Below are 57,671 nucleotides of genomic sequence, written 5' to 3' on the forward strand. Positions count from 1 at the left end.
GTCGTGAGGGCGCCCACACGCGCGAGGAGCAGTGCGAGCGGCACGCCCAGCAGCAGGCAGAGGGCCGTGGCGACGAGTCCGGTGATCACCGAGAGCTGCAACGCGTCCAGTGCCTGCGGCGAGGTGATGTCCGCCCAGAGCGTCGACCATTCGACGTGACCGACCAGGGCCGCCAGCGGCAGCGTGAGGAACGCGAGACCGATGATCGCCGGTATCGCCAGGAGCGGCGGCGCGTAGCCGCGGCGGTTCATGGCTTCTGGAATCCGAACGACGCCAGGATCTTCAGCCCCTCGGATCCGGTGATGAACGAGACGAACGCCTTCGCCGCTGTCGGGTTCGGAGCATCCTTGAGCACCACGATCGGGTAGGAGTTGATCACCTTGTCGGCGCCGGCCGGCACGATGGTCTTCACCTTGTCGGTCGTTGCCGCATCCGTCACGTAGACGAGACCCGCGTCGGCCTCACCGCTCTCCACCTTGGTGAGCACGGCTGTCACGTTCTGCTCCTGGCTCACCGGCGTGACCTTCACGTTCTCGTTGTCGAGCAGGGTCTGGGCGGCGGATCCGCAGGGCACGGCTGGCGCGCAGAGCACGACCTTGAGACTCGGGTCCGCCAGGTCGCTCAGCGACTTCACGTTGCCCGGGTTGTCCTTCGGGGTGACGATGACGAGGGCGTTGCGGGCGAAGATCGACGGATCGGATGCCAGCCCCGGGTCCGTCACCTTCGCCATGTTCGCCTCGTCGGCCGACGCGAAGACGTCGACCTTCGCGCCGCCGAGGATCTGCGTGGCCAGGGTGCTGGATCCGTCGTAGTTCGCGGTGACGTGCACGTCGGGGTGCGCCTTCTCGAACTCCGCGGCCGCCTTGTCGAACGCGCCCTGCAGGGATGCCGCAGCCGAGACCGTGACGTCGCCGCTGAGGGTGTCGGTCGTCGAGCTGGCCGTCGCCGTGGACGTGTCGGCGGCACCCGAGGTTCCTGAGCACCCGGCCAGCAGAAGGGCCACGGATGCGGTGGCGGCGAGGAGAAGGGGCAGGCGGCGCATGTCGTTCCTCCGGGAGGGGTTCGGTGGTGCTCGTGGTGGTCGGGGGTGGTGCGGCCGGGTCAGGTGCCCGGCACCTCGACGATGACGTTCGTGGCCTTCACGACGGCGACGGCGAGCGAACCGACCTCGAGGCCGAGGTCGCGGACGGCTTCGGTGCTCATCAGTGAGACGACACGGTGCGGTCCTGCCTGGATGTCGACCTGCGCCATGACCTCGTCCGCGATGACGCGCGTGACGATCCCGGTGAAGCGGTTGCGAGCGCTGGAGAGCACGTCGGTGGGGTCGTCCGCCGCGCGGGCGAGCTCGACGGCCCGCTGGGCGAGCGCGTCACCCGGGATCTCGGTGGGCGTGGCATCCGTCACTTCAAGCGCACCCTGCTCCACCCAGCGACGCACGGTGTCGTCGCTCACGCCGAGAAGTCGCGCGGCCTGCGCGATCTTGTAGCTTGCGGGCATGTGGTCACCGTATCACCGCGACTGCGGTTGTTTCAGGCCCATAGATCCGCAGTTGCGGAGCAATGGTCGACGGGCGTACCGCGTCCGGCGTGCTGCCATGCTGAGGTGATGAGCACTGCGGATCCGGATGCGCCCTCTCGCGGCGCGATCCTCCTCGCCGGCGGTCGCGCCTCCCGCATGGCCGGCATCGACAAGCCGTCCCTGAAGGTGGCGGGACGGTCGTTGCTGGACGCGGCAGTCGCTGCCGTGGCAGCAGTCGGATGCGGCACCGTGGTGATCGTGGGTCCGCGTCCTGGCGATGGGACGGCGCTCGACCCGGACCGTGCAGAACCTGGAGCTGCGGATTCCGGTGGCGCGGAACCTGCAGGCGCGGAACCTGGTGGCGCGCCGACGACCGGTCGTGAGGTTGCGATCGAGTGGCGTCGCGAGGATCCGCCGTTTTCAGGCCCGGCGGCGGCGATCGTCACGGCGCTGGCACCGCCGGATCCGCATCCGGTCCCGGAGTGGACCTTCGTGCTCGCCTGCGACCTTCCGCGCGTGGACCAGGCGGTGGCGCGGCTGGATCGGGAGCTGAGTGCCCTGCCATCCGACGCCGACGGCGCCTGCCTCGCGGATTCCACCGGCCGTGCGCAATGGCTCACGGGCGTCTACCGAACGTCTGCCCTGAGGGCAGCGGCATCCGCTCTCCCGGATGCCGGGCGTGACCAGTCCGTTCGCGCCCTGCTCGCCGGGCTCGCGGTCACGGCGATCGGGGACGACGCCCACGTCGCCGACGACATCGACACCTGGGACGACTACGAGCGCTTCACCGGCGACGGGGAACGAGGATGACGGCCGCGCTGAGCACGAGCAACGGCAGCACGCAGACGGCGGCGATCGCGTAGCCGTTCTCTGCCGGGAACACACTGCCGTGCGAGGTCGCCATCGCGAGCAGCAGGCCGGCGAGGGCGCTTCCGATGCTGAATCCGACGCTGCGCACGATCTGGTTGATCGACAGCACGCTCGCCGTCTCTGTCGCCGGTGTGCCGGCCAGCACGAGCCCCGGCATGGTCGCGGAGACCCCGCCCACCCCGAAGCCGAGCACCGCCATGGCGGTGAGCGTCGCGATGAGTGACCACGGAACGGCCGCGAAGACGATCGCGGCGATGGCGACGAAGGCGGCATGGATCACGAACGTCCACCTCGCGGTCGCGAGGCGCGTCATCCAGGGCGTCAGCCTGCCGGCGATGAATCCGAACACGGAGAACGGAATGAGCGCGGCCCCAGCGGCGAGACCGGAGAGCGCGAATCCGTAGCCGGCCGCCTGCGGCGTCTGCACGAAGCGCGTGAGAAGCGAGAACAGGAGGTACATGCCGACGCCCGAGGTGAGCATCGCGGCGTTGGCACTGAGCAATCCGCCGTGCGCGAAAAGTCGCACGTCGACGAGCGGAGCCGACGAGCGCAGCTCCACCACCACCCAGACGGCCAGCGCGATACCTGCGACGACGAGGACGGATGCCCCGACCAACGGCATCCTCCACACCGACGGCTGCGCCACGCAGAGCAGAAGGCCGAGCGTGCCAAGGCCGAGGAGCACGGCGCCGCCGACGTCGATGCGGATGCCCGCACGTGGCGCATCCCGCGGGATCGCGCGCCAGGCGATGACGACTCCGGCGAGTGAGATGAGGAAGCCGAGCCCATAGGCGGCGCGGAGCCCTGCGTACTGATCGACCAGTCCCATGAGCGGGTAGGCGACGCCGATGCCGACGGTTCCGGCGACGGAGATGGTCGCGATCGTGGAGCGAGCGCGTTCCGCCGGCAGGTTGTCGCGCGCAACGCTCATCAGCAGGGCCAGCGCACCGAGGCCGAGGCCTTGCAGCGCGCGGCCGGCCAGCAGCGTCCCGAATGAGAAGCCTCCCGGTGGGAGCGGCACCGCCGTGAGGAGGCCGCCGAGCGCGACGAGTCCGAGCGTGACGAGCACCGTGGCACGGCGGTGGGGGCCGGTGCCGAGACGGCCGAGCACCGGTGCGGCGATCGCCCCGGAGAACAGCGTGACGGTGAGCGTCCACTGCGCGGCATCCAGGGGGACGTCGAGATGGAGGGCGACGGAGGTGATGAGCGGTGCGCCGACTCCGCCGATGACGGCGCCGAGGAAGGCGATCGTGACGAGAGCCGCGCCCAGTCGGTGCGCCGGGCCGGCGGTCGGCGACGTGCTCACCTGTTCGTCTCGGCGGTGATGTGGTCGAACAGTCCCGGCTTGACGAGCGTGCGGATGCCGTCGGCCCACGGTTCGTCGATCGCCGCGACGTCGACGGCTGCTCCCGCGTTCAGCAGCATGCCGAACGCGAGGAATGACTTGACGGTGACGGCGTCGAGACCGGTCGTGTCGGCGACGACCTGCCACATGCGGGCGAGCCGTTCGCGCACGACGGCCTGCACCTCTGGATCGCCGCACGCGGCGAAGCCCTGCAGTTGGAGAAGAAGTGCCGTGCGGTCGGCGAGAAGGTCGTAGTACTGAGCGCCCATGCGCGCGAGGCTCTCTGTGCCCGTCAGTCCGTCGCCGGCCAGCAGCATGCCGTCGCTGACCCTGTCGAACGCCGCGGTCACGAGTTCGAGGAACAGTGCCTTCTTGGTGCCGAACATGCGGAACACGTACGCCTGGGTGATGTCCGCCTCGCGAGCGATCGTCTCAACGGACGCGCCGGAGAGCCCGCGTTCCGCGAACTCACGTGCCGCGATCTCCAGAACCTGTGCCCGCCGGGCATCTCCGCGCATCCGCTCCGCCATGATGGTTATGTTACTGATTAGTGACTAGTAACAAAATGACCGTACGTGGTCGTCAGCTCTTCGGTCGAGCGCAGCATGGACGAGCCGAAAATGACATGCTCGAACGACACGCTCAATGACGACGAGAGGATGCCCGTGCCCACCTCATCCGGCCGGTCCACCGAAGCCCACGCGACAGTGACAGACGGCGACGACGATGCGAGAGCAGCGTTCTGGCGCACGAGCACCGCGGAGGCGGAGGGTGTGGATCCGGCGGGGATCCGCGCCCTCATCGACGCCTACGACGCGGATCCCGCGATCGATCCGCATGCGCTGATCGTTGTGCGGCATGGCGCGGTGATCGCCTCCGCCCAGTGGGCGCCGTACGCCACGACGCGCCCGCAGCTCGTGTACTCGCTGAGTAAGAGCTTCACGAGCACGGCGGCGGGATTCGCCGCCGCGGAGGGTCTTCTCGACCTGGACACCCCTGCCGTCGACTACTTCCCGGAGTATGCCGACAGCGTCGCGCCGGAGAGCAGGCGCATCCTGGTGCGGCATCTCGCCTCGATGGCGACCGGCCACCTGCAGGACATGATCGTGTCGTTCTGGCAGGACCGCGAGCATCCGATCCGCCAGTTCTTCGCCACCCCGCCGGAGCGCGAGCCGGGCACGGTGTTCACCTACAACCAGCTTGCCACCTACACCCTCGGCGTGATCGTGCAGCGTCGCTCGGGCCAGCGCCTCACCGACTACCTGCGGCCGCGGCTCTTCGAACCGCTCGGGATCCCGCAGCTCGGCTGGCAGCAGCAGCCGGCGGATGTCGAGCTCGGCTTCTCCGGACTCTTCGCACCGCCCGAGGCGGTCGCGAAGCTCGGCCGGCTCTACCTGGACGGCGGCGTGTGGGACGGCCGCCGCCTGCTGCCGGAGTGGTGGGTGAAGGAGGCGACGAGCCTGCAGGTCGCGAATGCGACGCCGGGCGATCCGCTCGCGCCGGAGTCCGACTGGGCGCAGGGCTACGGCTTCCAGTTCTGGATGTCCCGCAACGGGTTCCGCGGCGACGGGGCATTCGGCCAGTTCTGCCTCGTGCTGCCCGAGCAGGATGCCGTGGTCGCCATCACCGCGCAGGTGCACGACATGCAGCACGAGCTGAACCTGGTGTGGGAGCACCTGCTGCCCGCGTTCCACGACGAGCCGCTCGTACCTCGGCCGGACGGCGGAGAGGCGTTGCTCGGTCTCGAGCGGAGCATCCCCTTCCCTGCGGATCTCCGGCCGTTCGCGCAGCTGGACGCCTCGGCGGCTGGTGAGTACCGCGCGGTCGGCGACCCGGAGGATCCCGACGGATATCCGCAGCTGACGCGCGTCGTGCTGCAGCGCGACGGCGCCGGTGACGGCGGCGGCACTGCCGCCGAGAGCTGGACCGTCACGTTGCACGAGGATCCCGCCGACGAGACCGCAGCCGATGCCCCGCACCAGCCGGTGGCGCCCGACGCCGTCTCCGACGACGCAGCCCGAGCGAACGCGCAGGGATGGGTCGCCGCCGTGTCGGTGCCGTCGACGTCGTCCACGCCGACGGACACCGTCGGCGGTCGGGTGGGCGACGGCTCCTGGGCGGTCACCGAGGGCGGGGCGTCGGGGACGCTCGAGGTTCCGATCGCGGCGAGGGGAGGCATCCTCGATGCGGATGCCGTTGCCACCCCGCGCATCGACATCGCATTCATCGACACCCCGCACCGCCTCACGCTGACGTTCGACACGGATGCCCGCACGGTCACGCCGCAGTGGACCTCCCGGGCGCTCGGCTTCGCCGGCGCCTACCAGCTGCGTGCGGTGCGCCCGGGGGAGTCGTTCGTCGTCGAACGCTGAGCGGCCCGCAACCCTAGCCCGCCATCCGCAGCCCGCAGCCCGCCATCCGCAACCCGTAGCCCGCCGCGCGCTGCGTCGCGAAAATCGGAGTGATCGCGCTCTCGCAACGAATACCGGAGGAAACCTTCGGTATTCGTTGCGAGCTCCGGTTCTCGGAGCAAGGGCCGCGTCGCGACCTGAACAAAAGAAGGCGGTGTGGTGCGGTGCGCCCGGGGAGTCGTTCGTCGTCGAACGCTGAGCGCACCCGCCCTCAGTACCGTTCGAGCTCGCAATCGTCGGAGCGCACTCGACACCCGGCGCGACTCAACCCACGGTGGGCACGTGCTCGGTGTCGGGCGGGCGCACGCCGCCGTCGCTGGAGACCTTGCGCAGCGCCAACGCGATCACCGGGAAGAGCAGCACCGACAGCATCCCCGCGCCGACGAGCGCGCTCGCCGTCCCGGACGACAGTTCGTGCTGTTCGATGCCGATGTTCGTCACCGCGACGATGATGGGCAGACCGGTGGCGGTGAACAGCGTCAGGGCCGCCCGATCCTTGCCGGTCGCGCCCTTGGGTGAGGCGATGAGTCCGGGAAGGCCCCGCACGACGAGCAGGAGCACCAGGAAGATCGGCAGCAGGATGAGTGCTCGGGTGTCGGCGAGCAGCCCGCGCAGGTCGAAAGTGATCCCGGTCGTGAGGAAGAACACCGGGACGATGACGCCGAACGCGACCGCCTCGAGCTTGCCCTCGATCTGCTCCGACGCCTCCTGGCGGGCACCGGAGAGCAGTACCCGGGTGAGGATGCCGGCGGCGAACGCTCCGAGAAGCATGTCGAGTCCCAGCGCGATGCTGAGCCCGACGAGTCCCGCGATGATGGCCACCGCGAACCGCACGACGAACTGGCCGCTGGTGTGCATGGTCGCGGTCACCAGTCGGTGGAACCGCTCGTGCGTTCCGAGGGATGCCAGCCACACCCCGAGTCCCGCGATGATGACGAATCCGATGAGCACGAGCGCTCCGGCCAGCGGTGTGCGCCCGGAGAGGAAGAGCGAGATCGCCACGAGCGGCCCGAACTCGCCGATGGCTCCGACCGCCGTGACCGCGAGTCCGAACGGAGTTCGCAGCTCTCCGGCGTCGCGAAGGAGCGGCATCAGCGTGCCGAGCGCCGTGGAGCACAGAGCGATGCCGACGTAGATCCCCGCGATCGGCGAGGGTGCGAGCAGGATGCCGAGGGCCAGTCCGCCTGCGAGCGAGATCAGCCATCCGATGATCGCCCGGTTCAGCGGTCGTCCCTTGATGGTCGCGAAATCGATCTCGTTGCCGGCCATGAAGAAGAGGAACGCGAGGCCGAAGTTGGAGACGGTGGTGAGGGCATCCGATTTCGGGATCCAGCCCAGCACGCTCGGCCCGGCAAGGATGCCGAGCACGATTTCGAACACGACCAGGGGTATTTTCGCGACCCGGCCGACGAGTGCCGACAGGATCGGCGCGAGAAGTGCCAGCGCGGGAATGAGCACGATGGGCGCGATGCGGGCATCCATGTGGCGATGGTATGGCCACCCTGGTGGGGTGATCTCACCCCAGTCGGATGGGGTCGAGGGTGGCGCGAATCCGCTGGTCAGAGGCACGATGGCAGAGAGACGACGGTTCGGCCTGCCCTCGGATCGTCGGCATCGGGGGGTGCGCACGTGCGACTGCGTTCGTGGACAATGCGGGTGGCGACGATCGTCGGAGTCGTCGCCCTGACGCTCAGCGGAGCCTTGATCGGGGCGACGCCGGCGGCCGCAGCCGATCCCGACGCGGCGTTCCAGATCACCAAACAAGTGGTCGGAACGCAGACCACCTTTCAACCGGGCGACACGTTCCAATACCGGATCACCGTGTCGTGCAGTTCGACCACGGTCGGTGGCTGCATCAACGCCAACATCGCTGACGAGTTGCCGGCTCCCCTCGTGCTCAACCCCAACGCCAGCCCGCAGGTCACTGCGTCGCTCTCGTCCGGCGGCCCGGTGAGCGTCACCTATGCGGGATCGACCGGCTTCGTCGTGACGCCAACGGAGGGCTGGACCTACAACGGAACGCCGGAGACCGGCATGATCGCCGGCAATCAGGTCATCATCACGGTCTCCGCCCAGGTACCGACCGACGTTCCGGGCACGTACAACGGCGAGACCATCACGAACACCGCAACGGCGAACGCCGACAACGCGCCGAGCAAGAACGGGACGGCGGATATCACGCTGAACGTGCCAACGACGCTCGTCGCCGACATGAGCAAGAACGCGTCGGTCAGCACGATCCCGGCGGTGCCGGGGCGACCGGTCGACTGGACGCTGACGCCGAGCAACCAGTCCAACCAGAACGTCGACACGATCGTGGTGCAGGATCCCGTCGACCCCGCCAGCCCGCCAACCAACCTCCAGTACATCGACTTCACCGGAGCGCCGGACATCACACCTCCGCCGACCACGACGAGCACCGACATCGAGTACCTCGTGAACGGCACATGGACCAGCACCCCGCCCGTGCCGCCGGACATGCCCGAGGGCATCCGCGTCACCTTCCACGGCACGTACGCGCCTGGCGCATCAGGCAAGGTCGTCATCCACTCGACCACCAACGACCAGGTCACGACCATCCCCGAGGGCACGTCGGTCACGATCCACAACGACGCCAGCACCATCGTGCAGAAGAACGGAGAGTCCAGCGACCCGGCGACCGACACCGCAGACGTGACCATGTCTGCGAACGCGCCCGACGTGTCCATCACCAAGTCCTTCGACGACACGACCCTGCTGTCGGGGCAATCGGCCACGGCCGATGTCAAGGCGACCGTCGGGGAGCAGGATGTCGAGTCCCTGACGATCAACGAGCCCACGTCGGGTCAGCCGGGGTTCAGCGAGCAGGGCCTGACCTTCACCGGATTCGGAAGCGATCTCACGTGGCCGGTGGCGGCCACCGAGGCGACGATCACCTACACCTACACCGACTGCGCATCCACGACGGATTCGACGACGACGGTGAACACGCTTCCGGATCCGCAATCGGGATGCACAGTCGACGGGTTCAGTGTGACCTACGAGTCCCCGGGCACCGACGGCATCCAGTCGGGCACGTACGCGCAGATCCCGATCGAGGTCACGGCAAACCGGGTCGTCACGGTGAAGTCGAGCACGAACTTCGTCGACACCTCGGTCACGAACAGCGAAGACCAGACGGGTACGGCAGACACGAAGGCCGATTTCACCATCTCGCCGCTGACCGTCAACACCGAGGTGACGAAGAAGATCACGCCGTCCCAGATCTACGGCGTCCCGGGAACAACGGCCACGATCTCGCTCACCGGCAAGGTGTCGGACGACTCATCGGTGGGCTCGAACACCCTCGTCATCTCCGACCCGAACAATCCGGGCACGGACACGACCGGGTTCTGGAACCAGTTCACGGCCGACAACGTGCAGACGGACATCCCCAACTGCTCCACCCTCACGGTGAACTACTGGTCCGTCTCGCAGGGAAAGTACGTGACCTTCCCCGGTGCCGAGGGCATCGAAGGCCCGGTGCAGAACTACACGTACACGGTTCCGGCCGATCTGAAGTCCGACATCGGCGGAATCCAATTCGTGTTCCTGCCGAGCACGGCGGACGGGTGCGCCGACACGCTCCCGCCCGGATTCAACGTGACCCCGACCATCGGCGTCGAGACGACGCAGACGAACGACACTCCGGTCACCGTCGACAACAGCGTGTGCAGCAAGGTCGCAAACCCGAACGCCGTGCGCTCGCCGCAGACGGACTGCGCGGACGCGAGCATCGACATCATTCCGATCAACGGCGGCGGCACCGGACCGCAGTTCGTGGACAAGGCGTGGACCCAGGACACCGTGCCAGCACTCTCCGGCGAGGACCGCACCACGCGGATCGGATGGTCGACCTCCGGCCTGAACCTCAAGTCGATGGCGATCAACGACCCGGCATCCCTCGGCGAGCTGACCGACGTCTCCACCAGCGTCTTCGACGCCTGGAACCTCAAGCAGATCGCGCCGATCACGACGGCCGATGACCCGCAGATCGCGCAGGACGTGATCAGCGAGGTCAGCCTGTACGAGAACGGCGCGTGGGTCGACATCACGGCTCAGGCCTGCTCGAGCGGGTGCACGGGCCAGTTCGGCGGCTACACCCTCAGCGGGTCTCAGCAGCAGGAGGCAACGGGCCTGCGGTTCGTCTATTCGGAGCGGACGGCCGGAGCGGGCATCGGGTCGTCGTACGACTTCTCACGTCCCTTGAACCTGGTGTGGACGCTTCGTGACACGCTTCGCAGCGACCCAACCCAGTACGTGCTCGGCACCGAGCACACCTACACGTACAACACCGGCGATCCGGGCGTCGTGAACAACACGGTGCAGGGCGACGGCACGCTCCAGGACGACAGCGTGTACACCTCGCAGGCGAACGACACGATCACGATCACGGACTCGCCGGTGAACGTCGAGCTCTCCAAGTCGTTCGATCAGACCGACCTCGGTCTGCCACAGGAGGGAACGGACCAGTCCGACTATCCGCTCATCTCGTCCACGATGACGGGCATCAACAACACGGCGGGGAAGATCTCGTCGATGGTCATCTCCGATCCGTCCGCGAGCCAAGCGGCGCCGACCGTCTTCGACACGTTGAACCTCTACTCGATCGACACGGTCACCCCGCCTCCCGGCGCCACGGCGGACGACACGACCGTCACGCTGACCGGCGGCACCTCCGCGGGCACGTACACGCTCGCCGACGCTCAGGCGTTGTCGCCGACGGACCTGGCGACGGTGACAGGCATCGAGGTGTCCTTCGGCACCCCGGACGGCGCGCCGATCATCAACGCGGCGGCCCAGGGCGTCGTGGGGCTCACCTGGCAGCTGCGGTCGACCTATCGTTCGTCGGAGCTGCCGATGCAGCCGACGAACGGCAACGCCGTCGAGAACGACGCCCACGTTCAGGTGGACAGCCCCGACCGCATCCCGTGCACCGACCCGCCGAGCGGGTTCTGCAGCTCCGGTGAGGCGGATGCCGACGCGTCGTTCAACATCGTCGAGGCGAACTACACCGTCGCGACCCAGAAGTCGATCGACCCGCCGACCATGACCGAGGACGTCACGCCCCCGAACTACACCTCGACGCTGGTGTCGCAGCCGAACGGGAACGCACGCACGATCCTCATGACGACGACGGATGACACGCCGACGTTCTGGAACACGATGGACTACACGGGAGCGTCGATCGCGGTGCCGGCCCCGGTGAACGACGTGCGGATGGATGTGCTCACGGACGATCCGGCGAACGGCAAGACGATCACGTGGGCCGTCGTCGCCGGCCAGCTCGTGGCATCCTGCAACGGAACGGTCGTCACGCAGACCTCCGCGTGCTGGACGACGGGCGACTGGGTGTCGTCCACCGGGACCGTCACGTTCGGCCTGCCGACCGGCGTGTCCGCCTCGCAGGTCGTCGGGGTGCGCTTCGAGGCGCGGGAGCTCGTGGACGGCACGCCCGTGCAGTGGGAGCGGCCGTACAACCCGAAGCTCAGCTATTCGCTGAACACAACGCGGCGGGAGTTCACGCGCAGCGATCCGAGCCTGCTGGTCGGCACGGACCGGCCCGACCTGCAGCCGAACCCCGGCGAGACCCAGCTCGGGGTCATCACCAATACCGTGCGCTCGCACGGCGACGCCCAGTTCGGTCCGGGACAGACCTTCACCGACGACTCGTCGGCCACCGCGACGACTCTCGTGCAGCACCTGGTGAACTCGATCAAGGTGACCAAGACCCGAGGGTCGGCCGGTCTGCTGGATGCGAACGGTTCGATCCCGTATGTCTTCACCGTCACGAACACGGGCCAATGGGACATGACAGGGCTGACGGTCACCGACCAGATCACGCCGCTCGTCGGGAACCCGGCCCAGTCGCCGGTGATCGAGCCGACACCGCCCGCCTACACATTCACGCTCATGGGACCGAACGGCGAGATCGGCGACACGACGGGCTTCTCAGCCCATCTCGACGAGTCGACAGGGATCATCACCGTGACGACTCCCGACGACTTCGTCTTCCTGCACGGGTGGACGCTGACCGTGGGCGCTCCGTTGCTGTTCCGCCCCGGCCTCGATCCGGACACGGTCATCCACAATACGGTGACAGCGACGTCTGATCGCCTCTTCGAGACCTGTCAGTCGACGACGACGGACATGGTGCCGAATCCGGACACGAACAACGTGGCGGAGTGCGCGGCCGACACGACCGTCGCTCCGGCAGCCAGCTCCGTCGTCTCGATGAAAAAGTGGGTCAAGGGCGACAGCGCGGGGGACCCCGCCGATCCGAGCCAGGACGACCTCGGCGTGCTCAACGTCGCAGGCACCGGCGCCGACGAGTGCAGCACGCCCACGGACGACTTCTACAGCTATCCGTGCGCACCGATCACCCGACCGGGCGGCAACGAGACCTGGAGACTCGACTTCACCAATTCGGGCAATGCGAACGCCCGCGTGATCGCCGCCGTGGACACGTTGCCTGCGGTGGGCGACCAGGGCGTGATCGTGCCGGGAAGCCGTGGGTCGCAGTTCGCGACCACGCTGGTCGGAAGTGTCGAGGCGAATCTCGATCCTCTGGCGACGCTGACCGCGTACTACTCGACGCAGGTGCTCAGCCAGGATTGCAACGAGAACGCGATCAGGGTGTACACCGATCAGACGTCGGCGGATCCGGCGTGCGACTTCGGCTGGACGGCGTTCGACTCCAACACCCCGGAGTCGGAGCTCGCCGCGGCGCGCAGCGTCGAGTTCGTCGTGACCTATCCGGATACCCCGCTCGGCTCCGGGCTGCGTCCTGGCTCGACGCTCTCGATCACCTTCGACACGCGCACGCCGTCGGTCCTTCCCAAGGAGTCGGCGGTGCCGTCGGGCGAGCCGATCGCGTACAACTCCTTCGCGGGCGCGTCTCGCACGGTCGCGACGGTATCCCAGCCGGAGCATGGAGAACTCCCGGCCGAGCCGCAGCGCGTCGCCGTCGCCACGGCGACCGGACAGCTGCAGATGGTGAAGGAGGTCGACGCGCCCGACTTCGCCGGCGACGTCACTCTGCCGACCTCGTATCCGATGCTGGTCACCTGCACGTCGAATGGGCAGGCCGTCGACCTGGTGTTCGCCGACGGCAGCGACGCGAGCCGCCCCAGTGTGCCGTCGGACGGCACCGTGTTCGTCTACGACAACACGACGGGACCGGTGAACCTGCCGCTCTTCGCGAGTTGCACGGTCGTCGAGGATCCGGCGATTCCCGGTGACACCGCGACCGTGACTCCGACCACGCCGCTGACCGCTGACCGCGACATCAGCACGAACGACCAGGTGGATCATCCGTACGTCGGCACTCCGGATGAGGCGCGTTTCACCATCACGAATACCTTCACAGCCGGCGGCTTCACCGTGACCAAGGCCGTCGACAACGGTGGTGCGGAGAACCAGGACGGCGATGCGATCGTCTACGACCAGGCGTTCACGTTCACGGCGTCCTGCACGTATCTGGGCCAGGAGGCCGTGCCGGCCGGCGACCAGACCTTCACCCTGCACGATGGCGACTCCAAGGCGTTCACCGGCATCCCGACCGGAGCAGAGTGCACCGTGACAGAGACGGACGACGGTGGAGCCGGATCCACAGACATCACACTGACGACGGGAGGCGACACCTCGACCACCACAGGATCCTCGACTCAGTTCACGGTCGGCGAGGGTGACGCCACGATCACGACGGCCGCGTTCACCAACCGCATGACGGTCGGCTCGGTGAGCATCACGAAGGTCATCACCGGATCGGGTGCCGCAGATTACGGGCAGGGACCCTTCACGTTCCACACCACGTGCACGCTGGACGGTGCCGACCCGAACACCGTCTACGACGAGACGTTCCAGCTGTCCCCGCCGGATGACCTCACCAAGACGATCGACAACCTGCCGACAGGAGCATCCTGCACCACCGAGGAGACGGACTTCGCCGGCGCACAGACGCACAACGTGACTCCGGAGTCAGTCACCGTCGGTGACGGCGACACGCAGGCCTTCACGGCCACGAACGACTTCCAGACCGGTGCGCTGGACATCCACAAGGTGGTCGACGGCGACGGCGCGGCCACGTGGGGTCAAGGGCCGTTCGAGGTGAGCGTGGCGTGCATGTACAACGGTTCACCGGTCAGCATTCCCGGCGGCGCCACCCGCGAACTGTCGTCGGCGGGCAACTGGGAGGCGTCATACGATCCGCTCCCGATCGGTGCGGTCTGCGACATCTCCGAGACCGACGACCAAGGGGCGACGAGCACCACGATCACGGATGCCGACGGCAACACGGTCAGCGAGGTGACGATCACCGATCAGACGACACCGCTGCAGCTCACGGTGACGAACACGTTCGACGTGGGCAGCATCCAGGTCGACAAAGTCATCGCCGGCGCCTCAGGCGGACTCCACGAAGGTGACACCTTCCAGATTCTCGCCACCTGCACGTATCAGGGAGAGACGATCGATGTTCCAGGCGGCGCAGCGCGTCAGCTCACCGTGGGTACGCCGGTGGTCTACGACGACCTTCCGATCGGAACGGTCTGCAGCATCGAGGAGACGGACGACTCCGGTGCCGTCGCCTCGATCGTGGTCCCACAGAGCGTGACCGTCACGTCGAACGGGACCGACGACACCGTGCAGGTGCGCGTGATCAACGCCTACACGGTCGGCGGATTCACCGTCACGAAGACGGTCGATTCGGATGCAGTGGACCGCAACGGCGATCCGCTCGTGTACGACCAGGAGTTCACGTTCAGCGCGTCCTGCACCTACAACGGCGTGTCCACCCTGGACACGACGTTCAGCATCACGGATGGCGGGTCGCAGTCCTTCTCTGATCTGCCCACGGATTCGGCATGCACCGTGACGGAAACCGACGATGGCGGTGCCGGTTCGACCGACATCACCCTCAACCAGACCGGCCAACCGCCGGTCAGCTCGTCCGGCGACAGCGTGCAGTTCGCGATCGGGGTCCGCATCATCTCCGTCACGACCGTCGCGTTCACGAACACCATGACGGCGGGATCGCTGGATCTGCTGAAAGTCGTCGACGGCGCCGGGGCCGCCACCTGGGGTGCCGGACCGTTCACGCTGCATGTCCTGTGCACCTATTCGGGAGCGGATCCGAACATCGTCTACTCGAACGACGTGGTGCTCGGCGGTGACGATCCGCTCGAGACCACGATCGACGGGGTGCCGACGGGCGCCATATGCATCGTCACCGAACCGGATGCTGCCGGCGCTCAGAACACCGTGATCGATCCGCACGTCGTGACGATCGGCGACGAGGATACGGTCAGCGTCACCGTCACGAACACGTTCACGATCGGTCAGATCGTCGTCTCCAAGAAGGTGGACGGGCCGGGTGCGTCTGAGCACCAGAACGACACGTTCGGTGTGCACTTGGCGTGCACCTGGAACGAGGATCCGATCGCCATACCGGGTGGTGCGGACCGCTCGCTGACGGTGGCGGACCCCGTCACGTACTCCGACCTGCCGGTAGGCGCCGAGTGCGTCGTGAGTGAGACGGACACCGGTGGCGCCCTCCAGGTGGAGATGACCCCGGCGACAGAGGGCAACGTGCAGACGGCATCCGTCACGGTCGGGGACGGCACGGACGTGCAGGTGGTCGTGACCAATTCGTTTGACCCGTCGCCCGGACTGTCGGACACGGGTTCCAGCGTCGTGCCGGCACTGATCACCGCAATCGGCATGCTGGTCGCCGGTCTCGGGATCGCGCTCGCGGGCATCCTGCGCCGGCGCCGCAAGGCCTGAGGTTGGCCCGTCCCCGAAAGCGCACGAGTGCGGCCGCGAGAGTGCACGAATCCGGCCGCGAGAGTCCCCCGATGATGGCGGAGCGCACGCTGCAGCCGAGAACTCAAGGTTGCGCGAGTGCGGATTCCGCTTCTGAAGGCGCACACTCGTCTCCGTTCACCCCCGTGGGGCGATAAGAGGGAGCAATTCCTGTACGTGACGCGGCGATCGGCTTACCGTGACGACGACTCACGATGTCCAGGGGAGGAACGATGTCGAAGAAGTTCAATGGCACGATCAAGCTCGATGTTCGAGATTCGGTCGCCGACTGGGCGCCGTACGAGCAGTCGCGTGCCAGGGACGGCGCGCCGAACGTGCTCGTCATTCTGTACGACGACACCGGCATGGCGTCATGGTCGCCGTATGGCGGTCGCATCAACATGCCGACGCTCGATCGGCTTGCGAAGAACGGGCTGACCTACACGCAGTGGCACACGACTGCTCTGTGCTCGCCGACCCGCTCCACATTCCTCACCGGCCGCAACCATCACGCCAACGGCATGGGCAACATCATGGAAGGCACCAACGGCTTCCCGGGCTTCTCAGGGCAGATCCCGGAGGAGTGCGCGACGATCGGGCAGATCCTCCAGAAGAACGGCTACTCGACGTTCTGGATCGGCAAGGACCACAACGTTCCGGAGCAGGACGTCTCGACCGGCGGCAGCAAGGAGCAATGGCCGCTCTCGCAGGGCTTCGATCGCTTCTACGGTTTCCTCGGCGGCGAGACGAACAACTGGTACCCCGACCTCGTGGAGGACAACCACTTCATCGAGCCGCCCTACTCGCCGGAAGACGGCTACCACCTCTCGAAGGACCTCGCGGATCAGACGATCAGGCTGCTGCGTGACCAGAACGCCTCGAATCCGTCGAAGCCTTGGTACACGTGGTTCTGTCCAGGGGCGAACCATGCGCCGCACCACGCGCCCAAGGAGTACATCGACAAGTACAAGGGCGTGTTCGACGACGGTTACGACGCCTACCGCACGTGGGTGCTCGCGCGCATGATCGAGAGGGGCATCCTGCCAGAGGGCACGGCGCTCACGCCGTTCAACCCGATGCCGGAGGACGAGGCCAACCCCGCCGACTACGTCAAGCCGTGGGAATCGCTCTCGGACGACGAGAAGCGGCTGTTCAGCCGTATGGCCGAGGTTTTCGCGGGATTCAGCGAGTACACGGATGTGCAGATCGGCCGCATCATCGACTACCTGGAGGAGACGGGTCAGCTCGACAACACGCTCATCTTCTATTGCGCAGACAACGGGGCGTCTGGCGAGGGATCGCCGGACGGCTCGGTCAACGAGAACAAGTTCTTCAACGGGTTCCCTGATGACCTCAAGGAGAACCTCGACAAGATCGGCGTGCTGGGCGGCCCCGAGACGTACAACCACTACCCGACGGGGTGGGCGGCTTCGTTCTCGACGCCGTTCCAGATGTTCAAGCGCTACTCGCAGTTCTCCGGCGGCACGTGCGATCCGATGATCATCCATTGGCCGGCAGGGATCAAGGCCACAGGCGAGATCCGGCATCAGTACCACCACTCGACCGACATCGTCGCGACCGTGCTCGATGTCGTCGGCATCGAGATGCCGACGACGTTCCGTGGTGTCGAGCAGCGCCCGCTCGACGGTGTCTCCATGCGGTACTCGTTCGATGCGGAGCCCGACGGCCCGACGCAGAAGAAGGTTCAGTACTTCGCCATGCTCGGCACTCGTGGCATCTGGAAGGACGGCTGGAAGGCGGCCGCCATCCATGCCCCGCTCACCGGCCACGGTCGCTTCGACGAGGACCGGTGGGAGTTGTACCACGTCGATGTGGACCGCTCCGAGTCCAAGGATCTTGCGGCGGAGCATCCGGAGAAGCTCAAGGAGCTCATCGATGCCTGGTTCGAAGAGGCGGAGAAGAACCACGTTCTGCCGCTCGATGATCGGTCGGCGCGCGACCAGTTGACGATCGAACGTCCGCAGGATGAGCCGCCGCGAACACGGTACGTCTACTTTCCCGACACCACGGCGGTTTCCGAAAGCATCGCGGTCAATGTTCGCGGTCGATCGTTCAAGATCATCGCGGATGTCGTGCTCGAGGAGGACGCTCAGGGCGTCCTGTTCGCGCACGGATCACGCTTCGGCGGCCATTCGCTGTTCATCAAGGACGGCAAGCTCACCTACGTGTACAACTTCCTCGGCATCCCGCCAGAGCAGACGTACACCTCCGAGGCGCTGGCGCCCGGAGCGCACGCACTCGGCGTCGAGTTCATCAGGGAGAGCACGGGTGAGCACGGCGAGTCCGTCGGCACGTGCAAGCTCTACGTCGACGACACAGTCGTCGCGGAGGGGCCGATGCGCGCCCAGATCGGCAAGTTCACGCTCGCAGGCGACGGTCTGTGCATCGGCTACGACAGCGGCGACGCCGTCAGCAGCCAGTACTCCGACGGCTTCCCGTTCACCGGTGGCAGACTGCTCGGCGTAGGCGTCGACGTCAGCGGCGAACAGTACCTCGACCTCGAGCTCGAGGCGCTGGCCGCACTCGCCCGCGAGTAGCGCTCCGCTCCACGCACCGTGCTGCGTGCAGCGCAGCGGATGCCCGGGTCGCGCAGACCCGGGCATCCTGCGTTGCGGCGGGTGCCCGACCCTGCCTCCGCGTTCCGCTGCCCCGTTCCGCTGCCCCGTTCCGCTGTCCCGTTGCGTCGGGAGGTCGGGCGGTCGGCGGCGTGAAGGGACGGCGGAGCGCGGAGAGAGGCACCGGCTGTGCGAGGCCCCTCCGTTCCGCTGTCCCGTTGTGTCGGGTGCTCGCGTGTAAGGCGGCGTGAAGGGACAGCGGAGCGGTGAGTTACCGAGCGGGGACGCGATCAGGGCGAATAGGCGCGGAGGAAGGCGTCGACAGTCGAGGTCACGTGCGCATCGATCTGCGCGCGCGTGGGCCGCTCGCCGCCGAGCAGCGCGCGGTCCTGGAACGAGGCGGTCAGCGCGTACGTCAGCTGTGTCGATGCCTCCATCGCATCGGGAGTGCTCAGCTCGCCCGCCTCGGTCATGCGTTTCAGGTGGGCGGCGACGAGTGCGACCGTGGAGGCAGGCCCGCGTCGCCAGAATTCCGCCACCTGTCGCGGGAACGCGGATGCCTGTGCCACCGCCAGCCGACGCAGGCTCAGCACCTCGGGCCGCAGCACTCCATCGACCACCGAGGTGCCGAGGGCGATGAAGCGCTCGCGCGCCGTTCCGTCGCCCGCCAGGCCGTCGGCCGCACGGGCGAGGATCGCGGCCGACTCGGTCGTGACCGTCTCGAGCAGCGTGGTGAGCAAGGCATCCTTGTCGGAGAAATTGCTGTACACCGTGGCCTTGGAGACCCCTGCGGCGCTCGCGATCGCCTCGATCGTGGTGGCGGCGAACCCGTCGCGGAGGAACAGCTCACGAGCCGCCTCGAGGATCTCCGAGGACTTCCGTTGTCGCATGCGGCACGCCCCAAAACCGATCTGCGGGCAGGTGTCCGAGTCAGACGAATGCTCGAACCGCTCTTGACCGTCCGTCGACCCGAGCCTACCATCAAACTAAACCGAAACGAGCAGTTTAGTTTGATCACCGTCTCGTCACCGAATGCAGGCGGCCGTCGTATCGGGCCGAAGACCGACGAGAGAAGTCCGACGGTCGCGGAGCGAAGGCCGATGAGCGAAGGGCAAAGACATGTCGTCGACATCGAACAGCACGTCCGCGCGGGGCGCCGAGTCGACCGGGAACGCGGTGCGGATCGACTGCACGCCGGAGGCGCGGATCACCAAGTCCCTGCTCGGGTACGGCGTGATCGTCGGTCCGTTCTACGTGCTCGCATCCGTCATCCAGGGACTACTGACGCCCGGGTTCGACTTCGCGAGAGACAGCTGGAGCGTCCTCTCGCTCGGACCGGCCGGATGGGTTCACATCACCGTCTTCGTGCTCACCGGACTGATGCTGATCGCCGCAGCGATCGGCATCCACCGCCACCTTGCGACCGGCCCGGCGCGCACCGCGTGGGCATATCTTATGGGGTACGGCATCCTGCTGGTCGGTGCCGGAGCCTTCCTGCCGGATGCGACGGGCGACGCTCTCACGTGGCACGGCGCCCTGCACCTGTTGTGCGGCGGCCTCGGATTCATCGCCTTCGCGGTGTGGGCGTTCCTCACCGCCCGCAGGCTTGCCGCACGCTCGCGTGCACTGTCCGCGCTCAGCGTGGCGGCCGGCGTCTTCCTGCTCGTCGGCTTCGTGCTCGTCGCCGTCGGTGCCGGGTCGATCGTCGCGAACCTCGTGTTCACGCTGGCGGTCGTCGTGTCGTGGGCGTGGCTGTGCATCGTCTCCGTGGTCTTCTACCGAGAAGCAGCCATCGAGGGACGCATCGAGGTGCCGGTCGGGTGACAGTCCGCCGGCGCGTCTCTCCTTCGTGAGGTCGCACTGCAGAAATGGCTCCACACCGACGGCTGTGGAGCCATTTCTGCAGTGCGAGTCACTGCACGACCGGCGTCAGGTCAGGGGCGCAGGAACTCGCGGATGCCGCCGGCCAGCGCTGCGGCGTCAGCATCGTGTCCCTGACCGGGGAGCACCTCGAAGGCGCCGTTTCGCGCGGCGTCCGCCACGCTGCGAGCCCCGTACTGCATCATGTCCGGGCTGGCACCGCCCGCCAGCGCCAGCACGGGAGCCGTGATGTCCGCGACGAGGTCCGTGGGGATCCTGCTGTCGCCCATCACGGCGTCGTCGTAGGCGAGCGTCGGCGCGATGCCTGCCATGCCCTGCCACGCAGGCGACTGCTGCATGCCCGCGATCGCCTGCTCGGGCATCCCGACGCGTCCGAGGAACAGTGCGACGGCACGGTCGCGATCGCCCGCGGCCAGAGCCGCCCCGAGCGCCTCGGTGTAGGCGTGAGCCCCAGCGGCGAGCGGTTCCGGCATGAACGGCGGCTCGTAGACGACGACAGCGCGGATGCGATCCCCGAGTCGCGCGGCTGCTCGCAGCGCCAACGCTGCACCCGACGACACGCCGACCAGGGCCGGCGCGGCGCACGTCGTTCCCGTGGAGTCCAGCAGAGCGTCGAGCAGCGAGTCGAGGTCGTCGAGCTCGCGGTCGACGTGGTACGGCGCCGTGTCGCCGCTCTCACCGCGGCCGCGGCGGTCGTACATGAGCACGGTGAAGTCATCGCTGAGCTGAGTGCAGAGCGGACGCATCGGTCCCGAATCCCTGAAGCACATCGCGCCGTCGATCAGGATCACGCCGGGTCCGTCGCCGTGCACGTCGTAGGCGATGGCCGTTCCGTCGGCGGAACGCACAGCAGTGAGTGAGGTCTCGGACATCCTTCGTTCCTTTCGTGGGGAATCGACTCGTGAGCGATCCGGTCAGTCCTCGACGGACAGCAGCTCCGTCAGCTGGTGGAGAGCGGCGGTGAAGCCCGCTTCGACGCCGTTCGCGACAGCTTTGTCGCGATCCAGCGGCGAGACGAACACCAGCCGAACATCAAGGCGGGTGCCGTCGGGATCGGGAGTCAGTGTGAGCGTGCCGACGGAGGCGGGACGGTCGTGCACGACGCGACCGTCGGCATCCGATCCGGTCTCCGCGTAGACGATGCGGGCATCGGGAACGATCTCGCGGTACACCGCGCGGCTCCAGTGCTGCGTGCCATCGCTCGATGCGAGCCGGTAGTGCCAGACGCCGCCGACCCTGAAGTCGACGCTGCACTCCACCACGCGGCAGTTCGGCGGTCCCCACCAGCGCATGAGGTGCTCGCGCTCGGAGAGCGCCCGGAAGACCGTCGGCACGTTCGCCGGCAGCACGCGAGACAGACGGATGCCGGCGGCATCCCGCTGCTCGATCGTCGCCTTCGTGTTCATGCGGGCTGCTCCTCGCCGCTCTGTTCCTCACCGCTCAGGGCGTCGCTCGTCCCGTTGCGGCTCGCTGCTGTCGGATCCTCGCTGCCCAGACTCGCCAGGTAGTCGCTCAGGTTGTCGAGGCTGCCGGACCACAGGCTCTCGTAGCGAGACGCCCACTCGTGGAGGTCCTGGAACCCGGCGGGCTCCAGCCGACAGAGTCGACGCTGTGCGTCGCGCCGGCGCGAGATGAGGCCGGCGTTCTCGAGCACGGTCAGGTGCTTGGACATGGCGGGGGTCGCAACGCCCAGGCGGGCCGCGAGCGCTCCGACCGTGGTCTCGTCGCTCTGCAGCGCTTCAACGATCCGGCGGCGGGTGGGATCCGCGAGCGCTGAGAAGACCGCCCCGATGCCGGAGTCGTCTCGCGCGGCACTTTTTCCTTTCACGGAAATTTCCACATGAGGAAAATACGTCGGATTCCCGGTGAAGTCAAGCGGTGCTGCGGGCCGGTGGCTCGGACGCGTCGAGGTGCATCAGCGCTGAACCTCCCTGGTGTCCCCGCTCTCGAGCCGGTGGTGACTTACTCTCGATGCATGCGCCGTGGTCCCGAGAGCGGTGCGTCGGCCGGCGGGGACGCCCGCTACACGCCGCCGCAGCAGTTGCGCGTGGCCGCGCGCGGCCGGGTGATGTCGGCCATTGCCGCGAGCGTGGCCGACCACCGCGTGACGATCGTCACCGCCCCGAGCGGCATGGGCAAGTCCGTCGCCGTGTCCCAGTGGGCTGCGACGTCGCGGATGCCCGTTGCCTGGCTCTCCCTGACCCGTCACGACGCGGACGCGCAGCGGCTCTCCGTGGGAGTCGTGATGGCGCTGCGGAAGGCGGCAGCGGCATCCGATGATCCGAGGCTGGAGGGACTCCTCGACGTCGCGCCGGAATCCCGTGACTCCGGCGCGCTCTATCACGCGGTGTGCGATGCGCTCGCGGATGCCGAACATCCCATCGCCCTCGTGATCGACGATCTGCATCGAGCGGGGGATGCCGCCCAGGCCAGCTTGATCGGGAGCCTCGTCGAGCTCGCGCCCCTCTCGCTGCGTCTCATCCTCGTCGGCAGGGAAGAGGATCGGCTGCCGCTGGACAGGCTGTTGCTCGGCGGAGAGGCTGCGGTCATCCGGTCCGACGTGCTGCGCATGACGGCCGAGGAGGCGTTGGATGCGGCCGCGCTGTTCGACCTTTCGCTCACGCTCGACGACTCCGAGCGGCTCGTGGATGCCGTCGACGGATGGGCGGCCGCCGTTCGGCTGGCGCTCGTGTCAGGCACGGCATCCAGGCAGGGCTCGCGGACGGTGCGCCAGGGTAATCTGCCTCAGCTCACCGAGTACATCGCGGATGAGATCCTGGGTGCTCTGCCCGACGAGCTGCGCGAGTTCGTGCTGGATGCGACGACCACCTCCGTTCTGGACGAGCCGCTGGCGGAAGCTCTCACCGGCCGAGAGGACGCAGGGGCGCTCCTCGAGGAGTGCGTGCGCCGCGGCCTGTTCCTCGACCGGTTCGGCGAGGGCGAGGGCGTGGTCTACCGCTGGCACTCCGTGTTCGCCGCGCGATGCAGGGCGATCCTCCGGCGCGCGGCAAGGGCGCGGGCCCGGCGGCTGCACCGGGCGGCGGCAGCGTTCCTCGCGGCGACGGATCCGTTGCGCTCCATCGACCACTCGGTGGCGGCCGCGGATCCGGAGACCGCCGTGCAGACCCTGCGCGACGGATGGGTGGCGCTCCTGCTCGGCCCCAACGGAGACGCGCTGGATCACGCCTGCGCGGCACTGCCGGAGCCGTGGGCGTCCGATCCCGAGGTCCTGGTCATCAGGGCATGCGCCGTGGACGTCGGCGGCAACCGCGCTGAGGGCCAGCGGATGTTCCGACACGCGCTGTCCCGCGTGAACGCCCTGGCCAAGCCGGAGCGCGACGCCGCGCTCCGCACGGCCGACGTGGCGGGCCTGTTCCTCTACGACGACTTCGGGGAACTCGGCGAGGCGGGCCGTCGTGTGCGGGCCGACCTCACCACGCATCCGCCGTCGAACCGGCTCGCCTACGCGGCGAAGCTGCTCATGCTCGGCACGACCATGGTCTACCGGCGCACCGACATGGATGCCGGCGTCGAGGTGCTGAGCGCCGCGGAGGCGACGGCGCGCGAGCTCGGCGAGGCGACGATTCAGCGCAGGGCGGGAGCCCTGCACGCGTACATGCTCGCGTTCCGGGGAGATTTCGCCGAGTCAGAACGAGTACTGGCACAGCTGGACATCGAGGAGCAGGCGAGCACCGCGTGGCAGGTGTATCTCGGAGGTCCGGAGAACTCGGCGCGCGCGTGGATGGCCTTCTGGCGCAACGACCTCGACGACGCTCGGCGTCGCTTCCGGCGTGAGATCGACTCGGGTGCAGGGCCGACATCGTTCGCAGGCATCGCCAGGCACTACCTGGCCTTCATCGCCGCCGCGGTCGGCGACCGCAAGGAGCGAGCGGATGCGGCGGAGCTGCTCCGTGCACTTCCTGACACCGAGGTGCACGGCCTGCCCTGGCCCGCCTACCGCATGCTCTCGGCGGCGAAGCTCGCCGCGGCGGACGGACGAACGGATCGCGCGGCCGCGATCGCCAGGCGATTCGAGCACATCACGTATATCCCGGCAGCCGGGGTCATCCTTGCCGAGCTGGTGCGACAGGTGATCGGGGGTGCGGAGGCCGTCGCGCTCCTCGGCCAGTTGCGCGAGACCGGTCGCGCGCCGTACATCAGGGCATCGGCTCTGGTGACGCTCGCCCTCGTTCAGCGCGACGACGGCAACACCGAGGACGCCCACGAGCTGTTCGAGCGCGCGCTGGACCTCGCTGCACCGCTCGGCGTGGCTCGGCCCTTCGCCGACGACCGGCCGGAGCTTCGAGCCATGCTGCGCGAACACGGTGCGTGGGGAACGAGGCACGCCGCGTTCATCGCGAGCCTGTCTGCGCCGCGACGTGCGGCATCCGCTCTCTCGGATCGTGAACGGGAAGTCTTCGGCTATCTGCGCACCGACATGCGGATCGCGGAGATCGCGGAGCAGCTCGGCGTCTCGGCCAACACGGTGAAGACGCACACCAGGATGATCTACCGCAAACTCGGAGTCACGAACCGTAGGGAGGCGATCCGGGCTCTCTCGTGAGCGGTGCGACCCCCTGAAGCCTCGGCGTGCGATCCGTGTGCCCTAGATCGCATCGGATCCGTCGTGGTCGAGAAGAGCCTGGTGATCCCGGTCGAGCTGCACGCCCACAACGCCGGCGACGTCGTTCAGAGCGGATCCGCGGAGACGTTCCGTGTGCAGCAGGTGACCGCCGCCGTCAGCGGCAGCCTGGCCGATGCGACGCATCCAGGAGTGCTCGACGAGGAGGACGAGTGCCGACTGGTCGGGCGCCAGCTCCGCTGCGAGACGCTCGAGGTCGCGGGATCCGGTGAGCCCCTCGGCCGTGGCGTCGAGCGAGGCCACGCCGTCGTCGTCGCCGATGCGCTCGAGTCCTGTGACGGTGAGAGCGCCATGCGTCTCACGGGTCACGATGGCGGCGTCGAGGAGCGACACGACGCCCTCCATCAACGTCTCGACGATCGCCCACGCGAGTTCCTCCGGCACCGTCCGCCCGGGAAGCGCGATGACGCAGAACTCGCCTGGACCGTACTGCGATGTCGTCATGCCGCCCCCGCCGTGCCGACCCGATCACACGATGACCTCGTTGTAACGCGGTTCGCAGGGCGGCGGCTGGACCGGTCACCCCGCGGGGGTTATCCGCGCGGTCGCCACCGTGAACGGTCACACTGCGACAAGCGGGAATCCTGGAGGCGAAGTGACCCGAACACTCGGCCGCCAGGATTCCCTTTGTGCGCTCCCGGGAACGCACCGTCTCGCCTCTCCTCCAGGCAGAACCTGTTGTCGAGAGTGCTGGATGCCACATCCGGGAACACGACCAATCTACCGCACTTCGTGTACCCCCTTCTGGGGTCGTTGACGTTCCGGCCGAACGGTGAGTGACGAAATGCGCCGCGATCAGGTGTTCACCTGGATCAGGCGATGAGGTTGCGACTGCCGGATCACCGCGACGAGTTCGGTGCCGTGATCGAACCCGGTGCAGAGATCAGCGGTACGAATCCTCGGCGACGAGCGAGCGCGAGTCGCCTTCCCGAACGTCCGGCGCTCGCTCGTCGCGTTCCAGCTCGACGCGCAGACGGATCCTCGCCGTTCGCACCTTCCGCAGCCGCGGCAGCAGAGCCCTGGCCAGGGACCCCGCCTTGGCGGCTGCCGTCGACGAGCTCGGCGCGGCCACCACGACCATCGCGCCGATCACGTGTGCGGCACGATCGGTGTGCACGCTCGTCACGCCGTCCGAAGCCTGGAGGAGGGGGACGAGCTGACGGCGGAGCATCCGGAACTCGGGCCGCGAAAAGTCCGTTGCGCTGAATTCGATCGCTGCTGCGTAGTCGGGCATGCCGGCCATGCTGTGCATTCGGCTTCGGAACGACCTGTGTCGAGACTGTGACGCGCTTCTGACTTGGGCGGCTCACGGTCGCGCGTAGCGCCGGGTGAAGGCGCCGAGCAGACGGCCGGGCACCGTGACAGGCGGGGCCGAGCGGATGGCGTGCACCGTGGCATCCAGCTCGTCCGGTGCGAAGTAGCCCTCGAAGCGGTACGCGCGCACGCGCTCCACGATGTCGTCGGCGGTGAGCTCCGGATGGAACTGCGTCGCGTAGAGATTGGTCTTGATGCGGAACGCCTGCACCGGACAGGTCGTCCCGGTGGCGAGAAGCGTTGCGTCGACCGGCAACGCGGTCACGGCCTCCTTGTGCCCGACCCAGGCGAGGAACGGCGACGGGATGCCGTCGAACAGGGGATCGCGGATGCCGGCTTCCGTGAGCGACACCTCGACGGCGTCGACCTCCTCGCCGTACGTGCGATCGATGACGGCTCCTTCGTGCACGCCGAGTGTCCCGACGCCGTAGCAGGCGCCGAAGAACGGGACGTCGGAGGCGACCACGCGATCAAGCAGTTCGGACATCTCGGATTCGACGCGGACCTGCGTCTCGCTCTTCGTGCTCTGCAGGTCGCTGGCATTGAACGGGCTGCCGCCGACGAGCACGCCGGAATAGTCGTCGAGATCGAGCTCGGGCATCGGGTCGCGCTCCAGGCGGATACGCACCAGCTCCTGCGCGGCGAGCCCGCCGAACGTGCGAAATGCCTCGTACTCCGCGTCGGCGATCGGGTCGTCGAAACGGGTGGCGATCAGTACGAACGGGCGCACGTCATCCAGCGTGGCACGGATGAGCGCGACGCGGTACGAGCGAGCGCGACGCGGTATGGATCTGCGGGCGCGTCTTAGCGGTCGTACGCCTCACGCAGCAGCTGGGACAGCACATGCGTGCCGAGCGCGTGCATGCGCGGGTTGTCGTCCGACGCGGTGGCGAGCGCCGTGCCGATGCAGAGCGCCCAGCCGCGGGCGCGAAGCCAGGTGGCGGCGTCCGTCGCGCCCGAATCGGGGTCGGATGCGTCGGCCACCACCGCACGGAACACCTCGCGTGCCTCCGGACGGAACGTGAGCCAGGCTGTCGCGAGGTCGGTCGCGGGATCCCCGGCCGTGAGATCCCCGAAGTCGATGACGGCGGCCAGTCCGCCTCGATCATCGAGCAGGAGGTTTCCGGGATGCAGGTCGCCGTGCAGCCAGATCGGCACGCCGTGCCAGCGCGCTGCGCTCAGCGACTCCTCCCACAGCTCGCCGAGCGCGGTGATGTCCCACAGGCGCTGCAGCTCCCAGAGGCGTTCGCGCATGGCGCGATCGCGGGAGGCCAGCGGGATGCCGCGCACCGGATTGAGCGGCACGTCCGGATGCAGCATCCCGTCGGGCGTATGCGGCGCGGGGGTGTGCAGTGCCGCCACGAAGCGGGCCAGGGGAACCGCGAGGGACGTGCGTTCGGATGCCGTGGCATCCGCTCCGTCCATGCCTTCGACCCAGCGCACCACGCTCCACGGCCAACGGAACAGTCTGCTGGGCGTCCCGACTCTCACCGGCACGGGAACCTGCACCGGCAGGCCGGCCGCGAGGAAGGGCAGCCAGCGCTGCTCGTGCGCGATGAGGTGGGCGGCGACGTCGCGGCGCGGCATACGCACGGCGAGCCCGTCGCCGAGCCGGAAGACGGCGTTGTCCCAGCCGCTGGCCACCTGGCGGAGCTCGCCGGTCAGGTCGGGATGCTGCTCGGCGAGCAGCGCTCGCACGAGGCCTTCGTCGACGTGGATGTCAGCTGCGGGGGTCTGCATGGCCGTCCCAGGTTAGCCAACGCGCCCCGGCTTGCAAGAACCCTCCGTCCCCGCTCGGTCGTCCGGTATGTCGACTCGAGGAGTCCTCACACGATCACGTCGCGAGTTCTAAGCTGGCGACACCCGACGCCGAGCGTTGACCGCTCGACGGCTTCGTCCCGTTGGGAGAGATGCATGCCCGGTGAAGCCCCGTCTTCCGATCGTCAGCCGCACACGCGTTCAGCGCTGATCACCGGAGGGTCACGAGGGGTCGGCTCTCGGTTGGCCGCTCTGCTCGCCGCGGACGGCGTCGACGTCACCGTCACCTATCGACGCTCTCAGGCGGCGGCGGAGAACGTGGTGGCGGGCATCAAGGCGGCAGGCGGCAGCGCGAGGGCGGTGCGGCTCGAGCTGGAATCGACCGACGACATCGAGGCGCTCTTCGCCGATGGCGCGACCTTCGACTGCCTCGTGGCGAACGCCGCGGCCTCGGCGTTCAAACCGATCGAACGGCTCTCGGCGTCGAACCTGGAACGCTCGTGGGAGACGAACGTGCGGTCGTTCGTGCTGCTGGCGCAGCATGCCGTCTCGCGGATGCCACGTGGCGGCCGCATCGTCGCCGTCACCAGTTACGGTGCGAGCCGGGCGTTCCCGGCGTACGGCGCCATCGGCGCGGACAAGGCGGCGATGGAATCCTGGGTGCGGCACATGGCCGCGGAGTTCGGGGAGCGCGGCATCACGGTGAACGCCGTCAACGGCGGACTCTTCGACACGGACTCGTTCCGGCACTACTACGCGGATCCCGCCCTGCCGGATCCGGAGACCATGGCGGCACGCGTGCCGCTCGGCCGGATCGGCACCCCGGACGACCTGGCGCACGCGGTGCGCTTCCTGCTCTCGCCGGAAGCCGGATACATCACGGGCCAGACCCTGGTGGTGGACGGTGGCCTCACGATCGTCGCCCCGCCCTACTGGTCCGAGGTGCGCGCGGCGCAGCGCGACCAGGCAACGCCGAGCGACCAGACGGAGCTGGACAATCAGACAGAGCCGAACAATCAGACGGAAAAGAGGCAACGATGACCGACGAGGCTCGCCGCGGCAACACCGACTACGACCCGAGTGAACTGCGGCGCGTGTTCGAGAACCACTTCACCTGGGCGGCCGCGTTCGAACGCAACACGCATCGCTACGCGTCACGACCGGCGCTCACCGATCCGCCATCGGGACGATCCTGGACCTACGAGGAGCTCGGCGCCGTGACCGGCCGGCTGGTCGAGGGACTCCGCTCCCTGGGCGTCGGGGTCGGCGACATCGTGGGCTACCAGCTCATGAACGTGCCCGAGTTCGCGTTCCTCTACATCGCGGCGCAGGGGCTTCGAGCCGTGAGCTCGCCGATGAACTTCCGGCTCGCCCCAGGCGAGACCGCTCACATCCTCGACCAGTCGAAGCCGGCCGTGTTCGTGTACGACGCTGCGGATGCCGCGAACGTCGCCTCTGCGCTCCAGCTCGCGACGCACAGCCCGCGCATCCTGGCGGCGGTCGGTCAGGGCGACCTGCTGCCGGGCGCCGTGCCGTTCGAGGACCTGCTCGCGGATGCCGCGCCGAGCTTCCGCGCTCCCGCCGATGCCAGCACGTGGGACGAGACGTCTCGCCTGTACACATCCGGAACGACCGGCATGCCGAAAGCAGTCCCACTGACGAGTCTCAACGAGGTGCTCACCGCGCACGACGTGATCATGCACTTCCCGCTCTCGCCCAGCGACAAGACCATGAACATGTCGCCGTGGTTCCACCGCGGCGGCAACTACTGCGCCGGTCCGAACACGGCGTTCTTCGTCGGCGCCGAAGTGGTGACGCTGCCGCGCTTCGATCCGCAGGTGGTGCTGGACAGCATCCAGGCACACCGGCTCACCTACGTGATCGGTGCTCCGACCAACCTCGAGCGACTCGCGGATGCCCAGGAAGCTCATCCGCGCGACCTCGGCTCCCTGCACGGCATCGTGACCATGGGAGCGCCGCTCGACCGGGCGGCCGCCCTCCGGTACCAGCGTGTGCTGACGCCGCGCATCGCGAACGGATACGGCACGACGGAGGCGTTCTGGAACACCTACCTGCGGCCGGATGACCTCCCGGACGCGGCCGGTGCTGCCGGCCGTGCCTGCCTCGACGACGACGTCGCCGTCGTGAAGGTGCAGCCGGATCGCATCTCGTCGCCGGACGAGCACGCGAAGAAGGACGGGCAGGAGATCGGCGAGGTCATCATGCGCTCGGTGAAGAGCGGCTACGCCTACCTCGGCAATCCTGACGAACAGGCGGAGAAGTTCCGGCACGGCTGGGTGTATCCGGGCGACCTCGCGACCTGGGACGAGAACGAGATCGTCACGATCGTGGGACGCAAGGACGACATGATCATCTCCGGCGGGGAGAACGTGCATCCGGTGCAGGTCGAGGAGGTGCTCGCCGGACACGAGGGCGTCGCGGACTCGATCGTCGTCGGTCTCCCCGACCAGCAGTGGGGCGAGGTCGTCGTGGCCTACGTGCAACCACGGGAAGGCGCACTCTCGGATGCCGCAGCAGCAGCCCGCGAACTGGATGCGTACCTGCGCGCGAGCGTCGCGCTCGCCGACTACAAGCGTCCGCGTCGATACACGTTCGTCTCAGAGCTGCCCTATACCGCCACGGGCAAGAAGCAGCACTTCAAGCTCAGGGAGCAGGCGCCGCAGGACGCCGCAGACGGACGATTCGTGACGCCGTAGGGCCTCGCCCGCCCGCCGATCGAGCAGGTGGAGGCACCGCCCGGTCGAGCTGCATGCCGCTGGTCGAGCTGCATACCGCCGGTTGAGCTTGTCGAAACCAGCATCCCGATCGTCTGGTCGGGCTGGTTTCGACAAGCTCACCCAGTGGTGCGGCTCGCTCCCCGACGGCACGGCTGTCGCGTCGCTGTACGACGCGACAGAACCGGGCGTCGTGGCCGCAGGCTCGGCAGCGCCGAGGCAGCTCAGCTGGCCGGGACGAGAACGCCGTCGACGGTGCGCGGCAGGTGCCAGGGGTTGGCGTTCTGGAGTGCTGGCGGTAGCGCGGCATCCGGCACGTCCTGGTAGGCGACGGGGCGCAGGAAGCGTCCGATGGATGCTGTGCCCACCGACGTGAAGTGGGGTGCCGTGGTTGCGGGGTACGGTCCGCCGTGCTGTTGTGCGTAGGTGACGGAGACGCCGGTCGGCCAGCCGTTGAACAGCACGCGGCCGGCCTTGTCGGCGAGGACGGTGATCAGCGCTGCGGCATCCGCATCGTCGTCGGCGCCCTGGACGGTCGCGGTGAGCTGGCCCTCCAGTGCGTGCGCGACGGCGACCGCCTGCTTGGGCGAGTCGTAGCGCACCACGAGTGCTGCCGGGCCGAAGTGCTCCTCGAGGAGCTCGTGCGGGTGGGCGAGGAGGGCTGCGGCATCCGTGCCGTACACCGTCGGAGTCGGCACGTCGGCGCGAGCCGGGTCACCGGCAAGCAGTTCCACGTCGTCGCGCTCGTCGAGCGTGCCGAGTCCGGTGAAGAAGCCGTCGCTGATCGAGGCGGCCAGCATCGGACCGCCGGAGGTTTCGTGCACGGCGGCCGCGACGAGGTTCTCGAGTCCGGCGCCGGCGGGTACCAGCAGCACGCCCGGCTTGGTGCAGAACTGGCCGACGCCGAGGGTCATGGATGACGCGAAACCGGTGGCGATGGCATCCGCTCGCTCGCTCGCTGCCGCCGCGGTCACGAAGACCGGGTTGACGCTGCCGAGCTCACCGTAGAACGGGATCGGCGTCGGACGCGACGCGGCCAGATCGAACAGCGCGCGTCCGCCGTGCAGCGAACCCGTGAACGTGGCAACGGTGAGATCCGGATGCAGCACCAGGTCCCGTCCGGTCTGCCGCCCCTCGACGAGGGCGAACGTGCCGTCGGGGGCTCCGGATGCGCGCAGCGCGTCCCCGACATGACGCGCGACGGCGTGCGACAGTTCGATGTGCGCGGAGTGCGCCTTCACAATGACCGGGCATCCGGCAGCGAGTGCCGCCGCCGTGTCGCCACCGGCGACGGAGAACGCGAACGGGAAGTTGCTCGCGGCGAAGACAGCGGCAGGACCGAGGGGCCGCAGCACCCGCCGCAGATCCGGACGCGGTCCCATGCCCCAGCTCGGGTCTGCATGGTCGATGGTCGCCTCGAGATAGGCGCCGCGCTCGAGCTGCTCGGCGAAGAGGCGCAGCTGGAACGTGGTGCGCACCAACTCACCGGTTAGCCGCTGCTCCAGCAGGTGGCTCTCACGCATCGCCAGCGGGACGAGCGTGCCGGCGTCAGCGTCGAGCGCGTCCGCGATCGCGCGCAACCAGCCGGCACGTTCGCGCGGCGTCGTCGCCGCAAGCACCGGAGCAGCCTTCACGGCTGCGGCCATCACAGCGTCCAGCTCGGTATTCGCCGGCGCCTCAGCGTTCACCGGCACCTCGGACGTGGTGTCGCTCATCGGATCTCCTTCGAAGGGTTCGTCTCGGTCTTCGTCACGACGTCATCGCCGTCCCAAGGCACACCATGGTTGCCAGGGAGAAAACGTTTGCTGGTGCCATTGTCTCGTACAAGTCGGAGCCACGGCGTACGTTCCCGCGGCACGAATGCCCGACACGCCGGCGTGTGGCCCCGACACGCCGGCATCAGGCCATGAGTGCCGCAGAAGCATACGCACTGTCAACAGTCAGCGGCCGACGCTGATCACCGGGTTGGTGAGCGTTCCGATGCCGTCGACGCCGATCGTCACGACGTCGCCGGGTGTCAGCGTGAAGTCCGCTCCGGGCACGATCCCTGTGCCCGTCAGAACGATCGTGCCGTCCGGGAAATCGAGGCCGCGGAAGAGCCAGTCGGCGAGGTCGGGCAGGGTGCGGGCCATGGCATCCGTCGAAGTGGTGCCCTCGAACACTGTCGCGCCCTCGCGCTCGATCGTCAGCGAGATGCCGAACGGCGGCGCGGCGAGCCACGCCGGCACGATCTCGGGGCCCAGCGCACACGAGGCCGTGTACACCTTGGCCTGCGGCAGGTAGAGCAGGTTCTCGCCCTCGATCGAGCGGCTGCTGGCGTCGTTGCCCGGCACGAATCCGAAGATGTCCCCGGAGGCGTCGAGCACGATGCCGAGTTCGGGTTCGGGCACGTCCCATCCGGAGTCGGTCCTCACGCCGACGGGCTCGCCCGGTCCCACGACGCGTCTGCCGGTCGCCTTGAAGAACAGCTCGGGACGCTTCGCGACGTACACGCGGTCGTAGGGCGAGCCATCCGTCGCCTCCTCGATGCGTCCGTCGCGGCTGCGCAGGTACGTGACGCCGGCCGCCCACACCTCGTGCTCGGGGTCGACGGGGGCGAGCACTGCGTCGACGCGGATGCCGTCACCTGCGGCATCCACGCGCGCTTTTTCCACGAGACCCCTGGCTTCGTCCCTCGGCAGGCGCAGCAGCTCGGCGAGCGTCACGCCGAGAGGCGAATACACGTCACCGGATCGGACGGCCCAGAGCACGTCGCCGCCGCTGCGAACCCGAGCGAGTCCCAGCGGTGCACGGTTCGTGTCGTCGTGCGCGGTGTCGGTCACGATGTGGTCCTTTCTGCTGTTGCTGTTGCTGTTGCTGTTGCTGTTGCTGCTGTTGCTGGTCGTCAATGCGACTCCCGTGTCACGACGGAGCCGCTGGATCCGGTGAGGAAGTCCAGGTCGGCCCCGGTGTCTGCACCCTGTACGTGGTCGATGTAGAGCTTCTGCCAACCGCGGTCGGCGTGGGCGAACGATCCCGTCTCGCGGAACGGCGGCTTGCGTGCCTCGAGTTCCTCATCGCTGACTTCCACCTCGATGCGCCGATTCGGCACGTCGAGCGAGATGATGTCGCCGTCGCGCACGAGAGCCAGCGTGCCACCTGCCGCGGCCTCAGGCGCGACGTGCAGCACAACGGTCCCGTACGCCGTGCCAGACATCCGTCCGTCGCAGACGCGCACCATGTCGCGCACGCCCTGCTTGAGCAGCTTCGGGGGCAACGGCAGGTTGGCCACCTCGGGCATTCCCGGGTACCCCTTGGGGCCGCATCCGCGCAGCACGAGCACCGAGTCGGCGTCGACGTCGAGATCCGGATCGTCGATGCGCGAATGGAAGTCCTCGATCGAGTCGAACACGACGGCCTTGCCGCGGTGCACGAGGAGCCCGGGGGATGCCGCTGCGGGCTTGATGATGGCGCCGCGCGTGGCGAGGTTGCCGCGGAGCACGGCGATGCCCGCGTCGTCCTGCAACGGATCTTCGCGCAGCGAGATCACGTCGCGATCCCACACCGGATGGTCGCCCAGGAAGTCGGTCAGCGGCGCACCCATCACGGTCTGAGCGGCCGGATCGAGCAGATCCTTCACCTGGTCGAAGACGGCGAGAACGCCGCCGGCGCGGAAGAGGTCCTCCATGAGGTACTCACCTGCGGGCTGCAGGTTGACCAAAAGCGGGACGTTGGCGCCGATGCGGTCGAAGTCGTCGAGCGTGAGGTCGATGCCGAGACGTCCCGCGATGGCGAGCAGGTGGACGACGGCGTTGGTGGATCCGCCGATCGCGGCGAGCGCGACGATCGCGTTGTGGAACGACTCCTTCGTGATCACCGTCGAGATGGTGCGCTGCTCGGCCACGAGCTCGACCGCGAGGCGGCCCGTGGCGTGGGAAGCCTCGAGAAGCCGCGCATCCGCTGCCGGAGTGCCGGACAGGCCGGGGATGGTCATGCCGAGCGCCTCGGCCATGATGCCCATGGTCGACGCGGTGCCCATGGTGTTGCAGTGGCCCTTCGAGCGGATCATCGAGGTCTCGGACTTCTCGAACTCGGCCTCGCTGAGCGTGCCGGCGCGCACCTCTTCGCTGAGCTGCCACACACCGGTGCCGCAGCCCATGAGCTCGCCGCGGAAGTGCCCGTTGAGCATCGGGCCGCCGGGCACGACGACCGCCGGAATGTCGACGGATGCCGCACCCATCAGCAGCGCGGGGATCGTCTTGTCGCACCCGCCGAGCAGCACGACGGCATCCACCGGATTCGCACGCAGCATCTCCTCGACCTGCATCGCGGCGAGGTTGCGCCAGAGCATGGCCGTGGGCTTGACAAGGGTCTCGCCGAGGCCCATCACGGGGATCTCGAGCGGGATGCCGCCCGCCTCGTACACGCCGTTCTTCACGTACTGCGCGACCTCGTTGAGGTGCATGTTGCACGGCACCAGATCGCCGGCCGTGTTCGCGATGGCGATCTGCGGTCGCTTGCCGTCGAAGGCATCCGTTGGGATGCCGCGCCGCATCCATGCGCGATGGATGTAGGGATCGCGGCCTTCGCCGCCGTACCAGTCCTGGCTGCGCAGGGTCATTCACGGGCTCCTTTGCTCGAGTCGGGGTTCATGGCGGTGCTCATGCTCGTGCACGTGCTGCCGAGCCGCGGGTGGTGGTCCGCGGCGGCATCGGACTCCAGTCTGCCCAATTTGTTCGCACTTCGCGCAATTTAGTCGGTCCGAGAAGCCGGCCGAGCCTGTCGAGACTGGACGAGAGCTGGGGAAGGTCTTAGGAGTCGCAGAGGAAACGTCCACCGTTCATAGCAAGTGCATGGAGCAGGCAAAGAGCTTTCGCGAGAGTGCGAGGTGCACTGAAGTCATCGATCGAGACGGGACGGACATCGACCCGACGTGGTCATCGGCTGTCGCGGTCACCGACCCCGAATGGATGTAGGACTCATGCACAACGACACGATCAAGCGCCGCACGATCGGCTGGATCACCGCCGCCGTGGCGGCATCCGCGGTGTTCGCGGTCGCGGGAACAGCGGCCAGCGCCGTGGCCGTCACCGACATCGCGTCCGCCTTCGCGAAGTCGGCGGCGACGCAGTCCGCGCCTGAGCGCGCCGGGTACAGCGGCAACGGCTGGAACGGCTGGAACGGCAGCAGCGGCAGCAGCGGCAGCGGCGGCAGTCAGAACGACGGCAGCCAGGGCTCGAGCTCGAGCGGCTCCACCTCAGCGACGACCGGCGAGTCGAAGGGCGTCGTCGTCATCGACACGACGCTCTCGTATGAAGGGGCGGAGGCCGCAGGCACCGGCATCGTTCTGACGAGCTCCGGGGAGATCCTCACGAACAACCACGTGGTCGAGGGCTCCACGAGCATCTCCGTGACAGTGGTCTCCACCGGCAAGACGTACAACGCGAGCGTGGTGGGGACGGATGCCACAGACGACGTCGCCGTGCTGCAACTGAGCGGCGCATCCGGACTCGCGACTGCGACGCTCGACTCCGGATCCGTGTCCGTCGGCGACGACGTGACGGCCGTCGGCAATGCCGGCGGAACCGGGACGCTCACCGCTGCCGACGGCACCGTGACCGGCACGGACAAGTCGATCACGACGCAGGCGGAGGGGGTCGTGGCATCCGAATCCCTGAGCGGCCTCATCGAGACGGATGCCGGCATCCAGGCCGGCGACTCCGGCGGTCCGCTCCTCGACGCGCAGGGCGAGGTCGTCGGCATCGACACGGCCGCATCCGCGAGCTCGTCGGTGTCGGACGGCTACGCGATCCCGATCGGGAACGCGATCGACATCGCGAAGCACATCGAAGCGGGCGAGGCCGGCTCGGCGATCACCATCGGGCTGCCGGCGTTCCTGGGCGTCGAGGTGACATCGGACTCCTCCGACTACGGCTATTCCGGCTCGCAGGGATTCCAGGGCAGCCAGGGCTACCTCGGTGGGCAGGGTTCCTCCGGATCCCAGGGCGACCCCGGAACACAGGGCGCCTCGCAGACCGGCGCTGTGGTGGGTGGTGTCATCGACGGCACTCCCGCGGCGACCGCGGGCATTGCCGCCGGCGACACCATCACGGCCGTGAACGGCACGACGATCGGATCCTCCAGCGACCTGACGACGGCCCTCGGTCAGTTCCACCCCGGCGACTCCGTCTCCGTCACGTGGACGGACTCGGCAGGCACGTCGCACACCGCGACGGTGACGCTGGCTTCCGGACCCGCCGCGTAGGCCAGGCGTCGTTCACGGTCCAGCGGTGCAGGTTCGGCTGCGCCCCACGTTTCGTCGACGCGCAGCCGACCTGTCTCAGGTCTGACAGACCGGGCAGTACCAGGTGTCGCGGAGCTCGAGGTCGGTACGGCCGAGCTGCAGGTGGCGGATGAGCGTGCCGCAGCGGCGGCACGGCATCCCCTCGCGACGGTGCACGTACGACGTGCGTCCTCTGCGGGTCTCGCCCGTGGTGGAGCGGATGACGCGATCCTTGTTCGCCACGATCATGCGGTGGGCGAGGGTGACAGCCTTCGGGACGTCGACGTCGTGCACGGGGCGGGTGGGCAGTATCCCACGCACGAAGCAGACCTCGTTGACGTACTCGTTGCCGAGCCCGGCGAGGTTGCGTTGGTCGAGGAGGGCGACGGCGATGGGGAGATCCGGATGTTCGCGGAGGCGCCGCACCGCCTCCCGCTCGTCCCAGTCGGGTCCGAGCAGGTCGGGGCCGAGGTGGCCGACGGCATCCGCTTCGCGAGCGGTCGGCAGAACCTCCAGCACGCCGAGGTCGAATCCGACCACCTGGACTTCCGCCGTGGCGAGCACCGCGCGGGCCTGGAGGGCCGGACGCCGCCACGGTTGTCCTGGCGCATAGACGCGCCACTCGCCCTCCATCTTGAGGTGACTGTGGATGGTGCTCAGGCCGATCCGCATCAGGATGTGCTTGCCGCGGCTGATGACCTCATGCACCTGCTGGCCGGTGAGGTCGACGGTCGCGAAGGCGGGCACGCGCAGATCGCAGTGCGTCAGCATCCGCCCGGCGAGGACATCGTTCAGCATGCGCGCCTGCCGGTAGACGGTGTCGCCCTCAGGCACGGCCCACCCCGATCGGCGTGCGGCTCCGGAGGTGAAGCCTGCCGCACCGGCTGGCCGAGGGGCGACACGACAACCGGAGGAAACGCGGTTTCGCTTCGAATACCGGAGGATTCCTGCGGCATTCGTTGCATGCTCCGGATTTCGCCCGCACACGGACGCGTTCAGGGGAGCTCACGAGCGGAGCCTCAAGCCGCGTGGCGTCGGCATGAAGCCGGCGGCCGTGAGCGCCTCGCCGAACGGCGTGCCCAACACGAACTCGCCGCCGACGGTCTCGATGGTCAGAGTCGAGATGCGGCCGCGGTGGATCGCGTCGGCGAGGGCGCGCGTCGCCGGCCACATCACCTCGGGATCGTGGTCGAACAACAGCGTCGTCTTGCCGCCGCGCTCCACGTACAGGGCGAGCGCGCCGTCGACCATCACGACGATGGCACCCGCCTTGCGTCCAGGGCGGTGTCCCGTGGCGGAAACGGCCGAGCCCGCGGCGGAGGTCGTCGGCCACGGCAGCGCAGCACCGTACGGATTCGCCGGATCCGTCGCCGCCAGCGCGACGGCCTGTCGCGGCGGCTCGAGCGTGGAGTCCAGGGTGAACGTGCGCAGGCGATCCACGGTCGCGCTCGTGGCGAACTGCGCGGCGCCCAAGGTCTCGACGAAGTATCCGCGACGGGCGCGTCCTGACTCCTCGAATCCGCTGAGCACGCGGTAGGCGAGCGCGAAGCCGCCCGGCTGGTTCTCGGCCATGACGGACCCTCGCGTGACGACGCCGTAGCGGTCGAGCAGCGTCTCGGCTGCGGCTTTCGCCCGCACCGTGGCATCCGATTCGGCGTTCGACAGCGGGAGCGGCAGGATCGACCAGCGGCCGGCCGTCGTGGGCGGACCGGAGCGGACGGATGCCGCGCGCAGCCCGTCCGCGAACGTCGGACGCGCGTAGGCGCGCGGCATCCGCATCCTGGCCCTCGGCGTCGCTCGTTGCGGCTTGTGCGCACCGCGACCTCCGGTGAGAGCGCGGAGCGGTGCGAACGTGTCGTTCGTGACGAGCCCGGCCCAGACGAGGTCCCAGAGGGCGGTTGCGAGCGCGTCGTCCTCGAGCGAGCCCACGGCATCCGCGAGCTGACGGAAGAAGAATGCGCCGCCGGCACCGAGCGCTGACAGCACCTCGCGCTGCAGCTCGTCTGTCGAGTGCTCGGGCGGCGCGATCATCGTCAGCGGCGCGCTGTCGGCGAGGTGCAGGCTCACCCAGCCATCGTTCCCCGGCAGCGATCCGCTGCCGCTCCACAGCACTTCGCCGCTCGCCGTCAGCTCGTCGAGCATCGCCGGCTGGTAGTCGGCGATGCGCGACGGCAGGATCAGGCTCTCCCATGCCGACGCGGGAATACGCGTGCCGGCGAGCTGCTCGACCACGGATGCCACGGCATCCACGCCGCGCAAGGTGCCTCCCACGTGCTGCCAGTCGGGCAGGAATCGGGCGAACGCCTTCGGCTCGACGGGCTCGACCTCGTGCCGAAGCGCGGCGAGGGACATGCGGCGGATGCGCCGCAGCACCTCGGAGTCGCACCATTCCGTGCCGGCGGCGTTGGGCCGGAACTCGCCCTCGGTGATGCGTCGGTCCTGGGCGAGCCGGCGGAGCGTGTCGTGGGCAACAGCGGATCCGAGTCCGAAGCGGGAAGCCGCGTCGGTCACCGTGAACGGACCGTGCGTGCGCGCATAACGGCCGAGCAGATCGCCGAGCGGATCGGCGACCGGTTCGACGAAGGCCGTCGGCACGCCGATGGGCAGCGGGACGCCGAGCGCGTCGCGCAACCGCGCAGCATCCTCGATCGCCGCGTACTGCTCGGCGCCGGCGATGATGACGCGCAGCGCGCGCTTGGCGGAGACGAGCTCGTCGAGCGCGCTGGAGCTAGGAGCAGAGGCCATTTCTGGCCCCTGCCGTGACGCCAGCGCCGACCGCCGTCCCGGCGGTCGGTTGCCGCCGGGAGCGACCGCATCAGGCGGCCGGTCCTCCTCCGCGTCATCTCCAGCCGCTTCGTACCCTGCCGCGTCCGCGTCGGAATCCGCAGCGACGCGTTCGAGCGACCACCGCTCGGCGACCTCGTCGACGGTGAGCGGGCCGAGCAGGCGGAGCAGATCGGCGACGCCCTCCAGTCCGAACATCCGCCGCTCCGGCGTCAGGCGTTGCACCTCGCGCTCGATGCGTTCGATGACCGCCGGATCGAGCAGCTCGCGCAGTTCGGCGCGTCCGAGGAGCTCGGACAGCAACGAGGCATCGACCGAGAGCGCGGCGGCCCGTCGCTCGGCGAGCGGGGTGTCGCCCTCGTACATGAACGAAGCGACATATCCGAAGAGCAACGACCGGGCGAAGGGCGACGCCTCTTCGGTGGCGACCTCCACGATCCGGATGTCCCGCGCGGCGATCCGTGTCGCGATCCGTCGCAGCGATGGCAGGTCGTAGACGTCCTGCAGGCACTCGCGCATGGTCTCGAGGATGATCGGGAACTGCGGATGCTTGCGCGCGACATCCAGCAGCTGCGCCGATTTCTGGCGCTGCTGCCACAGCGGCGCCCGCTTGCCCGGGTTGTACTTGGGAAGCAGCAGGGCTCGTGCCGCGCACTCGCGGAAGCGCGAGGCGAAGAGGGCGGATCCGCCGACCTCCTCCGTCACGAGCTGCTCCAGCTCGTCGGCCTCGAAGATGAACAGGTCGGCGCCAGGGGGCTCGGTCTCGGCATCGGGGATGCGGACCACGATGCCGTCGTCGCTGGCGATGCTGGATCCGTCGAGTCCGAGCCGTTCCTGGATCCTGGCCTGTACCGCGAGCGCCCACGGCGCGTGCACCTGCATGCCGTATGGGGAATGCAACACGATGCGCCAGTCGCCGAGCTCGTCGCGGAAGCGTTCGGCGACGAGCGTACGATCCGTCGGAAGGTGTCCCGTGGCCTTCCTCTGGTCGTCGAGGTACGCGAGGAGGTTGCCGGTTGCGAACTCGTCGAGACCGGCGTTCGCGGCGCGGGCACGGGCATCCGCCTCCTTCGCCGAGGAGATCTCGCGCACGAAGCCGCCGACCGCCTCGCCCAGCTCGGCGGGTCTGCCGATGCCGTCGCCCTTCCAGAACGGGAGGCGCCCTGGCTCGCCGAACGCCGGCGAGACGAGCACTCGGTCGTGGGTGATCTCCTGGATGCGCCAGCTCGTCGCGCCGAGCGCGAACACGTCGCCGACCCGTGACTCGTAGACCATCTCTTCGTCGAGCTCGCCGACGCGGCGTCCGCCCTTTGCCGGGTCGGTCTCGTCGGTGGTCCCGACCATGAACACGCCGAACAGGCCGCGATCGGGGATCGTGCCGCCGCTCGTCACCGCGAGGCGCTGCGCGCCTGGGCGCCCGGTGAGGATGCCGCGGTCGCGATCCCACACCACCCGCGGTCGCAACTCGGCGAACTCGTCGCTCGGATACCGTCCCGCGACGAGGTCCAGCGTCGCGTCGAACGCGCTGCGCGGCAACGTCGCGAACGGTGCGCTGCGACGCACGGTGTCGAACCATCCGTCGACGTCGAGCGGATCCAGTGCGGCGGCTGCCACCGTCTGCTGCGCCAGGATGTCGAGCGGATTCGCCGGCACCTTCAGCTCCTCGATGAGCCCGGCGATCATCCGCTCGCTCGCCACCGCCGAATTGACCAGGTCGGAGCGGTGCTTGGGGAAGAGGACCCCCTTGGACACCTCCCCCACCTGGTGCCCTGCCCGTCCGACGCGCTGGAGTCCGCTCGCGACGGATGGCGGCGCCTCCACCTGCACGACGAGGTCAACTTCGCCCATGTCGATGCCGAGCTCGAGGCTGCTGGTGGCGACAACGCAGCGGAGGCGTCCGCTCTTCAGGTCGTCCTCGATGACGGCGCGTTGTTCCTTGCTGACGGACCCGTGGTGGGCGCGAGCCAGGATGCCGGCGTCGTCGTCGGCATCGCTCCCCGACGTCCACTCGTTCGGGCGCCTGCGTTCGTCGACGGTGGCGTTCGACCAGTGCGCAGACGGATCCGTGCCCGCGCGGCTGCCGCGGCGGTCGCCTCGTGTCTGGCCCGATCCGCCCATCAGCTCGGCGGGCGCCCGGCGGGTACGGCGCATGCCGGCGGTCGAGCTTGGGGCTACGACGGCCGTGCCGTTGGGGGGCGAAACCAGCCCGATGGGAAGCCCAGCAGAGCTGATTTCGACGGGCTGGGCCAGCGGCACGTCCGGTTCGCGTTCCGCGGTATCGACGAGGCGCTCCTGATAGATCTCGTTCATGCGGGCCGTGAGGCGTTCCGCGAGGCGCCGCGAGTTCGCGAACACGATCGAGGACCTGTGCTCGAGCACGCGGTCGACGATCGCCTCTTCGACGTGCGGCCAGATCGAGCCGCCTTGCGGCGCCTGGTCGTCTTCGTGCGCAGCGGGACTGACAGCGCGCATATCCTCGACCGGGACGACCACCCTGAGGTCGAACCGCTTCTGCGACGGCGGCGAGACGATCGTGACCGGATTCCGGCCGCCGAGGAATCGTGCCACCTCCTCCGGCGGCCGGACCGTCGCCGACAGCCCAACGCGCTGGGCGGGTTTCGGGAGCATGGCATCGAGCCGCTCGAGCGAAACCGCGAGGTGGGCGCCGCGCTTCGTCGCCGCCACCGCGTGCACCTCGTCCACGATGACCGTCTGCACGTCGGCGAGCGTCTCGCGCGCCTGCGAGGTGAGCATGAGGAACAGCGACTCGGGAGTCGTGATCAGGATGTCGGGCGGATGCGAGAGCAACGCGCGACGATCCGAGGCAGGCGTGTCACCGCTGCGAACTCCGACCGTCACGTGCGGCGGCTCGACGCCGAGCCGCTTCGCGGTCTGGGTGATGCCGACGAGCGGAGATCGCAGGTTGCGCTCCACATCGACGCCCAGGGCCTTCAGGGGAGAGATGTACAGGACGCGGGTACCGCGCTTTTCCGGGCGGCCCCTCGACCCTTCGGCACGCTCAGGACGACGCTCGGTTCGCTCCCTCAGGGAGCTCGAATCTGTATGCATCAGCCGGTCGATCGCCCAGAGGAACGACGCGAGCGTCTTGCCCGAGCCCGTCGGGGCGACGACCAGCGTGTGTTCGCCGCGGGAGATGGCATCCCACGCACCGAGCTGTGCAGACGTGGGCGCGTCGAACGCCCCCTCGAACCACGCACGCGTGGCAGGGGAGAAGCGCTCGAGCACGTCGCCCATCGACAAATCTCAACACATGCGCCCGACACTCGCCCCGTCGGGCGGGCATCCCGACGGCCCAGCATCATGGTGGGTTGGTATCACGACCGGTCCGCATCGCGTCTGCCCGTCCACGTGCTCGCGTGGGTGAGCGGACCCATCGGCGACGGATGGTCAGGTGGGCCCCGCGCACCGGGCCCGATGTCGGCGCCGGGGGCTAGCGTCGGCACATGCACACGTTTCTGATTCCGGGACTCTGGCTCGACGCATCCTCGTGGGATGCCATCAACCCCGCCCTCGAGGCGGCGGGCCATCACACGCATCCGCTGACCTTGCCGGGCCTGGAATCGGATGCCGCCGACCGCTCGCACATCACCCTCGACTCCCACATCGACTACGTGACGCATCTCATCGACGAGGTGCCGGCCGACGAGAAGGTCGCGCTCGTCGCACACAGCGGGGGTGCACTCGTCGCGTACGGTGCGATCGATCGGCGTGCGGATCGCGTCGACCGCGTCGTGTATGTGGACAGCTGGCCGGGCGGTGAGGGATCCATCGTGAACGACGAGGTCCCGCACGACGACGTCGACATGCCGTTCCCCGGATGGGACGCCTTCGAGGAGGCCGACATTCGCGACATCACGCCAGAGCTCGGTGAGGAGATCGCCGCGCACACGCATCCGTCGCCGTCTCACGCGGCCATCGATCCGCTCCATCTCACCGACGAACGACGGCTCGAGGTCCCGGCCACCATCGTGATCTCGACGATGCCGGCTGAGCAGATGCAGGAGTTCCTCGACCAGGGCGCGGCGTGGCTCGGCGACACCGGACGACTGTCGTCGTTGCACGTCGTCGATCTGCCCACCGGGCACTGGCCGCAGTACACGAAGCCGGGCGAGCTGAGCGAGCTCGTGGTGGAGGCGCTGGGCGACTGAGCTCGTCGACGCCGCGACCCTGAAGCGGGGAGGGCGCGAGTGGTCGCTGTCCTGCGAAGTGCCGCCGACCCGAGCAGTGTGCGAATGGGCCGTCGGCGCTGTCGGAATCCGTGAGAGCATGATAACAATTAAAAGTACTTTAATGCTCTAAAATCGGGAGACTCGGCGTGAACGACCCATCGGCTGCGGCACGCAGCATCCGCCTGGCCGACAGCTCCGCCGTGCTGATCGACATGCTCGAGCCGAGGACCGACGCGGTCGCCACCCGCCGCGTGCTCAAGGCACCCGGGTTCCGTCTCGTGCGGATCACGCTCGACGCCGGCCAGACGATGCGGGAGCACGAAGCAGCCGTGCCGATCCTGATCCAGGTGATCTCGGGCTCCGTCGACATCGACGTCGACGGGGTGACCGAACGGTTCGAGGCAGGCGGCATCCTCTACATCGCGCCTCACGTGCGGCATGCTCTGCACGCCGAGCAGAGGTCCGATGTGCTCTTGACTCTCGCCGACGCTTCAGCGCGGGTGCCTCACGATGGGGCGGGCGTCGGCGAGACCTCTGTTGCGCACCAGGATCCGGCGGGCGAGTCGCCGGCCGAGGCCGGTGGCGACCGCGGTGAGGCTGCGGCAGATCCGGATCCGCACGGACCCGACCCCGAGCACCGCGCGCGGCTCGAGGCTGCAGTGTGCGAGTGCGGCGTTGCGCAGGAAGAGGCGTTCCCCGAATTCGACGTGCGTGGGGTGCCGCACGCCATCCGGCACGCCACGGTGTTCGGCGCACTCGATTCGCTTGCGGAGCGCGGTGGACTCGTGCTCGTCGCTCCCCACGATCCGGTCCCGCTGCTCGGGCAGATCCGCGAACGCACGGGCGACGGGTTCACCGTCACATACCTGGAGCGCGGCCCGGAAGCGTGGCGCCTGCAGTTCGTCCGCACGGGTGTCCGTCAGGCGGCATGAACGCTCGCTACTCTCGCTCGTTCTTTCTGATCGGGTCGGCGTTCGTCGTGCTCGGCGGCCTCGTCTCCGCCGTTTCTACCCCGCTGGCCCTCGAGCGCGGGCCCTGGCTCTCCGCCTACCTCGTCCTGGTCTTGCGGGGTGTCCCAGTGCCTGTTCGGCATCGTGCGTGACCGGCTCGCGCCGTCGCCGATGACACGGTTCGGATTCGCCCTCGAAGTCGTGTGCTGGAACGTCGGCAGCGCGGCGGTGATCGTCGGCGGTCTCGCCGGGATGCCCCCGGCCGTCGCCACCGGCAGCGCGCTCCTCGTTGTGGTGCTGGTCCGGCAACTGCTGCAGCTGCGCTACCGGATCCCCGGCCTGCGTCGGTCGGCGTGGCTGTACGGCATCGTCGTCGCGGTGCTGCTGGTGAGCATCCCCACCGGCATCGTGCTCTCGGCGGTGAGGCCGTGAGCGGCATGCCATCAGCCGGATGTCGTGAGTGCGGTGCTCGCATCGGAACGAATGGGCGGTGTGCAGTTCCGTTCAGCGGTCTCGGCGACAACGGGCATCCGTAAGATCAAGCCATGGAGGTGCGCACGCCAGACCCCGATCCCGATCCCGACGACACGCCGTCGGGCGACGGCGTCCTGCCCGGTGTCGGGCCGGGATGGCTCAGCGACCTCGAGCTCGAGCAGGTGCGGCAGCGGATGCCGATCCTCTACGTCGAGGCCGTTCCCGTTCGTGTCGATGGGCTCGGTCAGGTCACCGAAGTGGGGCTCCTGCTGCGCGCGAACGCGCTCGGCGAGATCACCCGCACCGTGGTCTCCGGTCGCGTGATGTACGGCGAGACACTCAGGGATGCGCTGTTCCGGCACCTCGAGAAGGATCTGGGTCCGATGGCCTTCCCACAGCTCCCGGCCAGTCCCGTGCCGTTCATGGTCGCTGAGTACTTCCCGATCCCCGGGGTGTCCGCGTTCCACGACGATCGGCAGCACGCCGTCTCGCTCGCGTACGTGGTTCCGGTGACCGGCACGACGGAGCCGCGGCAGGATGCGCTCGAGCTCACCTGGATGACGCCGGCCGAGGCATCCGCTCCGCAGGTCGCAGCAGAGCTGGAGGGCGGCCGCGGAACGCTCGTGCGGGCTGCACTGGCGTCCGTCGGAGTGCTGCCCTGACGGATCGGCCGACGCCGAGAGTCGGACTCGGCGGATGCCCGTCAGCGCGCGGGGCGGACCATTCGGATCTCGTGCGCCGGCTCCCCGCCGAACGTCTCGACGCGGCTCGTGCCGTCTCTCTCGAATCCGTTGCGCCGGTAGAACGCCTGGGCTCGCGGGTTGTCGCCGAGCACCCAGAGGTAGGCGGGATCCGTGCCGAGTGCGGCCTCGATGAGCCGCTGACCGGCGCCGGATCCGTAGGTCTCGCGCAGCACGTAGATCCCCTGGAGTTCGGTGGACTCCGGGGCGTCTGCATCGCGAGCGGGACCGGACGATGCCCAGCCCACGATCCGCGTTCCGGTGATCCGCGAATCATCCTCGGCCACCCACACGTGGGCGCCGCCCGCCAGGATCCGCTCCCAGCGCGTCGCCCGCACGCTCACGCGAAGGCTCTCGAGCAGGAACGACGAGAACACGTGCGCGTACGCCTCTCGCCACGACCGCACGTGAACCCTGGCGATGCCCAGTGCGTCGGCCTTCGTCGCTGCTCGAACGGTGATGACCGCGTGCTCGACATCCGACTGCGCACTCTCGCCCACGTGTGCACCCTATCCACGTGAGCACCCGAGGGAGTGCTCGCGCGGCCGCAGGCCTCTCCAGCGTGCCCGTCGCGGGTTTCGGCAACACGACCTAGTCTGTTGCGGTCGCCCGGTGCCGCTGAACCGGGAACGCACAACGTCGAGGGGAGCCGTGTGAAGCCGTTGACCGCAGAGGACATTCGTTCGTCGTTCGTGAACGCGACGCCGGAGCAGCTCGACCGGCTGCCGATTCCCGGCATCCACGAGACGCTGTGGGACGAACGCGAGTTCCTCGGCTGGCGCGACCCGCAGGCATCCCATCTCGGCTACATCGTGCACTGGATGGACGATCGTCCCACCGGCATCGTGCTGCGCGCCGCGAGCGGCGGCCTGCGCCCAGGCATCGCCGCCATGTGCTCCTTCTGCCACTCGGCGCAGCCCGCGACCCAGGTGCGGATGTTCACCGCACCTCGCGCAGGCGAGGCCGGCCGCAACGGCAACACGATCGGTTCGTACATCTGCGACGACCTGGCGTGCTCACTGCTCATCCGCATCACGCCGCCGCACGCCCAGTCGGCCGAGCACCTCGCGGAGCGAGCGGATGCGCTGCTCTCGCGGGTGCAGAACTTCACCGCGACCGTCATGAAGACTGCGTGAGAGACGCCGGAATCGCCTAGCGTTGACCGCGTGAACTCTCCCGTCGACGCCACCACCACACCCGCCTGGGCCGAGCTCGAGGCCCACAAGAACTCGTTCGCGCCGGACCTCCGCGGCTGGTTCGCCGCCGATCCCGGCCGAGTCGAGCGCCTCAGCTTCCCGCTGGCCGACCTGCACGTCGACCTGTCGAAGAACCTCGTGACCGACGAGATCGTGGCCTCCCTCGTGCGGCTCGCCGAACAGGTCGGCGTCGCCGAGCGGTTCCGGCAGCAGCTCGCAGGCAGCCACATCAACACGACCGAGGACCGCGCCGTTCTGCACACCGTACTGCGCCGGCCCGCGGATGCCGCACCCGAACTGGTCGTCGACGGCCAGGATGTCGACCACGACGTGCACGAGGTGCTCGACCGCATCGCCGCGTTCGCCGATCGGGTGCGCTCCGGCGACTTCGCCGGCGTCACGGGCAAGAGGGTCGCGACAGTCGTCAACATCGGCATCGGCGGATCCGACCTCGGACCCGTCATGGTCTACGAGGCGCTCAAGCCCTACGCGGACGCCGGCATCGAGGCCCGCTTCATCTCGAACATCGACCCGACCGACCTCGCCCAGAAGACCGCCGGCCTCGATCCGGAGACGACGCTCTTCATCGTCGCGTCCAAGACGTTCACCACGCTCGAGACGCTGACGAACGCGCGGCTCGCGCGCGACTGGCTGTGGGCGGGACTGGCGGCATCCGGCGCCATCTCCGATGACGAGCAGAGCAAGAAGGATGCCGTCGCCCACCATTTCATCGCCGTCTCGACCGCGCTCGACAAGGTCGCCGACTTCGGCATCGACACCGACAACGCGTTCGGGTTCTGGGACTGGGTGGGCGGACGCTACTCCGTGGACTCCGCCATCGGCACGTCGCTGGCTATCGTGCTCGGGCCGCAGAACTTCGCCGACTTCCTCGCCGGATTCCACGCCGTCGACGAGCACGTGGCATCCACTCCGCTCGAGCGGAATGTGCCCGTGCTCATGGGCCTGCTCAACGTCTGGTACTCCAATCTGCTCGGCGCCCAGTCGCACGCCGTGCTGCCGTATGCGCAGCTGCTGCACCGCTTCCCGGCCTACCTGCAGCAGCTCACCATGGAGTCGAACGGCAAGTCCGTTCGCTGGGACGGCTCGCCCGTCACGACCACAACGGGCGAGGTCTTCTGGGGCGAGCCGGGCACGAACGGACAGCACGCGTTCTACCAGCTGATCCACCAGGGCACCAGGCTCATCCCTGCCGACTTCATCGCGTTCGCGAACCCGGCGTATCCGCTGAAGGACGGCGACCGCGACGTGCACGGCCTGTTCCTCGCGAACTTCCTGGCGCAGACGAAGGCGCTCGCATTCGGCAAGACGGCCGAAGAGGTCGAGGCCGAGGGCACGACCGGCGCGCTCGTCGCAGCCAGGACGTTCCCCGGGAACCGGCCGACGACATCCATCATGGCGGCAGCCCTCACACCACGCGTGCTCGGCGAGCTGATCGCGCTGTACGAGCACGTCACGTTCACGCAGGGCGTCGTGTGGGGCATCAACTCCTTCGACCAGTGGGGTGTCGAGCTCGGCAAGCAGCTCGCCCTGCAGATCGCTCCCGCGATCGAAGGCGATGCGGATGCCGCTGCCGCACAGGACGCGTCCACTCGCGCCCTCCTGGACTACTACCGCAGCCACCGCGACTGAGGTCGTCGCAGCCGTCGGTGGGAAGGGCTCCTGACGGGTTGTGGCTGACGACGGCTTGTTCGCGTGAGGCTGACGACGGCCTGTTCGCGCCGACGACCGCTCGTTCCGCACCGTCGTCCGGTCGCCCGGCAGCCACCGGTTGTTCGTTCCGAAGGATATGAGGGCCCTCGAGTGCATATGGCGCTCGGTCCGCTGAATGTCCTTCGGAACGAACGACCGTCGGATCGGCGAGACGGACGGCCGACGGCTGGATCAGCTCCCTCGACCGTGAACGGTACGGCACGATTCGGCGACGGCCGGACGACCACGTGGGGAACATGACAGACGACCACGTGGGCAACACGACAGCAAGGTCAGAAGCGTGGCCCTACCCTGTGACCCATGGTTGAAACGATCACACCCAAGGTCTGGTTCATCACGGGAACCTCGCGCGGCTTCGGTCGTGCCTGGGCGGAGGCGGCGCTGGAGCGCGGCGACCGCGTCGCGGCGACCGCGCGAGACGCTTCCTCGCTCGACGCCCTGGTGCAGAAGTACGGCGACCGGGTGCTGCCCATCCAGCTGGATGTCACGGATCGCGCCGCCGACTTCGCCGCCGTCGCCCAGGCGCACGAGCGCTTCGGACGCCTCGACGTCGTCGTGAACAACGCCGGATACGGACACTTCGGATTCGTCGAGGAAGTCACCGAAGACGAAGCACGCGCCCAGCTGGAGACCAACGTCTTCGGCGCGCTGTGGATCACGCAGGCGGCGCTGCCGATCCTGCGGGCGCAGGGCAGCGGACACATCGTCCAGGTGTCGTCCATCGGCGGCATCAGTGCATTCCCGCTCGTCGGCATCTACAACGCCTCCAAGTGGGCGCTCGAGGGATTCAGCCAGGCACTTGCGCAGGAAGTTGCGCCGTTCGGCGTTCACGTCACGCTCGTGGAGCCCGCAGCGTTCGACACCGACTGGTCCGGATCATCGTCCAAGCACTCCGTGCCGTTGCCCGGATACGACGAGGTTCACGAGCAGGTCGCGGCGGCGCGCGCGAGCCGGAATGCCGAGCCGGGCAGCGCTGAGGCGTCTGCCGCAGCGCTCCTCCAAGTCGTCGACGCAGACAAGCCGCCGCTGCGCGTGTTCTTCGGCACCAGCCCGCTCACCACGGCGAAGAACGACTACGCGTCGCGGATCGCCGAATGGGAGGAGTGGCAGCCGGTGGCGGAGCGGGCGCAGGGTTCTCGCTAGCTAGGTATCTGGGTGACGCGGGGATGGGGAGGCATCCCTCAGGCAAGAACGGGGGCCCCTGCACCCCGATTGCCTGAGGGATGCCTCCCCACCCCCGCTCTGTTCCGCTGACCGGGTGGGTGCGCCACCGGTGTTGGGGAGGAAGAGATGGGGCAAGAACTGGGGGCCCCTTTACCCCGATTGCCTTGAGGATGCCTCCCCACCCCCACTCTGTTCCGCTGGGTTGGCTCGCCATCGGTGGTGGGAGTGGAGGGGTAAGAACCGGGGCTCTGCACCCCGATTGCCGTGAGTGAGCCTCCCCACCCCCGCTCTGTGCCGAGACGTGGGTTGGCTTCGCCGCCGATGGTGGGAGTGGAGGGGCAAGGAGCGGGCCATGCTCCCGACCGCATTGCGGCGTTGGTCAGAGGTGGGAGAGGACAGTGACCGGATCGGACGCGGAGAGATCGTGCAGGTGGGCGGTGACGCTGCGCCGGAGCGGTTCGTGCTGCTCGCCGAGTCGTGTCGGTGCGTTGCTCCAGTTGGCGAGGTCGTAGAGCCAGACCGGTCGCCGGACCAGGTCGGCGGGCTCCCAGTCGTAGCGCGGCCAGACGTGCGCGTGCACGAAGGCGTCGGCGTTGCCGAGAATGTCGATGTTCACCCGTCGGAACGCCGGATCGGCTTCACGGCACGCGCGCTCCACCGCCGTCGCCAGAAGGTCGACGTCGGCGAGGAACTGCACTCGTTCCGTACGCGGCATCTCCGACAGCGCCTTGGCATGGGGATCCTTGCCGAGGAGCACGCAGTACCCGGGCAGGAACTGCACATCTCCGATGACGGCATACCCGCTCTTCAGTTCGGCCAGCACGGTGGGATTCTCGACGCGCGCGGCTGAGCCCATCCGATCCTCACGCCAATCCATGAGCACCGACCATATCCGACACGGGATGGGTGGCCACCCTTCCGGATCAGGACTCCGTATGCGCACTGGTCGCTGGGGCGGGCGGTGAGAGTGAATGCTCGTTCACGACCCGCCCGTGCGGGCTGCACTCAGCGTGGAGCTGGCGGTGGCGCGCGGAAGAATCGCTCACCGCGTGCTTTCGCCTCATCGGGCGTCGTGTTCCGGTTTCCGGCGGCGTTCGGGATCCGGGTTCCAGGCCGCATCCAGCGCGAAGATGGCTTGCTCCAGTGTGAGTCCGCGGGCTTGTGCCGTGTCGGCGTAGTCGAGCGCGGAGTCGAGGACGTCGGGATATTGGTCCGCGTCGATGCTCACTCGTGTTCCGGCGCGACGTGCGGTGGTGACGAGTCCTTCACTCTCGAGGAGCTGGTATGCGCGGGCGACGGTTCCAGGGGCGATGCGGAGGTCGCGAGCGAGTTGCCGCACAGTCGGCAGCTTCTGGTCGACGTGGAGGATCCCGGTGAGGATCTGCGCCGCGATCTGCGTCCTGACCTGTTCGAACACGGGGACGGGGTCCGAGTCATCGATGCTGATCACGTGGTGACCGGATCCGTCGGAGAGACCACAGTGAGGGGAATCCCGCGGCGGATGCGCCGGGCGATGACCAGCACGATGGTGAGGGAGACAGCCACCAGAACGACTCCGAAGACGACCTCGGTCACACCGATGGCGAATGCGGGCTGCGCGTAGTGGACGCCGACCTCGCGACACATCGAGCCGTTCGGTCCGGTCGAGCGGCAGTCGCCGACGACCGGGAATCGCGAGAGCGCGGCGTAGCTGCTGCCGACGGTCCAGGACATGATTCCGACGCCGAGGATCATCGCCACGCTTCCGGTCAGAACGATCACTCCGGTCTGCCATGACCGCACGGCTCGGTCGACTCCGGCCACGTCGTGGATCCCCGGTCCGGGCGCTGCTCTCACCCGCAGGACGGCCGCGACGATCGCGCCGGCAACACCCAGCACCGCGATGACGACGGCGAAGACATACCCGGGACCGGGATAGGCGATCGCATCCGAGTTTCCTGCACGTGTGACGGTCAGTATCGTTGGGCCGCCGGAGACGGAGTCCTGCACGGCCATGCCGACCGACACGGTCAGAGTCAACAGTGCGAGCGCGGCAACCGCGAATCCGACCAGCTGTCTCGGTAGCGCGTGCGCCTGCTCGGTGAGGAGCTCGGCCTCTCGTCTGTTCGACACTGCACTCCACCGCGCGGCCGGACGCACTGCCACGACGATCGCGATCACCGCGGCTCCGGCCAACGGTGCGAACACCAGTAGGGCGCCCGACGCCGGCGGCAGCGGCGTGAATCCGCTCGTGGACCATCGGAACAGACCAGTCGGCCCGATGCCGGCGATGCTCAGGCCGACGGCAGCCAGGACCGCGACCGCGAGACCGGCCAGGCCTGCCCACACCATGAGCCGTTGCGTGTCGTGCACGACAGAAGCCACTGACTTCGCCTCGGGGCTCGACGTCGATACGGCTTCGTCTCCGCGGAGGAGAGCCCGTCGGCGTGCTCGGTCGACTACGGCCGCGACGCAGACGCAACTGATCAGACTCACCAACCAGGGAACGACCAGCTCAGCCACGACGCCTCCCGAATATGTATCAGCAGGCTAGTACAAATGCCCACAACGCGGGCAAGATCGCAGTGATCCAGGAGATCGTCCACCGGGTGCGCGCCGAACGCGGACTGCCGTCGGTATTCGTCGACGACAAGGAACCCGCGCGTCTTCTCGCTGGCGGTTCCAAGACTCAGAGGCGAAGGCACTTCAACGTAGCGGGCGCGCACCGGAGAGTCGAGGGAGGTCACGTCCGCCGTCACCACTCTGCGACGGGCGGCACGGTGACGACCCCGACGATGTGCTCGTATCGGCTCCTGGCAGCGAAGTCTTCCCAGGACCAGATCGCAGGCCGTCCCTCTTCGGCGCACAGGTGCAGGAGCTCGTCGCCGATGATGACGGCAACATGAGCACCCCACGCTGCATTCGAGTCGCTGAACAGCACCAGATCCAGATCCTGAGCCTCGTCGCGATCGCGGTGCGGGAACGTCGGATCCTCCCACAGTTCGCTCGAGCGATGTGGGGCGACGTGTCGGTCGAAGAGTGCCAAGACCGCGTAGGCGTACCGCTGGCAGTTGGCGCCCAATGCCAAGGGGGGCGCATCCGCAGCCTGCGGATGCGCCGCGTGGCGATAGGGTGCCATCGTTGCCCACGCCGGCCATCCACCAGGCGCGGTGAGGCGCCGGTCGAGGTCTTCCGTCGATAGCTGCGTCACGGCTCGATTTCAGCACAGGACGCCGCGCGGCCGTCAGCCCTGCGCTCGGCGCGAGCCGTGGCCGCGAGAGGTTCCGGAGTTCGGGCGCACGACGTCGCCGACCCGGATGCCCGCGCGAGCGCCGCCGCGACCGCTTGCGTTCTGTCCGTGGCGGGCTCCGCCCCGCGCGCCGGTCCCCTGCGACGTGGTGCCTTGCGTGTTCGAGTTCTGCCTGTTCTGGCTCTGCGAGTCGGCGCTCCGCGTGCTCGATCCCTGCGTGTTCGCGCCCCTGGCGCCCTGGCGCTGGGATCCGCGGCCGCCGGACTGCTGCGCCTGGCCGCCGTTGCCGCGCGAGCGGCCTCCGCGACGGCCGCCGCCGGAACCATCCGTGCGGCGCTCCGCCTGCTCTGTGCCCGCCTGCCTTGCGCCCTGCTGCCTGGGGTTCTTCGGAGCGTTGCCGCGTCCGCCGCCCTGCTGCACCTTCGGTGCCGGCTTCACGTAGGGGGCGACCTCACCGACGAGCTCGGTCACCTCGCGCGAGTTCGCGGTCACCGCGACCGGCGTGACGGAGATCGCCGCCTTGCGCAGAATCTGGCGGAGATCCGCCTTCTGGGAGGGCAGCGAGATGGTCACGACATCACCGGTGGCGCCGGCACGTGCCGTACGGCCGGAGCGGTGCAGGTACGCCTTGTGCTCCATGGGCGGGTCGACGTGCACCACGAGCTCGACGTCGTCGATGTGCACGCCGCGGGCAGCGACATCCGTCGCCACCATGACGCGCACGCTGCCGTCGCCGAACGCGGCGAGGTTGCGATCGCGCTGCGGCTGCGACAGGTTGCCGTGCAGGTCGACGGCGGGAATGCCCGAGTCGGTCAGCTTCTTGGCAAGGCGCTTGGCGTGGTGCTTGGTGCGCATGAACAGGATGCTGCGCCCCTTGCCCGAGGCGAGCGTCTGAATGAGGTCGCTCTTCGCATCGAGGTCGGCGACCTCGAACACGTGATGCGTCATGCGGTCGACGTGACTGGTCTCGTCGTCGACGGAGTGCATCACGGGAGAGTGCAGGAAGCGCTTCACGAGCTTGTCGACGCCGTTGTCCAGCGTCGCCGAGAACAGCAGGCGCTGACCGGAGCCGGGCGTCTTGTCGAGGATGCGCGTGACGACCGGCAGGAAGCCAAGGTCGGCCATGTGGTCGGCCTCGTCGAGCACGGTGATCTCGACGGCGTCGAGGGAGACGAATCCCTGCTTCATGAGGTCTTCGAGGCGCCCGGGGCAGGCGACGAGGATGTCGACACCGGCCTTCAGCGCATCAACCTGGCGCTTCTGATTGACGCCGCCGAACACGGTCGTCGTCGTCAGGTTGTAGGCCGCGGCGAGCGGCTCGAAGGTGGCGGCGATCTGCGACGCGAGCTCACGTGTGGGTGCGAGCACCAGGGCGAGCGGATGCCCGGCACGGCGCTTTCCGCCGGCCAGCGTGGTGCCGAGGCGCGCCGCGATCGGCAGCGCGAAAGCGATGGTCTTGCCGGATCCGGTCTTGCCGCGGCCCAGCACGTCGCGTCCGGCGAGCGTGTCGGGAAGCGTGTCGGCCTGGATCGGGAACGCCTCGGTCTTGCCTTCGCGCGTGAGCGCGGCGACGAGGGGGGCGGGAACTCCGAGATCGGAGAAGGAAGTCATGGGGGTGCCTTTCAGGCAGGCAGCCGCGGGTCGGGTGCGGCTGGGATGGTGCTTCAGCGCGGTTGTGCTGTGGTGTTGCGGCGCAGGCGAGCCTGCAGCGCTGATGCTGGAACATGGCGAAGGCGCCGGGAAGGCGCATCCGTTCGCCGTGAGAAGGAATCTTTCGCGACGGTCGGACAAGCCGGACCGGGTCGCGCGGTGATGCGCTCTGACGACGCAGGCGGTGCCCATCGATGGGACCGCAAGAATCTCCAGGATAACAGGCGGGACGTGTTTGCTCCGAATCCACGGGAGGAGTCCCTCGTGTTGCTGCGCCATTTGCGCACTCTTGCGCCGGACAAGCCGGACCGGGTCGCGCGGAAATGGCGCGACCGCAGGGCGACCTCCGGTGTCGGTGACGGCCGACTAAACTTGACTGTCCTGACTTCGAACCGGGGGGATGCGTGCACGAATCGGAGCTCGACCGCGAACGTGACGTCGTCGCGGAGCTGTACGGCAGACTCGATTCCCTCCGGGAGGACACGGTGCAGCGGCTGGCCGCCGTACGACGTCAGACCGCGGGAGGCACGCACCAGGCGCGCGGGGAGCGGGATGCATACGCCCGTCTCTACGAGGACCGCATCCTGCAGCTGCGCGAGGTCGAGCCACGACTCGTGTTCGGACGGCTCCAGCTCGAAACCGATGACCGGCGGGCGGCTTCGACCCTTGGACACGCTCAGGGCGGGCCGAGCTCAACCGGCGGAGGTGCTGCCGGCGGCGAGGATCCACTGCGGGATCCGCTGCTGCGCTACGTGGGACGGATCGGGCTCCGCGACGACGACGAGCACACGGTGCTGCTCGACTGGCGCGCCCCGCAGGCGAGCGCCTTCTACCAGGCGACGGCCGCCAACCCGCTCGGCGTCGCCGCCAGGCGCCGATTGACCATGCGTGACAGGAACGTGCTGCGCGTGGACGACGAGGTGTTCGACGCCTCGCTCTTCGCCGAGGCGGGCACCCGTCCGGACGAAGTGTCGGGCGATGCGGCGCTGATGGCGGCGCTGATGGCCCAGCGAACGGGTCGCATGAACGACATCGTGGCGACGATCCAGTCGGAGCAGGACAGAATCATCCGCTCCGAACTGCGCGATGCGCTGGTCGTGCAGGGCGGCCCCGGAACAGGCAAGACGGCGGTGGCGCTGCACCGCGCCGCCTACCTGCTGTACGCGCACCGGCAGAAGCTGCAGGCATCCGGCGTGCTCGTCGTGGGGCCGACGCGCGCGTTCCTCACCTACATCGAGGAGGTGCTGCCCGCCCTCGGCGAAACCGGCGTGGTGATGCAGAGTCTCGGCGAGCTGTTCCCTGGCGTGAGCGCGGACACGGATGACACACCTGCGGTCGCGCAGCTCAAGGGCTCCAAGCAGATGGTGAACCTGCTGCACCGTGCCGTCGAGGCCAGGCAGAAGGTGCCGGCGGAGGCATCCGTCATCGAGGTGGACAACGAGCGGATCGTCGTCGAGCCTGCACTCATCGCGGATGCCGTGCGGCGCGCCCAGCGCACAGGCAAGCCGCACAACGTGGCGCGGATCACGTTCGTGAAGAACGCGCTCACGGCACTCACCGCCCAGCTCGCGGAGCAGCTGAGGGGCCGCGGCCAGACGCTCGACGAGGAGGACCTCGCCGTGCTGCGCGAAGACGTGCGCACCAGCTACGACGCGCGCGTTCTGCTCAATACGGCGTGGCTGCCGCTCACACCGCAGAAGCTCCTCGGCGATCTGTACGCACGGCCGCAGTGGCTCGCCGAGCTGACGCCGACGTGGAGCGAGGAGAAGCGCGCACTGCTGCACCGGTCGCGGGACGCCGCCCTCACGGTGAGCGACATCCCGCTGCTCGACGAGGCCGCGGAGGTGCTCGGGGAGGCGCCGGACGTCAGGGATCAGGCAACACGTCAGGCGGCGAAGGAGCAGCGCAAGCGGGATCTGCGCGTGGCGAAGGCGGCGATCGCGGATGCCGGTGCCGAGTCCTTCGTGACCGCCGAGCAGTTGGTGGAGCAGGCCGAAGCGCACGGCGACGGGCTCACGACGGCCGAGCGGGCGGCATCCGATCGCACCTGGGTCTACGGGCACGTCGTGGTGGACGAGGCGCAGGAGCTGAGCCCCATGCAGTGGAGGCTGCTGGTGCGGCGGTGTCCGATGAAGTCGTTCACGATCGTTGGCGACATCGCGCAGTCGTCATCGGCGCACGGCGGACGCAGCTGGGCGGATGCCGTCGGTCCCCTCTTCAGGAACCACTGGCGTCTCGAGGAGCTCACCGTCAACTACCGAACGCCGGCGCAGATCGCCCGCCCGGCCGAGGAGTTCGCGCGAGCGAGCGGACTCCCGATCACGCCGGCGCGCGCGGTACGCGAGGGTGACTGGCCGGTGCGGGAGGTCGCGTCCGGAACGTCGGACCTGGCGTCCGCGGTCGTCGAAGCCGCCGCGTACGACAGAGGCGTG

The 57,671-nt window shown here is 68.5% G+C and carries 41 protein-coding genes and 1 pseudogene (1 of these 42 cut by a window edge); 17 read left to right on the forward strand and 25 right to left on the reverse strand.

Going from position 1 to position 57,671, the window contains the following annotated elements:
* The 3 genes and pseudogenes from ACX9R5_RS06155 to ACX9R5_RS06165 all read right to left on the reverse strand — a co-directional run.
* Positions 1-251: pseudogene (locus tag ACX9R5_RS06155) on the reverse strand (molybdate ABC transporter permease subunit); the annotation flags it as partial.
* Positions 248-1,042 carry a molybdate ABC transporter substrate-binding protein gene (modA, locus tag ACX9R5_RS06160; protein ID WP_459408117.1) on the reverse strand — a complete coding sequence of 265 codons (795 nt, stop codon included), beginning with the start codon at positions 1,040-1,042 and terminating at the stop codon, positions 248-250. The gene modA and the pseudogene ACX9R5_RS06155, both read right to left, overlap by 4 nt.
* Before the next feature lie 59 nt (positions 1,043-1,101).
* The gene (locus ACX9R5_RS06165; protein WP_459408118.1) at positions 1,102-1,497 is read right to left on the reverse strand and encodes a TOBE domain-containing protein; all 396 of its coding nucleotides are present in this window, start codon (positions 1,495-1,497) and stop codon (positions 1,102-1,104) included.
* A gap of 108 nt (positions 1,498-1,605) precedes the next feature.
* Between ACX9R5_RS06165 and mobA the strand changes: the two genes are divergently transcribed.
* The gene (mobA, locus tag ACX9R5_RS06170; protein ID WP_459408119.1) at positions 1,606-2,328 is read left to right on the forward strand and encodes a molybdenum cofactor guanylyltransferase; all 723 of its coding nucleotides are present in this window, start codon (positions 1,606-1,608) and stop codon (positions 2,326-2,328) included.
* Here mobA and ACX9R5_RS06175 read toward each other — a convergent pair.
* On the reverse strand, positions 2,303-3,694 hold the full coding sequence (locus ACX9R5_RS06175) for an MFS transporter (protein WP_459408120.1): 1,392 nt from the start codon (positions 3,692-3,694) through the stop codon (positions 2,303-2,305). The two genes, mobA and ACX9R5_RS06175, sit on opposite strands and share 26 nt — an antisense overlap.
* Complete coding sequence (locus tag ACX9R5_RS06180) at positions 3,691-4,263, reverse strand: TetR/AcrR family transcriptional regulator (protein ID WP_459408121.1); 573 nt, start codon at positions 4,261-4,263, stop codon at positions 3,691-3,693. The genes ACX9R5_RS06175 and ACX9R5_RS06180 overlap by 4 nt, the downstream gene beginning before the upstream one ends.
* Before the next feature lie 135 nt (positions 4,264-4,398).
* Between ACX9R5_RS06180 and ACX9R5_RS06185 the strand changes: the two genes are divergently transcribed.
* Entirely contained in the window at positions 4,399-6,105 is a 1,707-nt protein-coding gene (locus ACX9R5_RS06185; protein WP_459408122.1) for a serine hydrolase domain-containing protein, read from the forward strand.
* 303 nt (positions 6,106-6,408) lie between these two features.
* Here the strand turns inward: ACX9R5_RS06185 and ACX9R5_RS06190 are convergent, their stop codons facing one another.
* Positions 6,409-7,626 (reverse strand): cation:proton antiporter, encoded by a 1,218-nt coding sequence (locus ACX9R5_RS06190; protein WP_459408123.1) that lies wholly within the window; start codon positions 7,624-7,626, stop codon positions 6,409-6,411.
* A gap of 174 nt (positions 7,627-7,800) precedes the next feature.
* Here ACX9R5_RS06190 and ACX9R5_RS06195 point away from each other — a divergent pair, with 174 nt between their 5' ends.
* Both ACX9R5_RS06195 and ACX9R5_RS06200 read left to right on the forward strand, forming a co-directional pair.
* Positions 7,801-15,945 (forward strand): DUF5979 domain-containing protein, encoded by an 8,145-nt coding sequence (locus tag ACX9R5_RS06195; RefSeq protein WP_459408124.1) that lies wholly within the window; start codon positions 7,801-7,803, stop codon positions 15,943-15,945.
* A gap of 251 nt (positions 15,946-16,196) precedes the next feature.
* Positions 16,197-18,521, forward strand: a complete 2,325-nt coding sequence (locus ACX9R5_RS06200; RefSeq protein WP_459408125.1) for an arylsulfatase — start codon at positions 16,197-16,199, stop codon at positions 18,519-18,521.
* 308 nt (positions 18,522-18,829) lie between these two features.
* Here ACX9R5_RS06200 and ACX9R5_RS06205 read toward each other — a convergent pair whose 3' ends face one another.
* Complete coding sequence (locus ACX9R5_RS06205; protein WP_459408126.1) at positions 18,830-19,429, reverse strand: TetR/AcrR family transcriptional regulator; 600 nt, start codon at positions 19,427-19,429, stop codon at positions 18,830-18,832.
* Between the two features lie 229 nt (positions 19,430-19,658).
* Here ACX9R5_RS06205 and ACX9R5_RS06210 point away from each other — a divergent pair, with 229 nt between their 5' ends.
* The gene (locus tag ACX9R5_RS06210) at positions 19,659-20,363 is read left to right on the forward strand and encodes a DUF998 domain-containing protein (RefSeq protein WP_459408127.1); all 705 of its coding nucleotides are present in this window, start codon (positions 19,659-19,661) and stop codon (positions 20,361-20,363) included.
* Positions 20,364-20,473: 110 nt separating this feature from the next.
* On the opposite strand, the gene ACX9R5_RS06215 is transcribed toward ACX9R5_RS06210, so the two are convergent.
* From ACX9R5_RS06215 to ACX9R5_RS06225, 3 genes are read right to left on the reverse strand one after another with little or no spacing between them, the layout of a single operon-like run.
* Positions 20,474-21,292 (reverse strand): alpha/beta fold hydrolase, encoded by an 819-nt coding sequence (locus tag ACX9R5_RS06215; RefSeq protein WP_459408128.1) that lies wholly within the window; start codon positions 21,290-21,292, stop codon positions 20,474-20,476.
* Between the two features lie 42 nt (positions 21,293-21,334).
* Positions 21,335-21,826, reverse strand: coding sequence for an SRPBCC family protein (locus ACX9R5_RS06220; protein ID WP_459408129.1), 492 nt, complete (start codon positions 21,824-21,826; stop codon positions 21,335-21,337).
* Positions 21,823-22,248, reverse strand: coding sequence for an ArsR/SmtB family transcription factor (locus ACX9R5_RS06225; RefSeq protein ID WP_459408130.1), 426 nt, complete (start codon positions 22,246-22,248; stop codon positions 21,823-21,825). Before ACX9R5_RS06225 ends, ACX9R5_RS06220 begins: the two co-directional genes overlap by 4 nt.
* A 147-nt stretch (positions 22,249-22,395) precedes the next feature.
* On the opposite strand from ACX9R5_RS06225, the gene ACX9R5_RS06230 reads away from it, so the two are divergent.
* A complete protein-coding gene (locus ACX9R5_RS06230; RefSeq protein ID WP_459408131.1) occupies positions 22,396-24,984 on the forward strand; it encodes a LuxR C-terminal-related transcriptional regulator in 2,589 nt (862 codons plus the stop codon).
* 42 nt (positions 24,985-25,026) lie between these two features.
* On the opposite strand, the gene ACX9R5_RS06235 is transcribed toward ACX9R5_RS06230, so the two are convergent.
* The 4 genes from ACX9R5_RS06235 to ACX9R5_RS06250 all read right to left on the reverse strand — a co-directional run bounded on the left by ACX9R5_RS06235 (position 25,027) and on the right by ACX9R5_RS06250 (position 28,116).
* Positions 25,027-25,506, reverse strand: coding sequence for a DUF6325 family protein (locus ACX9R5_RS06235; protein WP_459408132.1), 480 nt, complete (start codon positions 25,504-25,506; stop codon positions 25,027-25,029).
* A gap of 439 nt (positions 25,507-25,945) precedes the next feature.
* Positions 25,946-26,296 (reverse strand): hypothetical protein, encoded by a 351-nt coding sequence (locus ACX9R5_RS06240; RefSeq protein ID WP_459408133.1) that lies wholly within the window; start codon positions 26,294-26,296, stop codon positions 25,946-25,948.
* A 72-nt stretch (positions 26,297-26,368) separates the two neighbouring features.
* A complete protein-coding gene (locus ACX9R5_RS06245) occupies positions 26,369-27,106 on the reverse strand; it encodes a glutamine amidotransferase (protein ID WP_459408134.1) in 738 nt (245 codons plus the stop codon).
* A gap of 74 nt (positions 27,107-27,180) precedes the next feature.
* On the reverse strand, positions 27,181-28,116 hold the full coding sequence (locus tag ACX9R5_RS06250) for an aminoglycoside phosphotransferase family protein (RefSeq protein WP_459408135.1): 936 nt from the start codon (positions 28,114-28,116) through the stop codon (positions 27,181-27,183).
* Between the two features lie 174 nt (positions 28,117-28,290).
* Here ACX9R5_RS06250 and ACX9R5_RS06255 point away from each other — a divergent pair, with 174 nt between their 5' ends.
* Positions 28,291-29,175: an SDR family oxidoreductase gene (locus tag ACX9R5_RS06255; RefSeq protein WP_459408136.1), complete on the forward strand. Its 885-nt coding sequence runs from the start codon at positions 28,291-28,293 to the stop codon at positions 29,173-29,175.
* Positions 29,172-30,851 carry a class I adenylate-forming enzyme family protein gene (locus tag ACX9R5_RS06260; protein ID WP_459408137.1) on the forward strand — a complete coding sequence of 560 codons (1,680 nt, stop codon included), beginning with the start codon at positions 29,172-29,174 and terminating at the stop codon, positions 30,849-30,851. Before ACX9R5_RS06255 ends, ACX9R5_RS06260 begins: the two co-directional genes overlap by 4 nt.
* A gap of 242 nt (positions 30,852-31,093) precedes the next feature.
* On the opposite strand, the gene ACX9R5_RS06265 is transcribed toward ACX9R5_RS06260, so the two are convergent.
* From ACX9R5_RS06265 to ACX9R5_RS06275, 3 genes are all read right to left on the reverse strand, one after another.
* The gene (locus tag ACX9R5_RS06265) at positions 31,094-32,584 is read right to left on the reverse strand and encodes an aldehyde dehydrogenase (NADP(+)) (protein ID WP_459408138.1); all 1,491 of its coding nucleotides are present in this window, start codon (positions 32,582-32,584) and stop codon (positions 31,094-31,096) included.
* 225 nt (positions 32,585-32,809) lie between these two features.
* Positions 32,810-33,691, reverse strand: coding sequence for a fumarylacetoacetate hydrolase family protein (locus tag ACX9R5_RS06270; protein WP_459408139.1), 882 nt, complete (start codon positions 33,689-33,691; stop codon positions 32,810-32,812).
* 62 nt (positions 33,692-33,753) lie between these two features.
* On the reverse strand, positions 33,754-35,469 hold the full coding sequence (locus ACX9R5_RS06275) for a dihydroxy-acid dehydratase (RefSeq protein ID WP_459408140.1): 1,716 nt from the start codon (positions 35,467-35,469) through the stop codon (positions 33,754-33,756).
* Between the two features lie 360 nt (positions 35,470-35,829).
* Between ACX9R5_RS06275 and ACX9R5_RS06280 the strand changes: the two genes are divergently transcribed.
* Positions 35,830-37,113, forward strand: a complete 1,284-nt coding sequence (locus tag ACX9R5_RS06280) for a S1C family serine protease (RefSeq protein ID WP_459408141.1) — start codon at positions 35,830-35,832, stop codon at positions 37,111-37,113.
* A 75-nt stretch (positions 37,114-37,188) separates the two neighbouring features.
* Here ACX9R5_RS06280 and ACX9R5_RS06285 read toward each other — a convergent pair whose 3' ends face one another.
* Both ACX9R5_RS06285 and ACX9R5_RS06290 read right to left on the reverse strand, forming a co-directional pair.
* Positions 37,189-37,965: a DNA-formamidopyrimidine glycosylase family protein gene (locus tag ACX9R5_RS06285; protein ID WP_459408142.1), complete on the reverse strand. Its 777-nt coding sequence runs from the start codon at positions 37,963-37,965 to the stop codon at positions 37,189-37,191.
* 171 nt (positions 37,966-38,136) lie between these two features.
* Positions 38,137-43,170: an Lhr family ATP-dependent helicase gene (locus tag ACX9R5_RS06290; RefSeq protein ID WP_459408143.1), complete on the reverse strand. Its 5,034-nt coding sequence runs from the start codon at positions 43,168-43,170 to the stop codon at positions 38,137-38,139.
* 209 nt (positions 43,171-43,379) lie between these two features.
* Between ACX9R5_RS06290 and ACX9R5_RS06295 the strand changes: the two genes are divergently transcribed.
* The 4 genes from ACX9R5_RS06295 (at position 43,380) to ACX9R5_RS06310 (ending at position 46,191) form a co-directional block, all read left to right on the forward strand.
* Positions 43,380-44,084 carry an alpha/beta fold hydrolase gene (locus tag ACX9R5_RS06295; RefSeq protein ID WP_459408144.1) on the forward strand — a complete coding sequence of 235 codons (705 nt, stop codon included), beginning with the start codon at positions 43,380-43,382 and terminating at the stop codon, positions 44,082-44,084.
* A gap of 167 nt (positions 44,085-44,251) precedes the next feature.
* The gene (locus tag ACX9R5_RS06300) at positions 44,252-45,037 is read left to right on the forward strand and encodes a DUF2249 domain-containing protein (protein WP_459408145.1); all 786 of its coding nucleotides are present in this window, start codon (positions 44,252-44,254) and stop codon (positions 45,035-45,037) included.
* A 138-nt stretch (positions 45,038-45,175) separates the two neighbouring features.
* Positions 45,176-45,487, forward strand: a complete 312-nt coding sequence (locus ACX9R5_RS06305) for a hypothetical protein (protein WP_459408146.1) — start codon at positions 45,176-45,178, stop codon at positions 45,485-45,487.
* Positions 45,488-45,600: 113 nt separating this feature from the next.
* The gene (locus ACX9R5_RS06310; RefSeq protein ID WP_459408147.1) at positions 45,601-46,191 is read left to right on the forward strand and encodes an NUDIX hydrolase family protein; all 591 of its coding nucleotides are present in this window, start codon (positions 45,601-45,603) and stop codon (positions 46,189-46,191) included.
* Positions 46,192-46,232: 41 nt separating this feature from the next.
* Here ACX9R5_RS06310 and ACX9R5_RS06315 read toward each other — a convergent pair whose 3' ends face one another.
* Positions 46,233-46,769, reverse strand: a complete 537-nt coding sequence (locus ACX9R5_RS06315) for a GNAT family N-acetyltransferase (protein ID WP_459408148.1) — start codon at positions 46,767-46,769, stop codon at positions 46,233-46,235.
* Positions 46,770-46,922: 153 nt separating this feature from the next.
* Here ACX9R5_RS06315 and ACX9R5_RS06320 point away from each other — a divergent pair, with 153 nt between their 5' ends.
* The 3 genes from ACX9R5_RS06320 (at position 46,923) to ACX9R5_RS06330 (ending at position 50,339) form a co-directional block, all read left to right on the forward strand.
* Positions 46,923-47,405, forward strand: a complete 483-nt coding sequence (locus ACX9R5_RS06320; RefSeq protein WP_459408149.1) for an FBP domain-containing protein — start codon at positions 46,923-46,925, stop codon at positions 47,403-47,405.
* A gap of 30 nt (positions 47,406-47,435) precedes the next feature.
* Positions 47,436-49,115 carry a glucose-6-phosphate isomerase gene (gene pgi / locus ACX9R5_RS06325; protein ID WP_459408150.1) on the forward strand — a complete coding sequence of 560 codons (1,680 nt, stop codon included), beginning with the start codon at positions 47,436-47,438 and terminating at the stop codon, positions 49,113-49,115.
* Positions 49,116-49,496: 381 nt separating this feature from the next.
* Entirely contained in the window at positions 49,497-50,339 is an 843-nt protein-coding gene (locus ACX9R5_RS06330; protein ID WP_459408151.1) for an SDR family oxidoreductase, read from the forward strand.
* A gap of 400 nt (positions 50,340-50,739) precedes the next feature.
* Here ACX9R5_RS06330 and ACX9R5_RS06335 read toward each other — a convergent pair whose 3' ends face one another.
* From ACX9R5_RS06335 to ACX9R5_RS06355, 5 genes are all read right to left on the reverse strand, one after another.
* Positions 50,740-51,216, reverse strand: a complete 477-nt coding sequence (locus ACX9R5_RS06335) for an HIT family protein (protein WP_459408152.1) — start codon at positions 51,214-51,216, stop codon at positions 50,740-50,742.
* Positions 51,217-51,420: 204 nt separating this feature from the next.
* On the reverse strand, positions 51,421-51,810 hold the full coding sequence (locus ACX9R5_RS06340; protein WP_459408153.1) for a GntR family transcriptional regulator: 390 nt from the start codon (positions 51,808-51,810) through the stop codon (positions 51,421-51,423).
* Positions 51,807-52,724 (reverse strand): hypothetical protein, encoded by a 918-nt coding sequence (locus ACX9R5_RS06345; protein WP_459408154.1) that lies wholly within the window; start codon positions 52,722-52,724, stop codon positions 51,807-51,809. The genes ACX9R5_RS06340 and ACX9R5_RS06345 overlap by 4 nt, the downstream gene beginning before the upstream one ends.
* Positions 52,725-53,094: 370 nt before the next feature.
* Complete coding sequence (locus ACX9R5_RS06350) at positions 53,095-53,550, reverse strand: hydrolase (RefSeq protein ID WP_459408155.1); 456 nt, start codon at positions 53,548-53,550, stop codon at positions 53,095-53,097.
* 33 nt (positions 53,551-53,583) lie between these two features.
* Entirely contained in the window at positions 53,584-55,200 is a 1,617-nt protein-coding gene (locus ACX9R5_RS06355; RefSeq protein ID WP_459408156.1) for a DEAD/DEAH box helicase, read from the reverse strand.
* Between the two features lie 443 nt (positions 55,201-55,643).
* On the opposite strand from ACX9R5_RS06355, the gene ACX9R5_RS06360 reads away from it, so the two are divergent.
* A protein-coding gene (locus ACX9R5_RS06360; RefSeq protein ID WP_459408157.1) for a HelD family protein crosses the window boundary here: on the forward strand, positions 55,644-57,671 show its 5' portion. The gene runs 288 nt beyond the window's last position; only the first 2,028 of its 2,316 coding nucleotides appear in the window; it begins with the start codon at positions 55,644-55,646; its stop codon lies beyond the right edge, outside the window.

The organism is Rathayibacter sp. CAU 1779 (assembly GCF_054551755.1).

What these genes read in the sequence shown, in the direction of transcription:
- ACX9R5_RS06255 (WP_459408136.1), top strand. Translation starts at nt 28,291, where the DNA reads ATGCCCGGTGAAGCCCCGTCTTCCGATCGTCAGCCGCACACGCGTTCA.
- ACX9R5_RS06230 (WP_459408131.1), top strand. Translation starts at nt 22,396, where the DNA reads ATGCGCCGTGGTCCCGAGAGCGGTGCGTCGGCCGGCGGGGACGCCCGC.
- ACX9R5_RS06235 (WP_459408132.1), bottom strand. Translation starts at nt 25,506, where the DNA reads ATGACGACATCGCAGTACGGTCCAGGCGAGTTCTGCGTCATCGCGCTT.
- ACX9R5_RS06275 (WP_459408140.1), bottom strand. Translation starts at nt 35,469, where the DNA reads ATGACCCTGCGCAGCCAGGACTGGTACGGCGGCGAAGGCCGCGATCCC.
- ACX9R5_RS06200 (WP_459408125.1), top strand. Translation starts at nt 16,197, where the DNA reads ATGTCGAAGAAGTTCAATGGCACGATCAAGCTCGATGTTCGAGATTCG.
- ACX9R5_RS06240 (WP_459408133.1), bottom strand. Translation starts at nt 26,296, where the DNA reads ATGCCCGACTACGCAGCAGCGATCGAATTCAGCGCAACGGACTTTTCG.
- ACX9R5_RS06260 (WP_459408137.1), top strand. Translation starts at nt 29,172, where the DNA reads ATGACCGACGAGGCTCGCCGCGGCAACACCGACTACGACCCGAGTGAA.
- ACX9R5_RS06290 (WP_459408143.1), bottom strand. Translation starts at nt 43,170, where the DNA reads ATGGGCGACGTGCTCGAGCGCTTCTCCCCTGCCACGCGTGCGTGGTTC.
- ACX9R5_RS06210 (WP_459408127.1), top strand. Translation starts at nt 19,659, where the DNA reads ATGTCGTCGACATCGAACAGCACGTCCGCGCGGGGCGCCGAGTCGACC.
- ACX9R5_RS06295 (WP_459408144.1), top strand. Translation starts at nt 43,380, where the DNA reads ATGCACACGTTTCTGATTCCGGGACTCTGGCTCGACGCATCCTCGTGG.
- ACX9R5_RS06250 (WP_459408135.1), bottom strand. Translation starts at nt 28,116, where the DNA reads ATGCAGACCCCCGCAGCTGACATCCACGTCGACGAAGGCCTCGTGCGA.
- ACX9R5_RS06220 (WP_459408129.1), bottom strand. Translation starts at nt 21,826, where the DNA reads ATGAACACGAAGGCGACGATCGAGCAGCGGGATGCCGCCGGCATCCGT.
- modA (WP_459408117.1), bottom strand. Translation starts at nt 1,042, where the DNA reads ATGCGCCGCCTGCCCCTTCTCCTCGCCGCCACCGCATCCGTGGCCCTT.
- ACX9R5_RS06280 (WP_459408141.1), top strand. Translation starts at nt 35,830, where the DNA reads ATGCACAACGACACGATCAAGCGCCGCACGATCGGCTGGATCACCGCC.
- ACX9R5_RS06215 (WP_459408128.1), bottom strand. Translation starts at nt 21,292, where the DNA reads ATGTCCGAGACCTCACTCACTGCTGTGCGTTCCGCCGACGGAACGGCC.
- ACX9R5_RS06190 (WP_459408123.1), bottom strand. Translation starts at nt 7,626, where the DNA reads ATGGATGCCCGCATCGCGCCCATCGTGCTCATTCCCGCGCTGGCACTT.
- ACX9R5_RS06265 (WP_459408138.1), bottom strand. Translation starts at nt 32,584, where the DNA reads ATGAGCGACACCACGTCCGAGGTGCCGGTGAACGCTGAGGCGCCGGCG.
- mobA (WP_459408119.1), top strand. Translation starts at nt 1,606, where the DNA reads ATGAGCACTGCGGATCCGGATGCGCCCTCTCGCGGCGCGATCCTCCTC.
- ACX9R5_RS06355 (WP_459408156.1), bottom strand. Translation starts at nt 55,200, where the DNA reads ATGACTTCCTTCTCCGATCTCGGAGTTCCCGCCCCCCTCGTCGCCGCG.
- ACX9R5_RS06330 (WP_459408151.1), top strand. Translation starts at nt 49,497, where the DNA reads ATGGTTGAAACGATCACACCCAAGGTCTGGTTCATCACGGGAACCTCG.
- ACX9R5_RS06310 (WP_459408147.1), top strand. Translation starts at nt 45,601, where the DNA reads ATGGAGGTGCGCACGCCAGACCCCGATCCCGATCCCGACGACACGCCG.
- ACX9R5_RS06180 (WP_459408121.1), bottom strand. Translation starts at nt 4,263, where the DNA reads ATGGCGGAGCGGATGCGCGGAGATGCCCGGCGGGCACAGGTTCTGGAG.
- ACX9R5_RS06165 (WP_459408118.1), bottom strand. Translation starts at nt 1,497, where the DNA reads ATGCCCGCAAGCTACAAGATCGCGCAGGCCGCGCGACTTCTCGGCGTG.
- ACX9R5_RS06335 (WP_459408152.1), bottom strand. Translation starts at nt 51,216, where the DNA reads ATGGGCTCAGCCGCGCGCGTCGAGAATCCCACCGTGCTGGCCGAACTG.
- ACX9R5_RS06205 (WP_459408126.1), bottom strand. Translation starts at nt 19,429, where the DNA reads ATGCGACAACGGAAGTCCTCGGAGATCCTCGAGGCGGCTCGTGAGCTG.